The organism is Marinobacter sp. RI1 (genome assembly GCF_041155085.1).
Classification (GTDB): domain Bacteria; phylum Pseudomonadota; class Gammaproteobacteria; order Pseudomonadales; family Oleiphilaceae; genus Marinobacter; species Marinobacter nauticus.
In genome coordinates this window covers 1089872-1147542 of sequence record NZ_AP031605.1, presented here as the reverse complement: position 1 = coordinate 1147542, position 57671 = coordinate 1089872, and the positions used below count along the sequence as shown (strand labels likewise).

Annotated in this window: 53 protein-coding genes and 1 other RNA gene (2 of these 54 running past the window's edge); 30 read left to right on the top strand and 24 right to left on the bottom strand. The window is 58.5% G+C overall.

Features of this window, described 5'->3' with window-relative positions:
* From ACAM27_RS05015 to ACAM27_RS04995, 5 genes are all read right to left on the bottom strand, one after another.
* A protein-coding gene (locus ACAM27_RS05015) for a DUF808 domain-containing protein (protein WP_141067461.1) crosses the window boundary here: on the bottom strand, positions 1 to 745 show its 5' portion. It extends 170 nt beyond the left edge of the window; 745 of the gene's 915 nt are visible here — the first part of the coding sequence; it begins with the start codon at positions 743 to 745; its stop codon lies beyond the left edge, outside the window.
* A gap of 92 nt (positions 746 to 837) precedes the next feature.
* Complete coding sequence (locus ACAM27_RS05010) at positions 838 to 2064, bottom strand: UbiH/UbiF/VisC/COQ6 family ubiquinone biosynthesis hydroxylase (protein WP_114433848.1); 1227 nt, start codon at positions 2062 to 2064, stop codon at positions 838 to 840.
* Entirely contained in the window at positions 2054 to 3340 is a 1287-nt protein-coding gene (ubiH, locus tag ACAM27_RS05005; protein ID WP_014422696.1) for a 2-octaprenyl-6-methoxyphenyl hydroxylase, read from the bottom strand. The genes ACAM27_RS05010 and ubiH overlap by 11 nt, the downstream gene beginning before the upstream one ends.
* A 4-nt stretch (positions 3341 to 3344) precedes the next feature.
* Positions 3345 to 4664, bottom strand: a complete 1320-nt coding sequence (pepP, locus tag ACAM27_RS05000; protein ID WP_023009601.1) for a Xaa-Pro aminopeptidase — start codon at positions 4662 to 4664, stop codon at positions 3345 to 3347.
* A gap of 12 nt (positions 4665 to 4676) precedes the next feature.
* Positions 4677 to 5273 carry a UPF0149 family protein gene (locus tag ACAM27_RS04995; protein WP_206853485.1) on the bottom strand — a complete coding sequence of 199 codons (597 nt, stop codon included), beginning with the start codon at positions 5271 to 5273 and terminating at the stop codon, positions 4677 to 4679.
* Positions 5274 to 5457: 184 nt separating this feature from the next.
* Between ACAM27_RS04995 and ACAM27_RS04990 the strand changes: the two genes are divergently transcribed.
* Positions 5458 to 6039: a DUF2796 domain-containing protein gene (locus ACAM27_RS04990; RefSeq protein WP_369612647.1), complete on the top strand. Its 582-nt coding sequence runs from the start codon at positions 5458 to 5460 to the stop codon at positions 6037 to 6039.
* Between the two features lie 4 nt (positions 6040 to 6043).
* Here the strand turns inward: ACAM27_RS04990 and ACAM27_RS04985 are convergent, their stop codons facing one another.
* The gene (locus ACAM27_RS04985) at positions 6044 to 6559 is read right to left on the bottom strand and encodes a DUF3299 domain-containing protein (protein WP_031211356.1); all 516 of its coding nucleotides are present in this window, start codon (positions 6557 to 6559) and stop codon (positions 6044 to 6046) included.
* 69 nt (positions 6560 to 6628) lie between these two features.
* On the opposite strand from ACAM27_RS04985, the gene ACAM27_RS04980 reads away from it, so the two are divergent.
* The 5 genes from ACAM27_RS04980 to ssrS all read left to right on the top strand — a co-directional run bounded on the left by ACAM27_RS04980 (position 6629) and on the right by ssrS (position 9479).
* Entirely contained in the window at positions 6629 to 7342 is a 714-nt protein-coding gene (locus ACAM27_RS04980; protein ID WP_222534001.1) for an ABC transporter ATP-binding protein, read from the top strand.
* Positions 7339 to 8616 (top strand): ABC transporter permease, encoded by a 1278-nt coding sequence (locus tag ACAM27_RS04975; RefSeq protein WP_014422701.1) that lies wholly within the window; start codon positions 7339 to 7341, stop codon positions 8614 to 8616. The genes ACAM27_RS04980 and ACAM27_RS04975 overlap by 4 nt, the downstream gene beginning before the upstream one ends.
* Before the next feature lie 118 nt (positions 8617 to 8734).
* The gene (locus ACAM27_RS04970) at positions 8735 to 8941 is read left to right on the top strand and encodes a TIGR02449 family protein (protein ID WP_011786845.1); all 207 of its coding nucleotides are present in this window, start codon (positions 8735 to 8737) and stop codon (positions 8939 to 8941) included.
* Positions 8941 to 9237 (top strand): cell division protein ZapA, encoded by a 297-nt coding sequence (locus tag ACAM27_RS04965; RefSeq protein WP_011786846.1) that lies wholly within the window; start codon positions 8941 to 8943, stop codon positions 9235 to 9237. The genes ACAM27_RS04970 and ACAM27_RS04965 overlap by 1 nt, the downstream gene beginning before the upstream one ends.
* A 61-nt stretch (positions 9238 to 9298) precedes the next feature.
* Positions 9299 to 9479: non-coding RNA, 6S RNA (gene ssrS / locus ACAM27_RS04960), on the top strand.
* A 7-nt stretch (positions 9480 to 9486) separates the two neighbouring features.
* Here the strand turns inward: ssrS and ACAM27_RS04955 are convergent.
* Complete coding sequence (locus ACAM27_RS04955; protein ID WP_369612646.1) at positions 9487 to 11271, bottom strand: tetratricopeptide repeat protein; 1785 nt, start codon at positions 11269 to 11271, stop codon at positions 9487 to 9489.
* Between the two features lie 118 nt (positions 11272 to 11389).
* On the opposite strand from ACAM27_RS04955, the gene ACAM27_RS04950 reads away from it, so the two are divergent.
* On the top strand, positions 11390 to 12025 hold the full coding sequence (locus tag ACAM27_RS04950; RefSeq protein ID WP_014422703.1) for a 5-formyltetrahydrofolate cyclo-ligase: 636 nt from the start codon (positions 11390 to 11392) through the stop codon (positions 12023 to 12025).
* Here ACAM27_RS04950 and ACAM27_RS04945 read toward each other — a convergent pair.
* Positions 12007 to 12171: a hypothetical protein gene (locus ACAM27_RS04945; protein WP_022993092.1), complete on the bottom strand. Its 165-nt coding sequence runs from the start codon at positions 12169 to 12171 to the stop codon at positions 12007 to 12009. The two genes, ACAM27_RS04950 and ACAM27_RS04945, sit on opposite strands and share 19 nt — an antisense overlap.
* Positions 12172 to 12321: 150 nt before the next feature.
* A complete protein-coding gene (gene ilvA / locus ACAM27_RS04940) occupies positions 12322 to 13857 on the bottom strand; it encodes a threonine ammonia-lyase, biosynthetic (RefSeq protein WP_219194283.1) in 1536 nt (511 codons plus the stop codon).
* Positions 13858 to 13991: 134 nt separating this feature from the next.
* Between ilvA and rpiA the strand changes: the two genes are divergently transcribed.
* The 3 genes from rpiA to ppa all read left to right on the top strand — a co-directional run bounded on the left by rpiA (position 13992) and on the right by ppa (position 16580).
* Positions 13992 to 14669 carry a ribose-5-phosphate isomerase RpiA gene (rpiA, locus tag ACAM27_RS04935; RefSeq protein WP_369612645.1) on the top strand — a complete coding sequence of 226 codons (678 nt, stop codon included), beginning with the start codon at positions 13992 to 13994 and terminating at the stop codon, positions 14667 to 14669.
* 146 nt (positions 14670 to 14815) lie between these two features.
* Positions 14816 to 15955 (top strand): acyl-CoA dehydrogenase family protein, encoded by a 1140-nt coding sequence (locus ACAM27_RS04930; protein ID WP_369612644.1) that lies wholly within the window; start codon positions 14816 to 14818, stop codon positions 15953 to 15955.
* A gap of 97 nt (positions 15956 to 16052) precedes the next feature.
* Positions 16053 to 16580 carry an inorganic diphosphatase gene (gene ppa, locus ACAM27_RS04925; RefSeq protein WP_014422707.1) on the top strand — a complete coding sequence of 176 codons (528 nt, stop codon included), beginning with the start codon at positions 16053 to 16055 and terminating at the stop codon, positions 16578 to 16580.
* An 88-nt stretch (positions 16581 to 16668) separates the two neighbouring features.
* On the opposite strand, the gene ACAM27_RS04920 is transcribed toward ppa, so the two are convergent.
* Both ACAM27_RS04920 and ACAM27_RS04915 read right to left on the bottom strand, forming a co-directional pair.
* Positions 16669 to 17721, bottom strand: a complete 1053-nt coding sequence (locus ACAM27_RS04920; protein WP_011786852.1) for a DUF2333 family protein — start codon at positions 17719 to 17721, stop codon at positions 16669 to 16671.
* Between the two features lie 22 nt (positions 17722 to 17743).
* Positions 17744 to 19735, bottom strand: a complete 1992-nt coding sequence (locus ACAM27_RS04915) for an EAL domain-containing protein (protein WP_369612643.1) — start codon at positions 19733 to 19735, stop codon at positions 17744 to 17746.
* A gap of 213 nt (positions 19736 to 19948) precedes the next feature.
* On the opposite strand from ACAM27_RS04915, the gene ACAM27_RS04910 reads away from it, so the two are divergent.
* From ACAM27_RS04910 to ACAM27_RS04855, 12 genes are all read left to right on the top strand, one after another.
* On the top strand, positions 19949 to 21562 hold the full coding sequence (locus tag ACAM27_RS04910; RefSeq protein WP_141067453.1) for a diguanylate cyclase: 1614 nt from the start codon (positions 19949 to 19951) through the stop codon (positions 21560 to 21562).
* Positions 21563 to 21817: 255 nt separating this feature from the next.
* Complete coding sequence (gene aroQ / locus ACAM27_RS04905) at positions 21818 to 22258, top strand: type II 3-dehydroquinate dehydratase (RefSeq protein WP_011786855.1); 441 nt, start codon at positions 21818 to 21820, stop codon at positions 22256 to 22258.
* Positions 22259 to 22284: 26 nt separating this feature from the next.
* Positions 22285 to 22755 (top strand): acetyl-CoA carboxylase biotin carboxyl carrier protein, encoded by a 471-nt coding sequence (gene accB, locus ACAM27_RS04900; protein ID WP_023011259.1) that lies wholly within the window; start codon positions 22285 to 22287, stop codon positions 22753 to 22755.
* 18 nt (positions 22756 to 22773) lie between these two features.
* Positions 22774 to 24120: an acetyl-CoA carboxylase biotin carboxylase subunit gene (accC, locus tag ACAM27_RS04895; protein ID WP_011786857.1), complete on the top strand. Its 1347-nt coding sequence runs from the start codon at positions 22774 to 22776 to the stop codon at positions 24118 to 24120.
* Positions 24121 to 24122: 2 nt separating this feature from the next.
* Positions 24123 to 25019, top strand: a complete 897-nt coding sequence (gene prmA / locus ACAM27_RS04890; protein WP_022993098.1) for a 50S ribosomal protein L11 methyltransferase — start codon at positions 24123 to 24125, stop codon at positions 25017 to 25019.
* Between the two features lie 73 nt (positions 25020 to 25092).
* Positions 25093 to 26358 (top strand): DUF3426 domain-containing protein, encoded by a 1266-nt coding sequence (locus tag ACAM27_RS04885; protein ID WP_369612642.1) that lies wholly within the window; start codon positions 25093 to 25095, stop codon positions 26356 to 26358.
* A gap of 208 nt (positions 26359 to 26566) precedes the next feature.
* The gene (gene dusB, locus ACAM27_RS04880; RefSeq protein ID WP_114433830.1) at positions 26567 to 27565 is read left to right on the top strand and encodes a tRNA dihydrouridine synthase DusB; all 999 of its coding nucleotides are present in this window, start codon (positions 26567 to 26569) and stop codon (positions 27563 to 27565) included.
* On the top strand, positions 27562 to 27879 hold the full coding sequence (fis, locus tag ACAM27_RS04875) for a DNA-binding transcriptional regulator Fis (protein ID WP_011786861.1): 318 nt from the start codon (positions 27562 to 27564) through the stop codon (positions 27877 to 27879). Before dusB ends, fis begins: the two co-directional genes overlap by 4 nt.
* 104 nt (positions 27880 to 27983) lie before the next feature.
* On the top strand, positions 27984 to 29564 hold the full coding sequence (gene purH / locus ACAM27_RS04870; RefSeq protein ID WP_014422717.1) for a bifunctional phosphoribosylaminoimidazolecarboxamide formyltransferase/IMP cyclohydrolase: 1581 nt from the start codon (positions 27984 to 27986) through the stop codon (positions 29562 to 29564).
* 22 nt (positions 29565 to 29586) lie between these two features.
* A complete protein-coding gene (purD, locus tag ACAM27_RS04865; RefSeq protein WP_114433826.1) occupies positions 29587 to 30873 on the top strand; it encodes a phosphoribosylamine--glycine ligase in 1287 nt (428 codons plus the stop codon).
* Positions 30874 to 30976: 103 nt separating this feature from the next.
* The gene (locus ACAM27_RS04860) at positions 30977 to 31912 is read left to right on the top strand and encodes an alpha/beta fold hydrolase (protein WP_369612641.1); all 936 of its coding nucleotides are present in this window, start codon (positions 30977 to 30979) and stop codon (positions 31910 to 31912) included.
* A gap of 78 nt (positions 31913 to 31990) precedes the next feature.
* Positions 31991 to 33562: a cation:proton antiporter gene (locus tag ACAM27_RS04855; RefSeq protein WP_369612640.1), complete on the top strand. Its 1572-nt coding sequence runs from the start codon at positions 31991 to 31993 to the stop codon at positions 33560 to 33562.
* Here ACAM27_RS04855 and senA read toward each other — a convergent pair.
* The 3 genes from senA to ACAM27_RS04840 all read right to left on the bottom strand — a co-directional run bounded on the left by senA (position 33532) and on the right by ACAM27_RS04840 (position 39447).
* Positions 33532 to 34866 carry a selenoneine synthase SenA gene (senA, locus tag ACAM27_RS04850; RefSeq protein WP_199454036.1) on the bottom strand — a complete coding sequence of 445 codons (1335 nt, stop codon included), beginning with the start codon at positions 34864 to 34866 and terminating at the stop codon, positions 33532 to 33534. The genes ACAM27_RS04855 and senA overlap by 31 nt on opposite strands.
* A gap of 295 nt (positions 34867 to 35161) precedes the next feature.
* A complete protein-coding gene (locus tag ACAM27_RS04845; RefSeq protein WP_369612639.1) occupies positions 35162 to 38272 on the bottom strand; it encodes an efflux RND transporter permease subunit in 3111 nt (1036 codons plus the stop codon).
* Positions 38272 to 39447 carry an efflux RND transporter periplasmic adaptor subunit gene (locus ACAM27_RS04840; protein ID WP_369612638.1) on the bottom strand — a complete coding sequence of 392 codons (1176 nt, stop codon included), beginning with the start codon at positions 39445 to 39447 and terminating at the stop codon, positions 38272 to 38274. Before ACAM27_RS04840 ends, ACAM27_RS04845 begins: the two co-directional genes overlap by 1 nt.
* Positions 39448 to 39667: 220 nt before the next feature.
* Here ACAM27_RS04840 and ACAM27_RS04835 point away from each other — a divergent pair, with 220 nt between their 5' ends.
* Entirely contained in the window at positions 39668 to 40276 is a 609-nt protein-coding gene (locus ACAM27_RS04835) for a TetR family transcriptional regulator (protein ID WP_014422725.1), read from the top strand.
* Between the two features lie 7 nt (positions 40277 to 40283).
* Here ACAM27_RS04835 and ACAM27_RS04830 read toward each other — a convergent pair whose 3' ends face one another.
* Positions 40284 to 42101, bottom strand: a complete 1818-nt coding sequence (locus ACAM27_RS04830; RefSeq protein WP_222196568.1) for an SLC13 family permease — start codon at positions 42099 to 42101, stop codon at positions 40284 to 40286.
* A 261-nt stretch (positions 42102 to 42362) separates the two neighbouring features.
* On the opposite strand from ACAM27_RS04830, the gene ACAM27_RS04825 reads away from it, so the two are divergent.
* Both ACAM27_RS04825 and ACAM27_RS04820 read left to right on the top strand, forming a co-directional pair.
* Complete coding sequence (locus ACAM27_RS04825) at positions 42363 to 43745, top strand: sigma-54 dependent transcriptional regulator (protein WP_222196567.1); 1383 nt, start codon at positions 42363 to 42365, stop codon at positions 43743 to 43745.
* The gene (locus tag ACAM27_RS04820) at positions 43742 to 44803 is read left to right on the top strand and encodes a transporter (protein ID WP_222196566.1); all 1062 of its coding nucleotides are present in this window, start codon (positions 43742 to 43744) and stop codon (positions 44801 to 44803) included. Before ACAM27_RS04825 ends, ACAM27_RS04820 begins: the two co-directional genes overlap by 4 nt.
* A 6-nt stretch (positions 44804 to 44809) precedes the next feature.
* Here ACAM27_RS04820 and ACAM27_RS04815 read toward each other — a convergent pair whose 3' ends face one another.
* From ACAM27_RS04815 to ACAM27_RS04795, 5 genes are all read right to left on the bottom strand, one after another.
* Positions 44810 to 45274, bottom strand: a complete 465-nt coding sequence (locus ACAM27_RS04815; protein ID WP_222196565.1) for a hypothetical protein — start codon at positions 45272 to 45274, stop codon at positions 44810 to 44812.
* A 4-nt stretch (positions 45275 to 45278) separates the two neighbouring features.
* Positions 45279 to 46064 carry a C39 family peptidase gene (locus ACAM27_RS04810; protein WP_369612637.1) on the bottom strand — a complete coding sequence of 262 codons (786 nt, stop codon included), beginning with the start codon at positions 46062 to 46064 and terminating at the stop codon, positions 45279 to 45281.
* Positions 46065 to 46079: 15 nt separating this feature from the next.
* On the bottom strand, positions 46080 to 46418 hold the full coding sequence (locus ACAM27_RS04805) for a hypothetical protein (RefSeq protein ID WP_011786875.1): 339 nt from the start codon (positions 46416 to 46418) through the stop codon (positions 46080 to 46082).
* A 52-nt stretch (positions 46419 to 46470) separates the two neighbouring features.
* Complete coding sequence (locus tag ACAM27_RS04800; RefSeq protein ID WP_222196563.1) at positions 46471 to 47646, bottom strand: hypothetical protein; 1176 nt, start codon at positions 47644 to 47646, stop codon at positions 46471 to 46473.
* 383 nt (positions 47647 to 48029) lie between these two features.
* Entirely contained in the window at positions 48030 to 49622 is a 1593-nt protein-coding gene (locus ACAM27_RS04795; protein WP_113879193.1) for an isocitrate lyase, read from the bottom strand.
* 311 nt (positions 49623 to 49933) lie between these two features.
* On the opposite strand from ACAM27_RS04795, the gene ACAM27_RS04790 reads away from it, so the two are divergent.
* From ACAM27_RS04790 to ACAM27_RS04770, 5 genes are all read left to right on the top strand, one after another.
* A complete protein-coding gene (locus ACAM27_RS04790) occupies positions 49934 to 51421 on the top strand; it encodes a DUF1538 domain-containing protein (RefSeq protein WP_222196562.1) in 1488 nt (495 codons plus the stop codon).
* Positions 51418 to 51768 carry a transcriptional regulator gene (locus ACAM27_RS04785; protein WP_222196561.1) on the top strand — a complete coding sequence of 117 codons (351 nt, stop codon included), beginning with the start codon at positions 51418 to 51420 and terminating at the stop codon, positions 51766 to 51768. The genes ACAM27_RS04790 and ACAM27_RS04785 overlap by 4 nt, the downstream gene beginning before the upstream one ends.
* A 13-nt stretch (positions 51769 to 51781) precedes the next feature.
* The gene (locus ACAM27_RS04780; protein WP_121207739.1) at positions 51782 to 52171 is read left to right on the top strand and encodes a CBS domain-containing protein; all 390 of its coding nucleotides are present in this window, start codon (positions 51782 to 51784) and stop codon (positions 52169 to 52171) included.
* Positions 52172 to 52345: 174 nt separating this feature from the next.
* A complete protein-coding gene (locus ACAM27_RS04775; RefSeq protein WP_236043555.1) occupies positions 52346 to 53032 on the top strand; it encodes a transglutaminase-like cysteine peptidase in 687 nt (228 codons plus the stop codon).
* Positions 53019 to 54920, top strand: a complete 1902-nt coding sequence (locus tag ACAM27_RS04770; protein ID WP_222196560.1) for an EAL domain-containing protein — start codon at positions 53019 to 53021, stop codon at positions 54918 to 54920. The genes ACAM27_RS04775 and ACAM27_RS04770 overlap by 14 nt, the downstream gene beginning before the upstream one ends.
* On the opposite strand, the gene ACAM27_RS04765 is transcribed toward ACAM27_RS04770, so the two are convergent.
* The 4 genes in view from ACAM27_RS04765 to ACAM27_RS04750 are tightly spaced (each overlapping or abutting the next) and all read right to left on the bottom strand, a layout consistent with a single transcriptional unit that may run on beyond the window.
* Positions 54917 to 55255 (bottom strand): hypothetical protein, encoded by a 339-nt coding sequence (locus ACAM27_RS04765; protein WP_222196559.1) that lies wholly within the window; start codon positions 55253 to 55255, stop codon positions 54917 to 54919. The two genes, ACAM27_RS04770 and ACAM27_RS04765, sit on opposite strands and share 4 nt — an antisense overlap.
* Positions 55239 to 55886, bottom strand: a complete 648-nt coding sequence (locus ACAM27_RS04760; protein ID WP_014422741.1) for a response regulator transcription factor — start codon at positions 55884 to 55886, stop codon at positions 55239 to 55241. Before ACAM27_RS04760 ends, ACAM27_RS04765 begins: the two co-directional genes overlap by 17 nt.
* Entirely contained in the window at positions 55883 to 57313 is a 1431-nt protein-coding gene (locus ACAM27_RS04755; RefSeq protein WP_014422742.1) for an HlyD family type I secretion periplasmic adaptor subunit, read from the bottom strand. Before ACAM27_RS04755 ends, ACAM27_RS04760 begins: the two co-directional genes overlap by 4 nt.
* Positions 57310 to 57671: the end of a type I secretion system permease/ATPase gene (locus ACAM27_RS04750; protein WP_222196558.1), read on the bottom strand. Its footprint extends 1774 nt past the window's final position; the window shows 362 of its 2136 coding nt (coding positions 1775–2136); its start codon lies off the right edge, out of view — the gene reads right to left on this strand; it ends in the stop codon at positions 57310 to 57312. The genes ACAM27_RS04755 and ACAM27_RS04750 overlap by 4 nt, the downstream gene beginning before the upstream one ends.

Here is a 57671-nt window from a genome sequence, read left to right as displayed (position 1 = left end):
CATGGGTCAGAATACCTCCGCCCACCAGGAACATTGCAATGGTGCCCAGTACCGACAGGGTTTTCATCATCCAGGGCGCCAGCCACAGAATGCCCTGCCCCAGCTTCTGGGCGAAGGCACCGGCTTTCTGGCTCAGGTAAAGGCCGGCGTCGTCCAGCTTCACAATACCCGCCACCAGCCCATACACACCGACGGTCACCATCAACGCCACGACGGTCAGCACCGCAAACTGCATTCCGAAGCTCTTGTCGGCCACGGTTCCTAACGTGATGGCGATGATTTCGGCGGAGAGAATAAAGTCGGTCCTGACAGCGCCCTTGATCTTGTCTTTCTCAACCGCTTTAAGGTCCACCTCCGGCTTTTTCAGAGCGTCCCGCAGCTCTTGCCGGTGCTTTTCTTCCTGCTCTTTGTGCAGGAACTTGTGAACCAGCTTCTCGGCCCCCTCAAAGCACAGGAAGGCACCACCGAGCATCAACAGCGGGGTAATGAGCCAGGGTACAAAAAAGCTGATGGCCAGTGCCGCCGGCACCAGAATGGCCTTGTTAATAAGCGAACCCTTGGCGACCGCCCACACCACCGGGATTTCCCGGGCAGGTCGAACACCGGTGACCTGCTGCGCATTCAACGCCAGGTCATCGCCCAGCACACCGGCGGTTTTCTTGGTAGCAGCTTTGGTCATCACCGCCACGTCATCCAGTACGGCAGCAATGTCATCAAGTAATACGAGCAGGCTGGAGCCGGCCATAGACAGTTCCTTTGCAAATTGAACACGAAGGCGAGGAGTTTACGAAAACAGGCCGCCGGAAAACAGTTCCGGCGACTCAGAATGGACAACCGTTAGCGTTTTATACCCATAGCCTCGGCGGCAATGCGGTTCTTCAGCGGCGCCAGGTTGTCCAGCCAGCGCATACCGGTATTGCGCAACCACCGGATGGCCAGCTCATCCCGGGCAAACAACTGCTTGAAGCCCTCCATGGCCGCCATCATCGCCAGGTTCTCGCCTTTACGGCGGCGCTGATAACGAGCCAATACGGTCTGGTCTGCCGGCGAAAGTGCCAGTTCTTTGGCCCGTCCCAGCTCGTCCAGGAGGGCCGACACATCGCCATAGCCGAGGTTTGCACCCTGGCCGGCGAGCGGGTGAATGGTGTGGGCAGCATCGCCCACCAGTGCCAGGCCGTCGGCAACATACTCCTTGGCATGACGCTGACGCAGCGGAAACGCAAAGCGGCGCGAAACGGATTCGATAACCCCGAGCTGCTGCTCAATCGCCCGCTCCAGCTCCAACCGGAATTGCTCGGTCTCCAACGCCATCAGGCGGCGGGCTTCCGCCGTATCCTGTGACCAGACGATAGAGCAATAGTGCTCGTCTCCAGACTCCGTCAACAACGGCAAAAACGCAAGCGGCCCGGTGGGCGAAAAACGCTGCCACGCAGTGTACTGGTGCGGCTGCCGGGTACGGACGGTGCACACAATGGCTTGCTGATCGTAATCCCATTCCCGGGTAGCCAGTCCCGACCACTGGCGCAGCCGCGACTGGGCACCATCGGCCCCGACCACCAGTTTGGCGGACAGCGTTCGGCCATCGTCCAACTGGATGCCGGCTCCAGCACTCCAGCCCTGCACACGCACACCATCCATCACCGTAACGTTACTGTCCGCCAGCTCGGTAAACAAAGCGCGGACAATCGACCGGTTCTCAACGATGGTACCCAGGGTATCAGCATGAAGTTCAGCCGCATCGAAGTGAATTCGCCCGGTGCCGTCGGCATCCCAGACCGTCATGCCGCGATAGCCGCAATGCCTGCCGGCCTGGACATGGCGCCAGGCCCGGAGACGATCCAGCAGCTGCTCACTGGCCAGGGAGATGGCGCTGACCCGGGGCTCGAAGTCATCGGTATGACTGGCGGTCGCTCCCGGGGCCAACAGATCCTGAACCCGGGCTCCTTCCACCAGTCCGGTGTTCCAGCCTTGCCGCGACAACCCCAGAGCCAGGGCCGAGCCGACCATTCCGCCACCAACCACCAGAATGTCAAAACACGCCGCACCCACCGACTCACCTGTCATGTTTTTCCGCCTCGAAAGATGACACTCCGGAACCTACCAGCGGCTTGCGCCCACCGGTGCCCATGGCTTTGCGGGCGAACCAGCGTTTGGCCCCCGGCAACAGATCCAGCCCCACCAGCCCTGCATCCCGGGCCGCGGCAACGGGCGCCAGCGGCTGCCCAAATATCCGGATCAGGGAATCGGAGAACTGCACCGTCTGCTGCCAGTCCTGCCGATGCAGTTGTTGGTAACGCCCCAGTACCGAAAGTTCACCAATAGAAATCCCTTCATCAACCGCCCGACGAAACTGTTCCACCAGGGTCATCAATCCCCTGAGTGCCAGGTTAAAGCCCTGGCCAGCCACCGGGTGCAGGGCATGAGCGGCATTACCAACCAGCACAACCCCCGGGCGGGCGGGTTCATCTACCGTAGTCAGGTTCAGGGGATAATGATGGCACTGGCCAATGTGGCTAAAACGCCCAAGACGCCAACCGAACCGTTCCTGCAGTTTCTGACATTTCTGTTCATCCGACAGTGACAGGATCTCGGCCAGAGCCTCGTCTTCCAGGGTCCAGACCAGGGCCGATTGATGCCCCGGCCGCTTCGGGGAACCATGGGGCAGCAAAGCCATGGGACCGGCCTCAGTAAAACGTTCATAAGCCGTAAACTGGTGGCTGTCGCTGGTGGAGACATTGGCTATCAGCGCGTTCTGACCATAGGCTTCGGTGCGGGTTACAAAGCCCAGCTTCTCCCGCAGCCCGGAACGCCCGCCATCGGCGATCACCAGACAACGCGCGGTCAGTTCCTTCTGTGCACCATCCTTTCGGATGGCCACCCGGACACCGCCAGCCACGGGCTTCATGCCTTCCACCTGAGCCGGCGCCTGCCAACTTACCCTGGTGTCCAGCAAAGCCCGCATCAGACACAGGCCCATCCAGCGGTTGTCTGCCACATAACCCAGGGCATCCTGACCGTGTTCGTTGGCATGCAGACGGGTAGCGCCAAAACGACCCCGGTCAGAGACATGAATGTGGCGGATCGGGGTGGCGTGCTCAGACAACTGCCGCCACAGCCCCAACTGATCAAAGATCAGGCGGGAGCCCCAGGCCAGTGCCGTCGACCGGCTGTCATAGCTGGGCTGGTAATCCTCCGGCAACGCCTCTGGTGACAGCGGAAACGCCTCAACTACCGTTACCTTCAGTTCCGGCACCAGGCGCGCCAGGGCCAGGGCCAGAGTGGCCCCGGCCAGGCCGCCACCGGCAATGATCAGGTCAGTATCCACGCGCTCGGTATTCACTGAATCAGTCCGCCATCAGAGCTTCAATATCGGCAATGGTCTTCGGCACGCCCTCGGTCAGGTTTCGGCAACCCTCTTTGGTGACCACCACATCGTCTTCAATACGGATGCCAATACCCCGCCAGCGCGGCTCTACGTCGGTATTGTCGGGCGCAATATACAGCCCTGGCTCAACGGTCAACGCCATCCCCGGTTCCAGTACCCGCCAGGCATCGCCCACCTTGTAATCGCCAACATCATGGACATCCAGCCCCAGCCAGTGGCCAGTGCGGTGCATAAAGAAAGGTTTGTAGGATTCGTTGGCCAGAGCATCGTCCAGCGTGCCTGCGAGCAGGCCCAGATCGATCAGGCCCTGGGTCAGCACCCTCAGAGCCGCTTCATGGGGCTGGTTCCAGTGATTGTCCGGCTTCACCGCATCGATCGCCGCGTACTGGGCCGCCAACACCACTTCGTAAAGCGCCTTCTGTTCCGGGCTGAACTTGCCACTGACCGGGAAGGTGCGGGTGATGTCCGAGGCGTAGCATTCCAGCTCACAACCCGCGTCTATCAGTACCAGGTCGCCGTCTTTCAGCGGTGCCGCATTTTCGATGTAGTGCAGGATGCAGCCGTTGGCACCACCACCTACGATGGAGGGATAAGCGGTAGAGCGCGCACCATGCTCCATAAAGGTATGAATCAGTTCAGCTTCAAGATTGTACTCATACCCGCCCTGACGAGCCCGCTTCATGGCCCGGCAGTGGGCCTCGGCACTGATCTGGCCGGCCTTTGCCATCACCTTGATTTCGGCAGCACTCTTGTACAGCCGCATATCATGCAGCAGGTGCTCCAGCGCCACCAGCTCCCCAGGGGGGTGCGCTCCGGAACGAACCTTGCTGCGAATCACCTTGAGCCAGTCCATCACCCGGTTATCGAATGCCGGATCCTTGCCCAGCGGATAGTAGACCCGGCTTCGGCCTTCAATCATGCCGGGCAGAATATCGTCGATATCCGCAATGGGGAAAGCATCGTCGAAGCCGTAACGTTCGATGGCGCCCTCAGGGCCCACCAGAAAACCATCCCAGAGCTCTTTCTCCGGATTCCTCTCCTTGCAGAACAGAACCGCTTCACCATGCTCGCGGCCTGGAATCAGGGCCAACACCGCTTCGGGCTCGCCGAAGCCGGTCAGATACTGGAAATCGCTGTCCTGACGAAACGGGTGTAACACATCGCGGTTACGCACCCGCTCCGGCGCCGCAGGCAGAATGGCGATGCTGTCCGGGGCCATCCGGTCCATCAACTTGCGACGGCGCTCGGCAAACTCTTTCACGGGAATGGTCACAGCCATGATAGCTCCTGATCAGTGCAGGGTGGGCGAATCGCCTGCCGGCTTCTCCGGCTCATTGAACTCGGTGAACACCGCCAGCGCGCCAAGGCGCACGTACTCGGTAATTTCAAGCAGTTGCTGTTCACTTTCGTCGTCGGATTCTTCGTCCTCTGACAGCTGGCTGATGGCCACCATATCCTCGATCAGCTCCCGGATCTCATCCGGGGCCTGGCCAAGGGAAGCGCCGGCCGCCAGCGCCATGCCTTCCAGAAATCCTCGAACCCAGGCCACCAGGGCTTCCAGTCGTTGTTCGATGGCATAGTCGTCATCTGGCAATAACGGCTGAAAACTCATGTCGGTGGACTGCAATTGCTTGAGCGTTTTGCCGTAGGCGTTGTTCATAAAAGGGGCGAGGTCATCCGACTCTTCAGCCGCTTCATCAGCCAGCCCCATGTGTTCGCAAACCATGGCCAGCCACTCGGGCTCGTCAATACGGGAGCCTGCCGCCAGCCGGCCACAGAGCACGCCATGCAGCTCAGAGGGGTGGCTGAACGCCTTGTGTGCGGTAAACACGTTGGCCCAGCGTTCAAATTCAGCCGCACGGGCGGCGGAGGTATCGGTTTCGGACATGAAGCTGCCGTTTCCTTAAATCGGTGGTGTACGTTCAGATACGCGCTGGGGCGGTGCCCCGACGAATACCGTATCCTAGCATTCTGGGGAAATCCTGGCACGAATACCCGGGCAGGCGGGGTTGCTTTTATCTTCACGTCAGACAAAAATGTTATAACATATCAGATATGGACAGGATGACCCGATGCGCAGATACGTTATGCCTCTCATGACCGTGGCACTGGCAAGCGCCGTACTGGCTCCGCTGCCCGCGGGCGCGGCCAACAACCCCAGCGCCCATCAACATGGCCACGCGGAGCTCCAGGTAGCCATAGACACCAACACCGCCGATGCCTTCCTTCGCTCACCCGCATACAATCTGCTTGGCTTCGAGCACGAGCCACGCACAGAGCAACAGCATCGGCAACTGGCGGATCTGGAGCAGTGGCTGATGTCGACCCCTCTGATTAACACTGAGGATGGCAACTGCAACGTGGAAGATGCCAGCTTTCACAGCTCGTGGCCCGAGGCGACCCGCCATCACAGTGACCATGCGCACGAACACCATGACCACGATCACGAGGACGGGCAAGCAAACGACCACAGCGATATCGAGATTACCCAATCACTGACCTGTGACGGACTTGCCGATCACCAGACACTGACCACACCGCTGGTGAAGCACTTTCCGGCACTGGAACACCTGGATGTTCAGTGGATCGGCCCTGAAGGCCAAGGCGCCACAAGACTGGAAGCCGGCGACCAGCAATTCCGGGTTGGCCGCTGAACCGTTACTCGGTGTAAGGTTCTACCGACTGCGCCACCATGGAATAGGAGGAAGTGCCGAGATCATTCTCGGTTCGCTCAATCACCAGTTCACCCTCGATCCAGACCGGGTCGTATAGAGCCTCCAGGGTAAACCCTTCATGGTATTTTACGTGGATGATCTGGTTTGGGGGTGGTGGTGGCACATGGATGCAGGCGCCGTAGTAGGGCACCAGGAAGAACTCGAGAATGCGCATATCCTCCGTGGTTTTCAGCGGTACCACGAAGCCCGGAATCCGGCCCTCGACGTTGCCCATTTCCGGAACCACCCGCCCGGTCATGATTTCGTCCGGCAACAGGGGCGGGCCATCGCCCTCATGTTCGATTTCCGGCATAGTCTCGAGCAGCGCCAGATCTTCCGCAGGCATTAACTCAAGCCAGTCGATCTCCCGGGGCTCGGCACGGACCGCCAGGGAAACCAATAACAACAAGCCCAGTCCAAGGCAGGCAAGCGACTTGCGGAACAGAACATCAGTGAACATCAACACGGGTTCTCCAAAAAACCAGATCAGCAACCGGCGCCATCATACAACGGCGAGCACGATACGGATATGAACAGCGAGACACGACAACCGCCGGACAGTTCCCGCCCGGACACTCTGGCCATCCGAACCCGGAATCTGCACTTCCGATGGCAAAACCAGGCTCGGGAACTGGCCTTCCCCGATATTCAGCTGACACGGGGTGAACACCTCTTCCTGCACGGCCCCAGTGGTACGGGTAAAAGTACGCTGTTGGGACTGCTCGCAGGCATGCACACGCCCAGCCGTGGCAGCCTTCAGCTGCTGAATCAGGAACTGACCACCATGAAGGCCGGCGCCCGGGATCGACTGCGCGCCGATCATATGGGCGTCATCTTCCAGCAGTTCAACCTGGTGCCCTATCTGAGCGCTATGGCCAATGCACTTTTGCCTTGCCGGCTATCAAATCTGCGCCATTCGCGCGCGTTACCCTCCGCCACCGAAGCTGCCCAACACCTGCTGACACAACTGGGCATTCCGCAAAGCCACTGGCACCAGGGAGTGACCCGGCTATCGATCGGCCAGCAGCAGAGGGTGGCTGCCGCCCGCGCGCTGATCGGTGCTCCGGAGATCATTCTTGCAGATGAGCCCACGTCTGCTCTGGATAGCGACAATCGGGACCGCTTTCTTGAACTACTGCTAACTCTGGCCGAGCGCAGTAACAGCTCGGTTGTATTTGTCAGCCATGATCAGTCACTGGCCAGGCACTTTCATCATCGCATGGCCCTGGAGGTGGCGCCATGAACAAGCTCAAGCTCACCATCTTCCTCTCCGCCGCCAGTCTGTGGTACCGGCGCCGTGTACTGGCTCTCGTTTGCCTGACCCTGACGCTGAGCGTAACCCTGCTGCTTGGCATCCAGTACCTGCGCACAGAAATCCGACAATCATTCACCAGTACCATCAGCGGCACCGACCTTATCGTAGGGGCCCGCAGTGGCCAGCTGAATCTGCTGCTTTACACGGTGTTCCACATCGGTGATGCCACCAACAACATTCGCTGGTCCACCTATCAGTCCATGACTGAGGACAGCCGCATCGACTGGCTGATACCTATTTCCCTGGGCGACAGCTACCGCGGCTTTCGGGTTGTCAGCACCAACGAGCAGTTCCTGGCCCGCTTCCGCTATGGCAACGACCAACCGCTGACCCTGGCGAGCGGAGACTGGTTTTCTGACCTGTTTGACGTGGTGATCGGCGCCGGCGTGGCACGGCAGCTTGACCATAAACTGAACGACGACCTGGTCCTTTCCCATGGCGGTGGCCGCACCAGCTTCTCGAATCACAAGGACCTGCCATTCCGGGTATCCGGCATTCTCGCGCCAACCGGCACGCCCGTCGACCAGGCGGTTTACATCAGCCTTGAAGCCATGGAAGCCATGCATGTGGGCTGGGAATCCGGCGTGGCCATCCCGGGCCGGACCCTGTCGGCCGACCAGGCCCGTAACCGGGATTACACACCGAACACCATCACCGCCGTGTTCATTGGCCTGGACCGCCCGATCCTCACCTTCCAGGTTCAACGGGAGCTGAACCAGGCCCGCGAGGAACCTCTGTCGGCCATCCTGCCGGGTGTGGCCCTGAGCGAGCTCTGGCGGATGATGGGGCAATTTGAAAAAGCCCTGCTGGGCATCAGCGGCTTTGTCGTGATCACCAGCCTGGTGGGACTGATTGCGGTTTTGCTCACCCTGCAAGCCCAGCGGCAACGGGAGATTGCCGTTTTGCGAGCGACCGGAGCTTCACCGGGGCTGATTGCCGGCCTGTACAGCCTGGAGTGCGTCGGGCTTGCCCTGGCCAGTTGCCTGTTCGCCCTGCTGCTCGGCGCTGCCGCCATCGCCGGCCTCAGCCCCTGGCTACTGGAACACTACGGACTGCAAATCCGGCTTCGGCCGCTGGCCCGGGAGGAGTGGCTGTTACTGGTGGCAGTGCCGCTCTCTGCGTTGGCAGTGTCCGCCCTGCCCGCACTGAACACCTGGCGAGCAGGCCGACAACAGGGGTTCGGGGCACAGGATTCCAGCTGAACTGACGCAAAAGGTGACAGGCCTCACGGCGGGCACGCCATGACAATGCGGTAAATTGACCGGTCTGGCGCGCGCACTTATAGTAACTCTCATCAAAATCACCGATGTTGGGCAGGTCATGGAACAGTCCGAAGTACAGGCATTAGCGGACAAGCTGGACAAGCTGATCGAGCGCTGCGACAAGCTGGAGAAAGACAACGCCCTGCTAAGGGAGCTGCAGGACGACTGGAACCGGGAACGGGCCCAGCTAATGCACAAAAACGATCTTGCCAAAAACAAGATTGAAGCCATGATCGGCCGTCTTCGGGCACTGGAGCACCACTGATGTCACAGACCCCAACCACCGTGGAAGTCAGGATTCTCGACAAGGAATACCTGGTGGCCTGTCCGCAGGAAGAGCAGGAAGCCCTGCTACGTGCGGCCCGGCATCTGGACACCAAAATGCGTGAAATCCGCTCCAGCGGCAAGGTATTCGGTACCGAGCGCATTGCCGTGATGGCCGCCCTGAACATCACCCATGAACTGCTGGAGCGCGACACCATGTCGGACGCCACCAGCAGCATCCTGCGTGCCATGGATAACCGGCTTGATGAAGCGCTGGGAGAGCCTTCGGGCAACTGATCCGGAAAGAATCCGGAAACGGGGTTGCAATCCTCCCCGGCCCTGCCCGTATAATGGAACCAACTTCCTGGGCTGTTCGCTGGTCGGGTACGTCCTCGAGCCGATGCGCATTACCCAGGTGGCTACTTCAGGGCATTGTGAGCATGTCCCCCAAGGGGGAAAGCCTAATATGTCACAGCGGCCACCGACCTTGAACTTCTGGGTTCAAGGGCTACATCCGATAACGGCAGCCCGGGAAGCTTTTCACCGTTACTCCGATTGCGACTTCCTGAATCTCAAGTGCAGCAAAGCGTCCTGAACCTCCTGGTTACCGAACCGCTCATCGAACAACAATCCAGACCACACTGATTCGTCCGACTTGGCCTGATTCTTTCGTTGCTGGTACAGCGAATCCCAGCGTTCCAGGTACTGATAGGCCAGCTCATCGTCCGCGGCCACCCGCTCACCCCGGTAGTACATCAGCCCGAGGTACGCCAGGGCGGCCATGTTCTCCTCCTCCGCCGCCATCTCCAGAAGCTTTCGAATTTCTTCTGTATGAACCTCGGCCTGACCGGCGTAATACATTGCCTGTCGATAGCGCGCATTGGAGACAGCTTGACGCAGGTTTTCCGGCACATCGGCAACCGGCATAAGCACAAACCGCTCGCGAGCTTTCGCAGCGCTCTCATCCCGGCCGTCCTGCCACAACTCTCGCGCCAAAAGCAGTTGTGCGGGCAGGTGGCCCTTATCAGCGGCGCGCCTCAACCAACCTACAGCATCCACCAGACTGGGGGGAATACTGGCCAGCCCCTGACTGTAGATCGCACCAAGTTTGTAGGCCGCCTCCGCATCCCGGTAAGCCATGCCTTCTAACAGTTCCAAGGCTCGGCGATGCTGTTCTTCGGCCATACCCGGCAGGCTCGAGAGATAGATATCGGCCAGCAAGTGCTTGGCCCGATCGTCTTCCCGTTCTATCTGTTCGAGACGCGCAACGGCCAGACCCACCTGCATCGAGCGCCCCTCTGCGGGATTCAGATACAGGTGAGCCAACCAGAGATTCGCCTCTTTCTCGCCCCGGTCGGCCGCACGCTCCAGTTGATCCAGCGCCTCAAGATAATCAGCCTCGGAACGCTGCTGTCCGCGAGCCAGTGCCACACCTCGGGCCAGCAGTGCTTTCGGGTAGTTCTGATCGGCCGACCGTTGCAGCCATTGCTCTGCTTCGGCAGGGTTAAACCAAGGTGAATCTGACGCTCCGTATATTTGGGCCATCATGTACTGAGCGCGGGCGCTGCCTTTATCTCCGGCATACCGGTACCACGCTACCCGGCGTTGCGCACTGGGATCCACCAGGGCCGGATACAATGTAGCCAGGTAGCGCATGGTGCCTGCATCGGTGTCCGGACGACTTGCGCGCCATACCTCGTCTGCACTCTGGAGAATAAACTCGCCTTCCTCATCCAGACAGGCCCAGGCAGGTACCCTGTCCCGGGTGTCGGGGCCGCAGTATTCAGCCAGAGCCCGGTGATGAAACAGATTCGAAGCATTATCTACCTCACCGATTTCGGGGATCAGTGCCACCGCCTGTTTGCGATCCTGCTCGACCAGCTCCCCGGACCAATAGATCATCGCGAGATCAATCAAGGCTCGCGGATAGTCCGCCGCACGGAGAAGCACTAACGACCTGGACACATCACGGTTCTCTGCCTGCCCTCGCCGATAGATCTCGGCCAACAAATGCCGCGCTTCGCGCTCGTAGACCGAAAACGGTTTCTGAAGCTCTCGCTCCAGCAACTCGGCAGCTGCCCGCTCATCCGCTGGCCCGCCCAGGCCAAGATACGTCAAGCGAGCCAGTTCATAGCGCGCCCGACTGCTTTCATAACTCTCGGTCTCACCGTCAAGGTAACTCTGGAGATGGTGGCGGGCACCGGAATATTCAGCAGAAGCCAACGCACGAACACCCACCCGGTAAACCTCGGGGGATCCGGTCGCGCAACCAGACAAAGCAACAATCAAAACCGCAGGAAGCAACAGGCGAGCGTATCGGGGGAAATCCATGGCAGAATACAGCCTCTGAAAAAACAACGGACTGCAGACTAGCAGAATTTTAACGGGGCGTTATTGATGTGATACAACATAGGCCGAATTCACGACGCAGCAGCAGGTAATCGCCATCTTGAATCCGCATCATCAAGCAAGGACGTTTGACGCCGGCAATGATCGGGCCTCACGCCGCCAGCTCCGCCAAACTCTTCGCCAGAAACGGAGAAGCCTGTCGTTTGAAGAACAGCGGCAAGCTTCCGAACGTCTCGCCCTTAACCTGCTGAGGCACCCCGACCTGCACCGGGCACGCCACATTGGCATCTACCTGGCCAACGACGGCGAAATTGACCCGTCCCTGTATATTGATCTGGCTCGCAAAAAAGGCATCCGGTTCTACCTGCCCATTCTGCACCCGATCTACACGGGCAAGCTGGTTTTCAGCCCCTATTTTGATGGAGTGCAACTGACGGCAAACCGCTTCGGCATTCCAGAACCCCCGTTCCCGCGCTCAAGACGCAAGCCGGCCTGGGCACTGGATGCAGTGCTGTTTCCATTGGTAGGGTTTGACGAAACCGGAGGGCGACTGGGTATGGGCGGCGGCTTCTACGACCGAACCTTCGCGTTCAGCCGAATCAGGCCCTGCATGGCACCAAAGCTGGTTGGCCTGGCCCACGATTTTCAGCGCGTGGAACAGTTGCCAATTGAGCCCTGGGATGTGCCTTTACACGGTGTGGTAACGGATAAGCGTTGTTACCGTTTCAGACCCTGATTGGCAGACAGAACATAGCCTACTGCAGATGCTTCGCGGTCGGCACGCTTGTCCTCAGACGCCTGAATGGACGTAAAACCCGTAATCACAAGGCCGACAGCAAAGATGAGCACAATGGCACGAATGATGTCAGGCTTGCTCCCCATTTCTTGGATTCCCGTTATTCTTTCATTCAATTGGCAGGAAAATCAGACAACTATTACTGATTCGCAGAATTAGACGAAAGACTAACACGTAACTTGATTTTTACAATTTTTGACAGATTACCGTTATGTAAGAGTTGTGGCGTTCCACCCTCAGGTGGAACGCCCGTTGCCTGCTCCCAAAAACAGCCGATAAGCCTCATTGTCAGTCATGTTTTCATAACGAAAGCCAACCTTGTCGAGCATCCTCTCAAAGTCCGCCACCTCATTGTCCTCAACCTGAGCGCCCAGTAGCACCCGGCTGTAGGCCGCACCATGATTGCGGTAGTGGAACATGGAAATATTCCAGCGCGTTCCCAGCGACATCAGAAACTTCAACAAAGCTCCCGGGCGCTCAGGGAATTCAAACTGGAACACCTTTTCGTTGGTAATCGTCGGCGCATGGCCCCCGACCATATGGCGAATATGCTGCTTGGCCAGGTCGCTGTCGGTAAGGTCGACCACCGAGTACCCGCTTTCCCGAAGATCCTGCACCAGTTCTTCCCGGCCATGTCCGCCAGCGGCAATCTGGATCCCCACGAAAATGGTGGCGTTCTGAGCATCCGCATAGCGGTAGTTGAACTCGGTGATGCTGCGCTTGTGCAGCGCATTGATGAACGTTTTGAACGCGCCCGGTTTCTCCGGGATCGTTACCGCCAGAATCGCCTCGCGCCTCTCTCCCACTTCGGTGCGCTCGGACACATAGCGCAGTCGGTCGAAGTTCATGTTGGCACCACTGAGGGTGGCGATCAGGTTTTCATCCTCGATCTTTTCCCGCTCGATGTACTTCTTGATACCCGCTACACCCAGAGCACCTGCCGGTTCGGCAATGGAGCGAGTATCTTCAAACACATCCTTAATGGCCGCACAGATCTCATCCGTGGACACTGTGATCACTTCATCTACGTGATCCTTGCAGATTTCCCAGGGATACTTACCGATCTGTTTGACCGCCACGCCATCGGCGAAGATGCCCACCTCATCCAGCACCACACGCTCACCGGCCTTCATCGCCGCCTGCAGACAGTTGGAGTCTTCCGGCTCCACACCAATCACTTTGATTTCCGGGCGCAGATACTTGATATAGGCTGCCATGCCGGCAATCAGCCCGCCGCCACCGACACAGATGAAGATGGCATGAATCGGCTTGCTGAACTGCCACATGATTTCCATGGCTACAGTGCCCTGACCGGCAATCACATCCGGGTCGTCGTAGGGAGGGATGTAGGTGTAGCCGTGCTTCTGGATCAGCTCCTGTGCGTGGGCCGCAGCCTCGTCAAAAGCATCGCCCTTGAGAACCACTCTGGCACCGTGGTCGCGAACTGAGCGTACCTTGATCTCCGGCGTCGTCTGCGGCATCACGATTACGGCTTTGATGCCCAGCTTCTTTGCGGCCAGAGCCACGCCCTGGGCATGATTGCCGGCGGAAGCGCAGATAACCCCCTTGGCCTTTTGCTCTTCCGACAGCTGAGCAATCCGGTTGTAGGCGCCGCGAATCTTGAAGGAAAACACCGGCTGAAGGTCTTCACGCTTGAGCATAATATTGTTGCCAAAGCGCTTGGAAAGACTACGGGCTTCAGTCAGGGGTGTTTCGATGGCCACGTCGTAGACGCGCGCATCGAGTATCTTCTTGATATAGCGTTGCGGCATGATGGTTCCGGTTGCTGGTGAGTGATCAGGAAAAACCCACAGTGTAGAAAGTTTGCACGCTTGCCGTCTATAAGCAGAGTTGCTGCAGGCGTATAATAGCGCCCAAATTCAACGCAAACCTCCGGGAGCCCCCCATGACCCAGGACGAACTGAAACAAGCCGTTGCCAAAGCTGCAGTGGATCACATCGCCCCTCACCTGGAACCGAGCAGCATTGTCGGGGTGGGCACCGGCAGCACCGCCAACTTTTTCATCGACTACCTGGCGGAATACCGCAACGACTTCGACGGCGCCGTCGCAAGCTCCGAGGCAACCGCCGAACGACTGAAAAAGCACGGCATCCCGGTATACGACCTCAACGCCGTTAACGAAATCGAGTTTTACGTCGACGGTGCCGACGAAACCAACGAGGGCCTGGAACTGATCAAGGGCGGTGGCGGTGCCCTGACCCGGGAAAAGATTGTGGCCGCCGTCGCCAAGACCTTTATCTGCATCGCCGATGAGTCCAAGCAAGTCGGCATCCTGGGCGAATTCCCGCTGCCCGTGGAAGTTATCCCCATGGCCCGCAGCCATGTCGGCCGCGAGATCGTAAAACTCGGGGGCGATCCGGTTTACCGGGATGGTTTTGTCACCGACAACGGCAACATCATCATCGACATCCACAACATGGATATCTCCCGCCCGCTGGTGGTGGAAGAAAAGCTCAATAACATTGTCGGCGTGGTCACCAACGGACTGTTCGCCCGCCGCCCGGCCGACCTGCTGCTACTCGGCACACGTGACGGGGTGAAAAGCATTGCCCGCGGTGCATAAACCCCTGTAAGGCACTCCGCCTGACAAGCTGGCCATTCGGGCCAGCTTTTTTATTGCCGGAACAAACCCAAACCAAGCGCTTGCTTGGTAGCCAGGATTGCGCGACACTCACCTCATCGCAAAACAAGAACACAGGGAGCCAATCCGTGTCTGACTACTTCAACGAAACCCACGAACAGGTGCGCCAAACCGCCCGGAAATTCATCGAGACCCACGTGCGGCCCCATATTGACGACTGGGAAGAAGCCGGTGAATTCCCCCGTGAAATCTATAAACTCGCCGGCGACGCCGGACTCCTGGGCATCGGCTTCCCTGAAACTCTGGGCGGCATCGGTGAAGGCGATATCTTTATGAAAGTCGCAGTTTCCGAGGAACTGATGCGATCCACCTCTGGCGGCTTCGTGGCCAGTATCGGCTCCCTGGATATCGGCCTGCCGCCGGTGGCCAAGTGGGCCAAACAAGACATTCGCGAACAGATCGTGCCACCCGTCCTGCGCGGCGACAAAATCGCCGCCCTGGCCGTGACCGAACCCGGTGGCGGCTCCGACGTCGCCAACCTGAAAACCCGTGCCGTAAAAGACGGCGACCACTACATCGTCAACGGGAGCAAAACCTTCATCACCAGCGGCATCCGCGCCGACCATTACACCGTCGCCGTGCGCACCGGGGACGAAGGCCACGGCGGCATCAGCCTGTTGCTGATCGACAAAGGCACACCAGGCTTCACCACCGGCAACAAACTCCGGAAAATGGGCTGGTGGGCCAGCGATACCGCAGAACTCTTCTTCGAAGACTGTCGGGTACCAGCCGACCGCCTGATTGGCGCCGAAAACGCCGGATTTATTGCCATCATGAGCAACTTCCTGGCCGAACGCCTGAGCCTGTCCATCATGGCCTACATGACCGCCCAGATCGCCTACGAAGCCGCCCTGGATTACACCAGACAACGCCAGGCCTTCGGCCGCCCCGTTGCCGGCTTTCAGGTCACCCGCCACAAACTCGTTGACATGGCCACCCAGATCGACATCGCCCGGGAATACACCTACCGCTGTGCCGCACTGATGCAGGCCGGGAAAAACCCCATTAAACAGGTGGCTATGGCCAAGAACTTCGCCGTGGACGTGTGCGAAAAAGTCACCCGCGAGGCGGTACAGCTGTTTGGTGGTATGGGCTATATGCGGGAGTCGGTGGTGGAGCGGCTGTACCGGGATGCCAAGATTCTGTCCATTGGCGGCGGCACCACGGAAATCATGAAGGAGCTGATTGCCAAACAGATCAGGCTGTGACCAAGGTTTAGTTTCGAATGGCAAGAGACTTCCGTATAATTGCGCCCACTTTTTAAACGCAGTTAAACGAACCCTAACGTACCAGGAAGGATCGCACATGCAATTCGACAACATCCCCGCTGGCAAGAACCCGCCAGAAGACATCTACGTTGCCATCGAAATCCCGGCCAACAGCTCTCCGGTCAAGTACGAACTGGATAAGGACATGGGCGCCCTGCTGGTTGACCGTTTCATGGCCACTCCGATGTTCTACCCGGCCAACTACGGCTTCATCCCCCACACCCTGGCCGACGACGGCGACCCACTGGACGTCTTGGTGGTCACCCCGTACCCGGTGCAGGCTGGCTCGGTTATTCGTTGCCGCCCGGTAGGCGTACTGAACATGGAAGACGAAGCCGGTGGTGATGCCAAACTGGTGGCCGTGCCCCACGACAAGCTGACCCAGACCTACCACAACGTTCGTGAAATCGAAGACCTGCCGGAACTGCTGCGTGATCAGATCCGTCACTTCTTCGAGAACTACAAGACTCTGGAGCCCGGCAAGTGGGTGAAAGTGCAGGGCTGGGACAACGCTGCAGCCGCCAAGAAAGCTATCGAAGACGCCATCAACGCCTACAAGGGCTGATTGCGCCTCGACCATAAAAAAGCCGGGCCAGTCTAACGACTGCCCGGCTTTTTTTGTGCCTGAGCCAAAGCTCAGCCGAGGGCGCTTATCAGCCCCGCGACAACAGGTCCCGCATATCACTGATTGCGGCATTGGCCCGTGACAGATAAGCCGCCATGGTCAACGAATGGTTGGCCAGCACACCGAAACCACTGCCATTGAGAATCACCGGACTCCACATGGAGGCCTGAGTGCCCTCCAGTTCGATAATGATCTGCTTGACGCTCGCCATGGCGTTCTTGTCCTGCAACACTTTCCGGAAATCCACTTCCACCGCCCGGAAAATATGCAGCAACGCCCAGGCACTGCCTCGCGCCTCGTAAAAGACATCATCAATTTTGGTCCACGAGGTTTTGACATCCTCGCCACCGGTCTCTTCCGCCAGAGGATCATCCGGATTCAGATTAGCCACGGCATCCGACACCGACGCCTTGCCCACGCTTTCGCTGAGCGTGCGGGACAGGCTACCCAACCGGGTTTCCAGATCCGCCAGCCAGTTGTTCAGGTTATCCGCCCGGGCAAAAAACTGGGCGTCCGCCTGGGCCGGATCGGACAGGCGATTCAGATAGCGCTTGAGCGCATTGATACCACGCCGGTACTCGTTCTCGGTCGATGGAATGGCCCAGCTTTCACTGTCGAAGTGGAACTGGGGCTCGGCAATGGTCAGATCCGGGTCTTCCGCTGACTGGCTCTGGGAACGACTGATATCCTTACGCATCGCCCGGGAAAGATCCCGCAACTGGACCAGCACGCCATATTCCCAGTTCGGCATATTGTCCATCCACAGACCGGGAGGCGCGATATCGTTGGAAATATAACCGCCGGGCTTATCCAGCAGGGTCTCGGCAATACGGATCATGGTGGCGGTGGTGGCAAAACCGGTCACCGGCTCCCTATCCATGGTGCTTGCCAGCGTACGGGTGTGATCACGTACAGAAAAGGTATCTGGCTCACTGCTCCAGTAGATACCCAGAACCATCGCAATCAGCAGGTAGACCACCAGCAAGGCAACCACCAACTTGCCAATAACACCGCTACCGCCGGTGTAATCCTGCACATCGTCTTTCTTGTCCCTGAAGTACTGTCTGATCTTGCCAGGCATAAGACTCCTGATCTCCTGTTGATTACGTGTCTGCGGCAAATGGTCTGCCAAGATGGTAGCCCATGGCGCCGTCAATACCCAGTCTACAGAGTACCGAGTATTCCGCCGCGGTTTCTACTCCCGTAGCGTACACCTTCACCCCCCGACTATGGGCAATACCCACAACCGACTCCAGCCAGAACCGGTTTTCATCATGACGGTCCAGGTTGTGGATGAAACTGTGATCAATCCGAACGGCCCTGAACGGCAGCCGCTTGAGATAACTGAATGGCACGCCGCCCACTCCGAACCGGTCAACCAGCACCGGTACACCAAGCCGCGACAACTCTCTTACCAGAGAGCTGACGGCTTTGCGGTGATGCTGAATGGTCACTTCGGCAATACCGACCCACAAGCGCCCGGCTGTGCGCCCCGCCCGGGTAACCATGTTCAGCAGATCGTCACGGAAGCTATCAGACGCGATCGAATTACTACCCAGTGATACCGCCAGCCGTCGTTCCGGGTGGCGTTCAAGACACTCCAGCGCCCGGGTAAGCAGCATACGGTCGATATCGCTCACCAGCCCCAATCGCTCGGCCATGGGCACAAACAAACCGGCTTTCAGCGGCCCTTCTGCAGACTCAATACGGGAGAACACCTGATAATGGACCAGTGTCTGCCCGTCACCATGCACCATGGGCTGGAGCCAGAGAGACAGCTTATCTTCCCGAATCGCCTGGGTAATGATCGTGCGCCAGGTCTCCATATTGTGATGGCTCTCAACACCGGAATCGGGTAGCAGCAGGCTGCAGGAGTCCCCCCTTTGCTGAGCTGCCCTGAGAGCTTCATCGGCGGCGGCCAACAAGACCCTGATGCCATCACCGGGTCTGGCCACAGCCAGGCCAGCATGAACATGAGCGTCCATCGGGGCGGAGAGGTCAGAGTAGATGCCATCCAGCTCCCGCACCAGCTGCTCGGCCCAGATTCGCACGTCCGCTGCCGAGGCACCGGGCACAAACACCGCAAATTCTGCACCGGTTCTGCGCCCGGCAAAGGATTCGGCATGTCGGGCGACAAACGCCCGGATGCCGCCGGCCACCTGGCGCAACAACCGGTCCCCCTCGTCCCGGCCATAGGCCAGGTTATAATCTGCAAAATAGGCCAGCTGCAGCATGACCAGAACGCCAGGCGCCGACTTCTCTTCCGATTCCACTTCCACCTTCATGCGTTGGTCAAACGCGCTGCGGCTCGCCAGCCCCGTCACCGGATCTTCATTGTTCACGCGCCGCAAGTGCTGGATAAGCTTGCCCTGCCCCTCGAACAACTGACCCAGGTCATCCGCCATCTGGTTCATAGCCTCTGTCACCCGGTTCAGCTCCCGGGTGGAGCGAATACTCACTCGCTTCCGGAAATCCCGCTGGCCAAGGGCCCGGGCCTGGGCCTCGACCTCTTTCAGGGGCCTCAAAGTCCTCCGGAGTAACAGAAACAGCCCCAGCAAGCCGCCAGTGGCGATCACCAGGGCCGACAACAGCAGCCCCAGAGAAATATGCCAGAGGTCGTCGTAGGCCCGCCCGGGATGACTCACCACACGTACCTTGCCCAACCGGCTCCAGCCTCTGACCACCTCCGCTTCCGCCACCGGCAAGGGCAGTGCCGCCAGGGAAACAAACCACTCTGGCGCGCGGTTAGCCTGCAGCGGCATGCGCCGACCGGCAATCATCTCGCCATCGTGCCCAAGATATTCAACAGCCAGGTAACGACCACTGTCGAATACCGCATCAATCAGTGACGCCGAGGCCACCGGATCAGAACCGTCAATGGCATTGGACAGCGAAAGTCCGGTTGCGGTGGCACCATCGCGGGCGTGAGCGGACAGTTGATCGGCAACATAGTCCCGGAAATAGCCATAGCTGGTCACGAACGCAACCACCAGCGTGAGCGTCAGCAGAGTGCCAGCGAATAGCAACAGCAAGGTCTGCAAGGTAATTTCCCCTCGCTGCCTGCGGTTATAAAAGTTGTCGAGCATCCCTGCCATCACATCGGGGCTCCATCAGAGAAACGAGTATCAGGTTAGCTGTGACCCGGGCCGCAGAGTTGACAAACATTTACATAGCGCAACCTACGCCCACAACATTAAACACTATAGACTCTACACAAGGACCATAAAGCCTCTGTATAACTCATAAATGGCAAAAATTCGCGCAGACGGATATCGCGATCAACAATTGGACAGACAGGCCGGAGCACCATGAACGACGAAAGCCAGAAAGAGAAACTCAGGCAGCATTTCGCCCGCCGTGTCACCACCCAGGCCCGGGTAGTGCTTGATACCTGGCAGAAAATCCGCGACGACCGCAGTCAGGCGCCAGCACACCGGGACGATCTGATTGCCGCAGCCGACAAACTCGTTCGTTATGCCCGGCGTTTCGAGATGGACAGCCACGCGGCTGCCGGCGAGTTGATCCTGTCCCTATTGACCGACTGGCATCAGGACACCCCCCTGGACGATGCCAAAGCCAAGGCACTGGAAGATGCCACCGAGAATCTGCGCCTATCCACCCAGCGCCGCACCGACCAGGACACCTCCAGCGCCCCCCAGCAGTATCGTCGCACGCCAGTTTATATCGCCCTGTCGAACGAAGAGATGGCCTCACGACTGATCCGGCAACTGGAATTTTTCGGTTTTCGCGCTTCCGCCTTTAGTGCATCAGCAGACCTGATTGAGGCCTGTGCGCTCAGCAAACCGGAAACCATCCTGATGGATGTAAGCTTCGGCGGCAGAGATAATGACGGCATTGCGACCGTGGAACAGTTACAGGAGCAACACGACACTCCGATCCCCATCATTTTCGTCAGCGACGAGGACGGCAGCATCGAAACCCGGCTGCGCGCCTCCCGCTGCGGCGGGGAGGAGTTCTTCTACCCGGCGGTGGACCCCGGCCAACTGATAGAAAAGATCGAAACCTATACCCACGGCAACACTGTCGAGCCCTACAAGGTGCTGGTCCTGGACGATTCCCGGGCCCAGGCCAAATACATGGAAACGGTATTGAAAAAGGCGGGAATGACCGCTCACATCATCACCGATCCGATGCAGATCATTCATGCCCTGGAGGAGTTCTCACCAGAAATCATCATCCTGGACATGTACATGCCCGGCTGCACCGGCATGGAGATTGCCCGTGTCATCCGCCAGCAGGATCGTTTCCACAGTGTTCCCATCATTTACCTGTCGGCGGAAGAGGACGTCAGCAAACAGCTGCACGCCATGAGCCTGGGCGGTGACGACTTCCTGACCAAGCCCATCGATCCCAAGCACCTGATTGCGACCCTGCACAACCGGGGTCGGCGGGCCCGCTCACTGCTGGCACTGATGATCCGCGACAGCCTGACCGGCCTGTTCAATCACACCCACACCCTGCATCTGCTGGAGCAGGAAATCGTGCGTGCGCGCCAGAAAGATCAGCCCATGTGCTTTGCCATGATCGATATCGACTTCTTCAAGAAGGTAAACGACACCTTTGGCCACCCGATTGGCGACCGGATTCTGCGCAGCCTGTCCATGTTCCTGAAACAACGTCTGCGCAAGACCGATCATATTGGCCGCTACGGTGGAGAAGAGTTCGCCATCATCCTGCCGAACACCCGCCCGGGCGATGCCCGCAATGTCCTCAACGAAATTCGTGAGCGCTTCTCCGAGCTGACCCAGCAGGCCGGCGACCGGGAATTCAATGTCACCTTCAGTTGCGGTATTGCCGACTGGCAGGGTGAAACAGCCCAGGCCCTGTGCGAGCGCGCAGACCGCGCCCTGTATACCTCCAAGGAGCACGGCCGCAACTGCGTGACCCTGGCCGAGACCTGACCTTCCGGGCCGGGCAATCGCCCGGCCCATGAAACCAATGTCGAATACCGACATTCACCGCCATGATCAACAATGATTGTCATCAACGAAATGTCATCGCGTGACAGCAGGTTGCTGTGTAACCTTTTCAGAGCAATGGACAACCGGCAGGATTGTCAAAAAGTGTTGATCTGGGGATAACAAGCACGCACCATTGGGGTAACGTGCCGTCATCTTCGGCGATCCTGTTCAAAAACCATCAAGGCAGACAGAACCATGTCGACCATTCTTGTGCTCCACGGCCCGAACCTGAATATGCTCGGAACCCGAGAGCCCGAGGTCTATGGCCACGAGACCCTGGCCGATATAGACGACCGCCTGCGCAGCAAGGCAGCTGAGAAAGGCCATCATCTGTTACACCTGCAGTCAAACGCGGAATATGAATTGATAGAAAGAGTGCATGAAGCCAGGGCTGAAGGGGTGGATTTCATCATCATCAATCCCGCCGCCTTCACCCACACCAGCGTGGCCCTTCGGGATGCCATGCTGGCGTCGGGCATTCCCTTTATTGAAGTGCATCTTTCAAACGTGCATGCGCGGGAACCTTTCCGCCATCACTCTTATTTTTCAGATATCGCCGAAGGCGTTATCTGCGGGCTGGGCAGCCAGGGCTACGATCTCGCCCTGAAAGCGGCCCTGCAAAGAATTCACCGATAGAACACAGAAACGGGACTGGAATAGTTATGGATATTCGCAAAATCAAGAAACTCATTGAGCTCCTTGAGGAATCAGACGTCGAAGAACTGGAGATCCAGGAAGGCGACGATTCGGTTCGCATTTCCCGCCGTCGCGAGCCCGCCGCCGGTGGACATTACGTCAGCCATTACGCGGCACCAGCCCCCCAGGCCGCTGCGCCGGCTCCGGCCCCCGCGGCCGATGCCGCCCCGTCTGCGGAATCCTCGGCTCCGGCAGCCCCCTCGGGGCACGCCGTGAAATCCCCGATGGTTGGCACCTTCTACCGTGCGCCGTCCCCCACCGCCAGCTCCTTTGTTGAAGTGGGCCAGAAAGTTAACGTGGGTGACGTGATCTGTATTGTTGAAGCCATGAAGATGATGAACCAGATCGAAGCCGACAAGGCCGGTACCGTTACCGAAATCCTGGTCGAAAATGGCCAGCCGGTTGAGTTTGACCAGCCCCTGGTCGTCATTTCCTGAATTCGGTGATTGCTAACCATGGCCATGTTAGAAAAAGTTCTGATCGCAAACCGCGGTGAAATCGCCCTGCGTATTCTCCGCGCGTGCAAGGAGCTGGGCATCAAGACCGTTGCGGTACATTCCCAGGTAGACCGCGACCTGATGCACGTTCGCCTTGCCGACGAATCTGTCTGCATTGGCCCAAACAGTGCCACAGACAGCTACCTCAATATCCCGACCATCATCAGCGCCGCTGAAGTGACCGATTCGGTGGGTATCCACCCCGGTTACGGTTTCCTGGCCGAGAATGCCGACTTCGCTGAGCAGGTCGAGAAAAGCGGTTTCCGCTTTATCGGCCCCCGTGCAGAGACCATCCGCCTGATGGGTAACAAGGTGTCCGCCATCGAAGCCATGAAAAAGGCCGGCGTACCCACCGTTCCCGGCTCCGACGGCCCGCTAACGGACGACGACGAACGCACCCTCAAGCTGGCGAAGCAGATTGGCTACCCGGTGATGATCAAGGCGGCCTCTGGTGGTGGTGGCCGAGGCATGCAGGTGGTGCACTCTGAAGCCGCCCTGCTGAAAGCAGTACAGATCACCCAGAGCGAAGCCAAGAATGCCTTCGGCGATCCCACCGTGTATCTGGAGAAGTTCCTGGAAACCCCACGCCACGTGGAAGTCCAGGTTCTGGCCGACATGCACGGCAACGTCATCCATCTGGGTGACCGGGACTGCTCCATGCAGCGCCGCAACCAGAAGGTCATTGAAGAAGCGCCGGCGCCAAACATCAACCAGGAATCCCGCGAGCGAACGCTCAAGGCCTGCGTGGATGCCTGCAAGGAAATCGGCTACGTCGGCGCCGGCACCTTCGAATTCCTGTATCAGGACGGCGAGTTCTACTTCATTGAAATGAACACGCGGGTACAGGTTGAGCATCCGGTCTCTGAGATGGTCACTGGTGTGGACATTGTGCGCGAGCAGCTGCGTATTGCCAGCGGTCTGCCACTGCAATACAGTCAGGACCAGATCCACATTTCCGGCCATGCCATTGAATGCCGGATCAACGCCGAAGACCCGAAAACCTTCGTGCCCAGCCCTGGCAAGATCAGTCATTTCCACGCTCCTGGCGGCAACGGCATCCGCGTGGATTCCCACCTTTACAGCGGCTACACCGTACCGCCGTATTACGATTCCCTGGTGGCCAAACTGATCACCTGGGGCGACGACCGGGAGATCGCCCGCCGGCGCATGAAGAATGCGCTGGACGAAATGCTGGTCGAGGGCATCAAGACCAACCAACCCCTGCATCGAAAACTGGTACGCGATGGTGGCTTTAAACAGGTAGACTTCACCATCCACTACCTTGAGAAACTGATGCGGGATTAACCATGCCCTGGATACAACTCCAGATTCCAGCTGATCCGGACACTGCGGATCAGCTGGAAGATCTGTTAATGGAAATGGGCGCCGATGCCGTTTCCATGGAAGACGCCGCCGACCAGCCGCTGTACGAGCCCGACCCGGGCACCACCCCCCTCTGGAGCCAGACCACCGTCACTGGCCTTTTCCAGTCTGATCGCAATATCGAACAGTTACTGGCGGAGATTCGCGACGCCTGGCACCAGCAGACCCAACAGTCTTTGGCCGACATTGACGTTACCCTGGTGGAAGACAAGGACTGGGAGCGGGCCTGGATGGACGACTTCCACCCGCTGCAGTTCGGTGAACGCCTGTGGATTGTGCCCAGCTGGCACGAGGCGCCAGACCCGGACGCCGCCAACCTGTTGCTCGACCCCGGCCTGGCTTTCGGCACCGGCACCCACCCGACCACCGCGCTGTGCCTGGAATGGCTTGACGGCCAGGATGTCGCGGGCAAGCAAGTGACCGACTACGGTTGTGGCTCCGGCATTCTGGGCCTGGCCGCCCTGTTACTGGGGGCAGAACATGTCGTTGGCGTCGATACCGATCCCCAAGCCCTGGAAGCCAGCCGTGACAACGCCCGCCGGAATGGCGTTGAAGATAACCGCCTGGATTTGTACCTGCCCGGCAACGATCCGGACACCCGAGCCGATATCATGTTGGCCAATATCCTTGCCCAGCCGCTGATCGGCCTGGCACCGAGACTGGCCGAACTGACCAGGCCCGGCGGGGATCTGGTACTGTCCGGCATCCTGTTCAATCAGGCCCGTGACGTGATGGAAGCCTATGAGCCCTGGTTCATCATGGACGAACCGGAACAGAAAGAAGACTGGATACGCCTCACAGGACGGCGCAAGGACGGATGACGACACAGGCGTTTATGTCTAAACTGCCTCCATCGTAGTGATCGACCAGAGATCGAGCTTTCAGGAACGAAGCATGACCCAGAGCAGCCTGCAGACCCAATGCCCCAACTGTGAGACCCGTTTCCGGGTAACAGACGAACAGCTGAGCGTCGCCAGGGGCAAGGTACGCTGCGGGAACTGCATGAAGATTTTCAATGCGGTCGAACACCAGGTGGTCTCTGGCAAAGATAATGCCGGGGCCCGCCCGTCGCCCTCATCATCTGGCTCTGAAACCGGAGCACCCAGGCCCGGCCGGTTCGACGATGAAGAGGAACTGATCTTTGCGGACAACCCCGAGGAAGATGCCACCGAAGGCCGCTATGCCGGCAGCAAACTGACGTTCTCAGATGATGAGCTCAGCGACAGCTTCCGCAATTTCGACGAGCCCGAGGAATCCAGCTTCAGCGACGACGACCTGACGCCGGAAAACCAGAATATCGACGAGAGCTGGGCCGAAGCCATGCTCAACGACGACGAGCCCGCGAAGCCATCGGCTCAGCCAGAATCAGCGAAGCCTCAGCGCCCAGCCCCGGCGCAGCCCGAACCGGAACAGGAATCGCCTCAGACGTCCCCTGCTGCCGAAACACGGCCGGAGCCGCTTCGCCGTGAGGACAGCGAGTCCGATGAAACAACCCTACCCGCCAAGGAGACCTCTTCAGCGGAGCCGTCCACGGAACCGGATATCACGGACCTCAGCCTGGCGGATGACGATCGCGTGGGCGACCCGATTGTCAGCCGTACCCGCAAGCAAGCGGCGCCAGACACCCTCTACCATGACCTGCGACGGGATCCTGTATCCGTCGGTAACAGCGGAGGCCGGCTCAGAACCGTATTCTGGGCACTGGCGGTGCTGTCCCTGTTGGGCGTACTGATTGCCCAGGTTACCTGGTACCAGTTTGACCGGCTTTCTGCCATCCCCCAGCTCCGACCGCTCTACGAGAAGGGCTGCGAGATTGCCGGATGCGAACTCAAACCCCTGGTGAATGTCGAGGCTATCCAGAGCCGTAAACTGGTGGTGCGTACCGACCCGGAGAACCGGGATCAACTCATTGTCGATGCCGTGATTCTCAACCGCGCCGGCTTTGAGCAGCCGTTCCCGGCGATAGCTCTGACCTTCTCCAACCTCAATGGCGATGTGGTGGCCCAAAGCACCTTTACGCCAGAAGAGTACCTGGCCGGTGAGGCCGCAGAACTTGCCAGCATGCCGGTAGAGACGCCGGTGCGGATCGCCATCCGGATACGCGATCCCGGACGGGATGCCGTCAACTACAACCTGAGCTTTCGTCCCTGGGCGCCTTGATGCGAATCAATAGCCTTCGGGCCGACAGTTGACAGCGCAAAAGTCAACCAGAAAGCGCGAAAAATAATCAGTTTTTTAACGCTTTCGCCCCTTCAATCAGCTTGCCCCCGGCGGTATCATTACCGCCCTTCGGAGACCGGAGCGGTCAGAAATTGAACAACCGCTCCAGCCGAATTTTGCTCAACCCGCTGTGACACGGACTCAGATCATGCTGCCAACGGCAAAAATCGGGCCGTACACCCTGCCCAACCCGCTGATTGTTGCACCCATGGCCGGTGTAACCGATCGCCCTTTCCGGCTTTTATGCCGGCGAATGGGGGCCGGGCTGGCGGTATCGGAAATGGTCATAGCGGACAGCAAGCTCTGGCATACGCGTAAATCCCGGACTCGCCTGAATCACGAAGGCGAACCGGAGCCCAGATCGGTCCAGATAGCCGGCGGCGACCCCGAGATGCTGGCCGATGCAGCCCGGCAAAACGCTGAATTCGGCGCTCAGATCATCGACATCAACATGGGATGTCCGGCCAAGAAAGTCTGCAACAAGGCCGCCGGTTCGGCCCTGATGAAAGACGAGAAGCTGGTGCGGGAAATTCTGGAAGCCGTGGTGAAGGCGGTAGATGTACCGGTGACCCTGAAAATGCGAACCGGCTGGGACAGAGACAACCGCAATGCTCCGGTCATCGCCAGGATGGCGGAAGATGCCGGCATTCAGGCTCTGGCCGTACACGGCCGTACCCGCGCAGACAAATACAACGGCGACGCGGAGTACGACACCATCGCAGAGGTCAAGGCCAGCGTTGGCATACCGGTGTTCGCCAACGGCGACATTACCACGCCGGAGAAGGCCCGGCAGGTACTCAGCCATACCGGTGCCGACGGCTTGCTGATTGGCCGGGGTGCCCAGGGCCGGCCCTGGATTTTCCGGGAGATTCTTCATTATCTGGAAACCGGAGAACACCTGCCCCAACCGCCCATGGATGAAGTAGAGCGCATTCTGGCCGGGCACCTGGAAGAACTGCACCGTTTCTACGGCGAATTGATGGGCGTGCGTATCGCCAGAAAACACGTGGGCTGGTATCTGCAGGCCCATGATGACAGCAAACAGTTCCGACAACGCTTCAACGCCATCGATGATGCGCTGGAGCAGAAAGACAGCATCGCACAGTATTTTGCAGGCTTACGAAATGGAGAGGTATTCGCAGCATGACCGCTGAGACTTTGGCAAATCAATCCCTAAGCACCCCGGCCAACGATGATCTGCATCAGTTGCACACGGTAAACCACAGCGGCAACAGCGTCACCCTGCGTGACAGCGTAGAAGTTGCCCTGAAGAACTACTTTGAGCAACTCGATGGCGCGCCGGTTACCGACGTGTACCAACTGGTACTGTCAGAAGTGGAAGCCCCGCTGCTGGAGCAGGTGATGAAATACACCCGCAACAACCAGACCAAGGCCTCCACCATGCTCGGGCTGAATCGCGGCACCCTGCGCAAGAAACTCAAGCAATACGGTCTGCTATAATCAGACCTGACCCCACAAGGGCCTCCCGGATGCGTTCGCGAGGCCCTTGTTATTTGCACCCAGGCTTACAATCCGGCTTATCTGACCAGCGAAGAAAGTGACCCATGGCAAACCAGGCAAACACCCCCGTCCGTCGCGCCCTGATCAGCGTGAGTGATAAAACCGGCATCGTCGATTTCGGCCGTGCCCTCACCGAACGCGGCGTCGAGCTGCTCTCCACCGGCGGAACCTTCCGCCTGCTCAAGGAAAACAACGTACCGGTCACCGAAGTGTCCGATTACACCGGTTTCCCGGAAATGATGGATGGCCGGGTCAAAACCCTGCACCCGAAAATCCACGGCGGCATTCTGGGCCGGCGTGGCACCGACGATGCCATCATGGCTGAGCACGGAATCAATCCCATCGACATGGTGGTGGTGAACCTGTATCCGTTCGAGGACACCGTGGCCAACCCGGACTGCGACCTGGCCACAGCCATTGAAAACATCGACATTGGCGGCCCCACCATGGTTCGTGCCGCCGCCAAGAATCACAACGATGTTGCCATTGTCGTGAACGCCTCCGACTACAACCGCGTTCTGAAAGAACTGGCGGACAACGACGGCGAGCTGACCTACAGCACCCGCTTCGACCTGGCCGTGAAGGCCTTCGAGCACACCGCCGGCTACGACGGTGCTATTGCCAACTATCTGGGCGGGCGCACCCCGGATAACGACAACGCCGACTTCCCCCGCACCTTCAATGCCCAGTTCGTGAAAGTTCAGGATATGCGCTATGGGGAAAACCCGCATCAGCGCGCTGCCTTCTACGCCGAGCGCCACCCGAAGGAAGCCTGTGTCGCCACCGCCAAACAGCTTCAGGGCAAGGAACTGAGCTACAACAACGTAGCCGACACCGATGCGGCGCTGGAGTGCGTCAAACCCTTCGCCGACCCGGCCTGCGTCATCGTCAAGCACGCCAATCCCTGTGGCGTGGCCATCGGTGCCGACATACTGCAGGCCTACGACCTGGCCTTTGCCACCGACCCGACGTCGGCCTTTGGCGGCATCATCGCCTTCAACCGTGAACTGGATGCGGCGACCGCCAAGGCCATTGTGGATCGCCAGTTCGTGGAAGTGATTATCGCCCCGAGCGTTGCGCCGGAAGCAGTCGAGATTGTTGCCGCCAAGAAGAACGTACGCCTGCTGGCCTGCGGCGAATTCGACGGTGAACGCGCCCAGACCATGGACTACAAGCGCGTCACCGGCGGCCTGCTGGTGCAGGATCGCGACCTGGGCATGGTGGCCATGGAAGACGTGAAAGTGGTCACCGAACGCCAGCCCACCGAGCAGGAACTAAACGACCTGCTGTTCGCCTGGGAAGTGGCCAAGTACGTTAAATCCAACGCTATCGTCTATGCCAAAGCCGGCCGCACCATCGGCGTCGGCGCCGGCCAGATGAGCCGCGTCTACAGCGCCAAGATTGCAGGCATCAAAGCCGCCGACGAAAACCTGGAAGTGAAGGGTTCCGTCATGGCCTCGGATGCGTTCTTCCCGTTCCGTGACGGCATCGACGCCGCGGCCGAAGCCGGCATTACCGCCGTGATTCAGCCCGGCGGCTCCATGCGCGACCAGGAAGTGATCGATGCCGCCAACGAGCATGGCATCGCCATGGTCTTCACCGGCATGCGCCATTTCCGTCACTGATCAAAGAACTCAGGAGTAACACATGAACATTCTGGTTATTGGCAGTGGCGGACGTGAGCACGCCCTAGCGTGGAAAGCCGCCCAGTCACCGCAAGCGGATAAAGTGTTTGTCGCACCGGGTAACGCCGGCACCGCCCGGGAACCGAATCTGGAAAACGTCGACCTGGACGTCATGGACCTGGACGGCCTGGCCAACTTCGCCGAGCAGAACAACGTCGGCCTGACCATCGTTGGCCCGGAAGCCCCGCTGGTGGCCGGCGTGGTGGACAAATTTGAAGCCCGCGGCCTGCGCATCTTCGGTCCCAGCGCTGGCGCCGCCCAGCTGGAAGGCTCCAAGGCCTTCACCAAGGACTTCCTGGCCCGCCAGAAGATTCCCACCGCCGACTACGCCAATTTCACCGATGTCGACGAGGCCCTCGCCTACGTGCGTGAAAAAGGCGCACCCATCGTGGTCAAAGCCGACGGCCTGGCCGCCGGTAAAGGTGTAATCGTCGCCATGACCCTGGCAGAAGCCGAAGATGCCATCCGCGACATGCTCGCAGGCAACGCCTTTGGCGATGCCGGCAGCCGCGTGGTGGTGGAAGAGTTTCTGGACGGCGAAGAAGCCTCCTTCATCGTGATGGTCGACGGCAAGAACGTACTGGCCATGGCCACGTCCCAGGACCACAAGCGCGTAGGCGACGGCGACACCGGCCCCAACACCGGTGGCATGGGAGCTTATTCTCCCGCCCCGGTGGTCACTGCCGATGTGCACCAGCGGATCATGGACGAGGTGATCTACCCCACGGTCAACGGCATGGCGGCGGAAGGCCACCCGTACAAGGGTTTCCTGTACGCCGGCCTGATGATCGATACCAGCGGTGCACCCAAGGTCATTGAGTTCAACTGCCGCTTTGGCGATCCGGAAACCCAGCCGATCATGCTGCGCATGAAGTCCGACCTGGTGGAACTGTGCCAGGCCGCCGTGGATGGCAAGCTGGACGCGTGCGATTCCGAGTGGGATGAACGCGCCTCTGTCGGCATCGTACTCGCTGCCGGTGGCTATCCCGGCAGCTACGACAAGGGCGATGCCATCTCCGGCCTGCCGGACGGTGAAACAGAAGGTGAGAAGGTCTTCCACGCCGGCACCAAACTCAACGGCGACGACGTAGTCACTGCCGGGGGCCGCGTGCTCTGCGCTACCGCTCTGGGTAACACCGTCACCGAAGCCCAGCAACGAGCCTATGAGCTGGCAAAGAAAATCAGCTGGAACGGCATGTTCTACCGCAACGACATTGCCTACCGGGCCATTGCCCGGGAGCAGAGCTGAGGCTCCGGCTCGTTGAGTAACAGCGTCAGCCCGGTCATTGACCGGGCTTTTTTATGGGTTAGTGTGGGCATTCAATAATAGTCATAACGAAAAGGAGTTCCCTGTGCGCCGTACTCACCTGAAGCTGTTCCTGCTGCTGACCGTTACCCTGCTGGTCAGCGCCTGCTCCCGCCAGAGCATCTACGAAAACGCCATAGACTGGGAACGCTCAAGCGCCGGCCTGAAGGCCGCACAGGTCACCGTTGGCGATCTGGACATTGCCTATCTTCGCAGTGAAGAACCGGTCGATGGCGACACTCTGGTTCTGATCCACGGCTTCGGCGCCAACAAGGATAACTGGACCCGTCTGGCCAAAGAGTTCCAGGGTGAGTTCAACATCTATGCCCTCGATCTGCCAGGCCATGGCGACAGCAGTAAACCCCTGGACATCGGCTACCGTTTTGAGGATCAGGTAGATTACGTCCACCAGATACTGAAGGAACTCGGGGTGGAACGCTTCCACATGATGGGCAACTCCATGGGCGGTGCCATCACTGCCCTCTACGCTGCCACCCATCCAGAACAGGTTCACACAGCCGTACTGTTCGACCCTGCCGGTATCTTCGAATATGAAAGTGAGCTGGTGGACCTGGTCATGAATGGCGACAACCCGCTCATCCCGAAACGGGAAGGCGATTTCGACCGCCTGCTGGACTTCGCTCTGGAAAAACGCCCTTTCGTGCCCTGGCCGATCTTTGATGTGATGGAAGAAAAGGCCATCGCCAACCGGGAAGTCAACGAAGTCATTTTCCGGGCCATCCGAGACACCGGCTTCGAGCCGGATTTCCGCAACGCCATCACCAACATCCAGGCGCCGGTTCTGGTGGTCTGGGGCAAACTCGACCGGGTAATTGACTATCGCAATGCCGATGTCTTTGTCGAAGCTATCCCGAACGCGCGCAAGGCCATTCTCGATGATATCGGCCACGCGCCGATGGTGGAGGCGCCGGAGGAATCGGCAGCCCTGTTCCGGGACTTTCTTGCCGACCGGCAGCCCTGAAACCATTCGCCACTACAGCTAGGCCCGAAAAAAAGGTAGGCTTCAGAGCTTTGGATTCCGTCGTCAGAAGATTCGCCCATGCCTGAAGCCATCTGGATAAGTTTTGCCTTTGTTATCGGCCTTCTCGTCAAGGGAATCGGTTTGCCTCCGCTGGTTGGCTATCTGGCCGCCGGCTTTGTGCTCAGCGGCCTCAGCGCGACTACCAGCATCACCGCAGAGCCCACCGATGTACTGGCCCACATTGCTCATCTTGGCGTTTTGCTGCTCTTGTTTACAGTCGGCCTGAAGCTGAAGCTACGCTCCATTGTCAGCCCGGAAGTCATCGGCGGCAGTCTGCTCCACTTCGCGATTACCTGTGTGGTGTTTGCCCCCGGCCTCTACCTGCTTTTTGACCTGGACTGGACGACGGCCCTGATGCTGGCGATCGCCCTGTCCTTTTCCAGCACCGTACTGGCCGCCAAGGTACTGGAAAGCAAACGGGAACTCAGAGCCTTCCACGGCCGGGTCGCTATTGGCATATTGATTATGCAGGATCTGATTGCACTGGTGGTGATGAGTCTCGCGGCCGGCAAAACACCCTCAGAATGGGCCGTCATTGTATTCGGCCTTCCGTTGCTCCGGCCGCTGCTTTACAGGCTGCTGGATGCCAGCGGGCACGACGAACTGCTGGTACTGCTCGGGCTTCTGCTGGCCCTGGTGGTTGGTGGCCTTGGGTTTGAGGCCGTGGGTCTGAGCTCGGAATTGGGTGCATTGGTGTTCGGTGCCATGCTGGCCAACCATCCCCGTTCCCAGGAACTGGCCAAGTCTCTTTGGAGCGTGAAAGAAATCTTCCTGGTTGGTTTTTTCCTGCAGATCGGCATTGACGGCCTGCCAGACCAGCAAGCTCTGATCTTTGCGGCAGTAGCAGCCTTGCTCTTGCCACTCAAAGGCATCCTGTTCTACTTCCTGCTGCTGGCTTTCCGCCTGCGGGCTCGCAGTAGCTTCCTCACCTCGCTGTCACTCACAAACTACAGTGAATTCGGGCTCATTGTCGCCAGTGTTGCCCTGCCAGAATGGCTGGTTCCGCTGGCGATATCGGTTTCCCTGTCGTTTGTATTTTCGGCGCCGCTCAACCGGTTTTCCCACAGTATTTACGAGCATGTTGCCCACAAGCTGGTTCGTTTCGAGAGTCAGAAACGTCATCCTGATGAGCAACCTATCTCGCTGGGTACTACACGGGTTCTGGTGATGGGCATGGGGCGAACAGGCACTGCAGCTTACGATTGGCTTGCGCCCCATGAAACGCGAATCATGGGGATCGACTCAGACCCTGCCAAAACCGAGAAACACCAGAACGATGGGCGCAATGTCGTCTTTGCAGACGCCGAAGACACCACCTTTTGGGAAGGTCTGCACATGCCGGAACTCAACTCGGTGGTGCTGGCAATGAGTGACATCGAAGGCAAGCTTATCGCCGCGCGGATGCTGCGCAAGCTCGGCTTCGAGGGCTATATCGTGGCGCACACCATGTATGCCGATGAAGCCGTAAAAATTCGCGAAGCTGGCGCCAATGATGCCTACCTCACGATGAGTGAGACCGGTGTGGCCCTGGCAAGTCACCTTATGGACAAATCAGGAATTCAGGCGGCGCAGGTGCGGAACCCGGTGTAAACATCACTGCGAAACGGCAGATACGCCTGCCGGTAGGTGCCACGGATCAGGTTGGATGAGGTGGCACAACTGCCGCCCTTGGTGACTTTGTGCGTGGCAAACTGCAGGGTCGACATGAACGGGTACATATCTACCTTGAAGCCGTCATAGGGCAGGAACTCGTTGCTGGTCCATTCCCACACCGAACCCACCATCTGCCGGCAGCCAAACGGGCTATCGCCGGCCGGGTAATCCGACACCGGGTTGCGAGCCATGGACCGGGCATCCATATCCGCCTTCACAGCGTCCGGTGACTCGTTGCCCCAGGGAAAACGCCGGAACGGCTCACCAGGTTTGTTACCGAGCGCGGCCACTTCCCATTCATACTCGGTCGGCAACCGCCGCCCGGCCCAGGTACAGAAGGCTTCCGCCTCCCAGTAGCTGACATGGGTAACCGGAGCGTCTGGCTGCAACGGCAGCCAGCGGTCGAACACCCGTACCTGCCACTGTTCGTCATGCCACCGCCAATACTGCGGATGTCGGGGCAGCCGCATCATTGGCTCGCCAACCCCATAGATCAGGTTGACGTCCTGCTCCGATTCCAGCCACTTGCGGCCGCCGAACGACCAGAGTTCGGGACGCCTGTAACCATCATCGTCTACAAACGCCTGGAATTCTCCGTTGCTCACCAGCGTGCGACTGATGGCAAACGCCGGCAGCTCTACCTCAAAACGGGGCTTCTCGGCATCAAAGGCAAAGTCTTCGGTCGCGTACTGTTGCGACTCACCGGGCATGCCAATAACCCAGCGACCGGCCGGGATCTGAGCATCACCGCTGATCGACTCGCCCGGAGCAGGCCGATCACCTTTGTAATCCAAAGGCGCCGGATAGCCGACTGTCTGCCGACACCAGATGAGCGACTCGATGTGCATGTTCTGGTGGTAGATGGCGTAGCGGTACAGGTACAGCTCCCGGTCAGTGAGCTCCCGGGACTGAATCCGCTCCGCGACCCGGTCGTAGATGGTATTGAAATACTGAAGCGTGGCCTCCCGGCCGGGAAACAGATCACGGCGCCAGCGATCCTTGTGATCGACATGGAATGAATCCCAAAGGTCATCCATGGAGGGATCGTAGCTCGGTGTTCCGTCCAACAGGTTGAAGACAAAGACCTCGTAGAAAAACGCTGAGTGGCCCATTTCCCAGAGTGGCGGATTCACACCCGGATGATACGGGACCTCGAGCTTGTCTTCCGGTAACGACACAATCAGGCTCTCGGTGCGGACGCGAGCCTGTTCCAGTTCATCCAGAAGCTCTTTTTTGTTCATGGTTAGACCTTATCTCTCTCAGCCTGAAACCTCGGTGCAGGAGCAAGTTCCGAGAGGCTTTCCAAAAAGCGCTCCTGCCGGCACATCCATGTGTCGCTTATGTTCCGCCATCCATGGCTCCACAAATTTTTGGAAAGCCTCTCGGAACTTGCTCTTCATACGCCTTAGATAGACGAGAGTATCAAACAAAAATCCGCCGCCGGTAGTCACCGACGACGGTTATCTCTTTATGACGACGATAGCCTGCCCCGATTCAGCTCACTCGCAGTTGGCAAGCAGGGCGCAAAAACTGCGATCAGGCGGCTTTGCGTTTGCGCCGCCAGTCCGCCAGGTCTTCGATCAGCTTGTAGAACAAGGGCACGAAGAACAGGGCCAGGGTACTGGCCACCAGCATGCCGCCAACCACCACGGTACCGATTTCCTGCCGGCTCACGGCACCCGCGCCGGTACTGAATGCCAGCGGCAGGGAACCCACGATGAACGTCAGCGCGGTCATCATGATCGCCCGGAAGCGCTGACGGGCTGCGGTGCTGGCGGCCTCGAACGAACTCATGCCCGTTTGCCGGTTCTGGGCGGCGAACTCAACGATCAGAATCGCGTTTTTCGCCGCCAGGCCAATCAGCACCAGCAACCCTACCTGGAAGTAGATGTCGTTGGGGAAGCCACGCAACAGCGAGGCCAGTGCCGCCCCGAATACCCCGAAGGGCACCGCGGTAGCCACTGCCACCGGCAGACCCCAGCGCTCGTATTGGGCGGCGAGGATCAGAAACACCAGCAGCAGCCCCATGCCAAAGGCGAGGGTGCCGGAGTCCGCAGAGTCCTGCAGCTGATAGGCTTCACCGGTCCAGCCCAGCAACGTGTTTCGGTCAAACTGCTGATTGGCAACTTCCTGCAGCGCGGTCAGGGCTTCGCCCGTGGTGTGGCCCGGCATCGGGTCCGCAAGCAGTTTGGCCGCGGGGTAGACGTTAAAGCGGTTCAGGATGTCCGGTCCGCTCACCCGCTCCAGCTCCACGAGTGAGCTCAGGGGAATCATCTCCCCGTAGGAGGAACGCACAAACACCTTGCGCAGGTCATCCGGGTGGCTTCGGAATTCGCCTTCAGACTGCAGCGTCACCTGCCAGTTTCGCCCCTGCAGGGTAAAGTCGTTTACATACAGGCCGCCAAACGTGCTCTGCATGGTGGTGAAAATCTGATCCACCGGCACACCTGCCGCCTGGGCCTTCTCCCGGTCAACAATCGCCTGATAGCGGGGAATACCGGTATCCAGGGTCACCCGGACGTTGGTCAGTTCCGGGCGCTGGTTGGCGGCCTGGGTGAACCGGTCCGCCATCGCCTTGATCTCGGAAGGTGTGCGGCCACCACGGGCCTGGATGTAACCTTCCACACCGCCGGTGGTCGACAGCCCCTGGATCGGCGGCGGGGTAAAGGCAATGACAAAGGCTTCGGGCATACCAAACCCGATACCCATAATCTTGTTGGCAATATCGGCCGCGCCCTGGCCTTCGCCTTCCCGCTCAGCCCAGTCCTCCAGCGTTACGAACGCGACACCGCTGTTGGTGCGCAAGGCACTGGAAATAATGTCAAAACCGGCAAAGGCGACAACGTCTTTCACCTCAGGCAGCTGCAGCATGTTCTGCGCCAGCTCGTCCCGGGTGGCTTCGGTGCGGCTGAGAGATGAGGTGGCCGGCAATGAATAAGCCGTCAGCACAAAGCCCTGGTCCTCCTGGGGGACCAGCCCGGACGGCATCTTGTTGAGCAGGAAAACGGTGCCACCGATCATGGCTGCGAACAGCAGTACGCCGATCACGGCGTGGCGCAGTAGCCAGTCCACAACCGCCGAAAAACCGTTGGTGAGCTTGTCGAAACCGGCATCGAACCAGCGGAATACGGTGAGCTGTTTGCCTTCATGGCCGAGCAACAGGGCGCACATGGCAGGCGTCAGCGTCAGGGCGACGACACCGGAGATCACCACAGATACGGCAATGGTGATAGCAAACTGCCGATAGAGTTCACCACTGAGCCCACCCAGGAACGCAACCGGTGCAAACACCGCCACCAGCACCAGGGTGGACGCCACCACGGCTCCGGATACCTGGCTGACCGTGGTCACGGCGGCATTGTAGGGCGACATGCCCTCTTCCTTGATCAGCCGTTCTGCGTTCTCCATGATGATGATGGCGTTATCCACCACCACACCGATGGCCAGTATCAAGCCAAACAGGGTCAGCAGGTTGACCGAGAACCCCATGGCCTGCATGCCGGCAAACGTGCCCACCAGGGATACCGGAATCGCGATCAATGGAATCAGGGTGGCATTGAAATGCTGCAGGAACAGGAAAGTCACCACAACCACCAGCAGAACCGCAACGATGAAAGTCGAGATCACCTCCTGAATGGAGATATCAATGAAGCGGGTGGTGTCGTAGGGTACATTGTATTCGAGGCCTTCCGGGAAACGGTCGGCAATTTCCTTCATGGCTTCGTTCACCGCTTCCGCAGCATCCAGCGCATTGGCGCCCGGCTGCAGATACACACCCATCGGCACCGTGGCTCCGCCGTTATAGATGGCGGCGAAATCATAGTTCTGGGCGCCCAGCTCTATCCGTGCCACATCTTTCAGGCGCAACGACGCGCCCTGGTCATCACTGCGAAGAATCACTTCGCCAAATTCTTCCGGGCTGGTGAGCCGGCCCGGAGCGGACACGCTGAAGGTGAACGCCTGGCCTTCCGGCGCCGGCTCTGCCCCAATCCGGCCAGCTGCAAACTGGGCATTCTGGGCCCGCAAGGCGCCAGCCACATCCGCGGGTGTCAGCTCGAACTGGGCCAGTTTGTCCGGGCGCAGCCAGATACGCATGGAGTAATCCTGGGCGCCAAACAAAGAGGCGTCCCCGATGCCGGGCAGGCGTACCAGCTCATCCAGCACGTTCAGCAACGCGTAGTTGGAAATCTCCACCACATCCATGGAGTTGTCCGGTGAGGACAGGGTAATCACCTGCAGGATTGAGGTGGAACGGGATTCCACCTTCAGACCCTGGTCCCGGACGGTCTGAGGCAACCGGGCCAAAGCCTGCTGCACACGGTTGTTGACGTTGATCGTAGCCTGGTCCGGATCGGTGCCGATTTCAAACGACACCGTCACCCGAAAGCTGCCGGAGTCAGTGGCACTGGATTCCATGTAGATCATGTCGTCCACGCCGTTGATTTCCTGCTCAAGCGGCGCCACCACCGAATCGGAAATCACATCGGCACTGGCTCCCGGGAAGCGGCCGTCCACCACCACCTGAGGCGGCACCACGTTGGGGTACTGTTCAACCGGCAAACCCAGCAGGGCCAGCGCACCACCAAGGGTAATGATGATCGAGATAACCGAGGCGAAAATCGGCCGGTCGATGAATGTTCGCAGCATCAGTTGGCCTCCTCCGGGCTATCCGGATTCGTGACGTTAACGGCGGCGCCATCACGGAGGTTCACCAGACCACTGACAATATAACGATCGCCCGCATCCAGGCCGCTCAGGAGGATCTGCCGGCCATCACTCACCGGCCCAAGCTCCACCTCCCGGACCCGGGCTTTGCTGTCGTCATCAACCACATAGACCACAGGGCCATGCTGCCCCTGGGTTACCGCCCTCTCGGGCACGGTTATCACATCGTCAAAACTCTGCAGTTCCACCCGCACCCGGACAAACTGCCCCGGTACAATCACTTGCTCCGGATTCGGGAACACAGCTCGGGCGGACACCGTGCCGGTGCGGGGGTCAAGGGTTGAAGCGGTAAAGTCGATGCGTCCATCCAGGTCGTATTCGCTGCCGTCCGCCAGAACCAGGCGCGCCGAGACATTCTGTTCCTGATCTGCCCGTACCATGCCCTCACGGGCAGCACGGCGAATGTTGGCGTCGTTTTCCGGAAGCGCAAAGCGAACGTGAACGGGATCGAGCTGAACAATGGTGGTCAGCAAGGTGCCGGTATCGATCAGGCTACCCTCCGGAAAATCCTCCAGACTGGTCACGCCGCTGATCGGCGCCGTGACATCGGTGTAGCCGAGATCCAGTTCAGCCTGGGCCACGCCGGCATTGGCCACCGCCAGGTTGGCCCGGGCCAGTTCCAGTGCAGACTGGGCTGAATCCCGATCCCGTTCACTGACGGCGTTACGCTCAAACAAGGAGGAAATACGGTTCCATTCCCGCTCCGCTTGCTGAACATCCGCCTCGGCAACCTGGCGCTGGGCCCGGGCTCGCTGCAGTGCCGCCGCTGCGGGCTTGCGATCTATGCGGAACAAGGCATCACCTTCCCGCACCATCTGGCCTTCTTCGTATAGCCGCTGTTCCAGAATGCCGCTGATGCGAGCCCGGACTTCCACCTCCCGGGCACCCCGGGCACGGCCGGCGTAATCCTGCCTCACCGTGACATCGGCCAGCGTCGCCTGTTGCACCACAACCGCCGCCGGAGGCATCCCGCCCGCGCCGGCCTGCTGGCCTTCACCATCCTGACCGCTGCACCCCGTTAGCATCAGCAGTATCGACAAACCAGCAAAAAGCAGCCCCTTGCGGGCGTTAGGGCGATGAGACATTTCAACGGGCATGGCGCGCTCTCCTGAACACCGAAACAGATCGTGTCATCAATTATGTAAATGTGTCCGGGCCAGCCAGCCCGGAGTGGCAATCGGTAAGATCAGGCAAGATACATTCATCCATGTATGTATGTAAACTGTCTTCAGGTATACTTACGTAGTTCCCGCAAGCGGTTCATACCCTGACGGGCCGGGACAAAGCCGGCGCAACACACCACCGGAAGACTTCATCATGGCGAGAAAGACAAAAGCCGAGGCGGAAGCCACCCGCGAATCCCTGCTCGATGCCGCCGAGAGCATGTTCATGGAGAAAGGCGTTGCCCGGGCATCGCTGGAAGAAATTGCCCGTACCGCCGGTGTAACCCGGGGCGCGGTCTACTGGCACTTCCGCAACAAGCAGGACATCCTGGATGCCATGCTGGAGCGGGTTCGCGCGCCGCTCGGCGAAATGCTCGATGAAGCGGCCATCAGCCAGGACAGCCTGACCAACCTGAAGCATCTCTGCGTTATCGCTCTCAGCAAGCTGGCCGAAGACGAACAGTACTTCCGGGTGTACTACATCCTCTTCCACCGCAACGAATCTGATCAGGCGCTGAACAAACACCGGGAGCTCGCGGAAGAGGGAATTGCCTTTGTGACCGACATTTTCCGCAGTCCTGAAAACGCGAAAAAACTGCGTCCGGGCCTGAGCCCGGAACTGGCGGGCTATCTGGTGCATACCCAGATGCTGGGACTGTTTTTCGACTGGCTGGCCAAACCTGAGCGCCTTCCCCTGGCCGAGGTTGCACCGATACTGGTGGAAACCGTTTTCAGTGGTCTGCTGGGTGAGCCGGAAGCCTGAGCTCCAGTCAGCCCCATACCCAAAGAATAACCGGCACCGCCGTGGCGGTGACCACCACAGACAGTGGCAACCCCAGGCGCCAATAATCGCCGAACCGGTAACCCGCGGGTTCCATGACCAGCGCATTGGATTGATGCCCTATCGGGGTCAGAAACGCGCAGGATGCGCCAATGGCGACGGCCATCAGCGTTGCGTCCGAAGACAGCCCCAATTGACCAGCAACGCCCAGGGCAATAGGTGCGACCAGAATGGCCGCCGCGGCATTGTTCACCACATTGGATAACAACATGGTGCCAATCAGAATAATCGACAGCACCAGCCAGGGCGCCTGTCCCTCACCGATGGCCAGAATCTGACGGGCGATAAGATCGGCGCCGCCGGTGGTCTCCAGGGCCTGCCCCACCGGAATCATCGCCGCCAGCAATACCACCACCGACCAGTCGATGGCCTTGTAGGCATCACTGGCTTCCAGCAGTCCGGCCAGCACCATGGCGACCGCACACGCCACCAGCGCAACGGGAGGCGTCACCCAGCCGGCGACAATAACGAGGATGGCAACGGCAAACAGCCCACCGGCCAGTCCGAGGCGTTTCTCCCGGCCAAACGCCAGCCCCCGCTCAGCCAGCGGCAGACAGCCCAGCGTCCTCAGATTAGCCGGAAGAGTCTCCTCGAAGCCCTGCACCAGCAGGATATCACCGGAACGAAAACGGATATCCGCCAGCCGCTGTTTGAGACGGTGGCCCTGCCGGGCGACGGCCACGACGTTGACACTGTAGCGCTCCCGAAGATTCAGACGGTTTGCGGTACGGCCGACCAGTTGTGAACCGGGCGTCACAACCGCCTCGATCAAGCGGGCATCGCCGGCAATCAGCTCATCCTCCGCCTGTTGCCGACGCCCTTTGCCTTCGGTGCCATCCTTCTCTACTTCCTCGTTCGGCGCGCCCGAAGCCAACGTCAGACCGGTGATCTCCAGAAACTCGCCCAGACTCTCAGTATCGGCTTCCACCAGCAGGACATCATTTTCACGCAGAATGGTAAAGGTTGAGGGTGCCGGCGTTGTTTTGTCATCGCGGATCAACGACAAGACCACCAGATTGTTCTGGCTGTCTCCGGCCGTCAGCAGGTTGTGCAGGGTGCTACCGGCATAGTCAGAACCTTCGGTCAGTTTCAGCTCCGTCAGGTAATCACCCACGCTGAACAGTTTCTCGCCGGCGGCCGGGTCCTCCCGTTTCGGTGTCAGGCGCCAGCCGATCAATCCGATAAAGACGATACCCGCCAGGGTAATTGCCAGCCCCACGGGCGCAAAGTCAAATAGCCCGAAGGTGCCCGCCTCTCGATAGCTGGCAATGATGATGTTGGGCGGGGTACCGATCAGCGTAATGGTGCCGCCCAGCAGCGACCCGAACGCCAGAGGCATGAGCAGCAGTGAAGGCGACCGTCCGGCTTCCCGGGACATCCAGATGGCGACCGGCATCAGAAGCGCCAGTGCCCCCACATTGTTGATAAATGCCGAGCACACGGCCACCACGAGGGTCAGGGTCAGCACCTGAATCACGGCATTGTTCCCTACCCGGGCCAGCAGCCGCGCCACCTCGTCTACCACACCACCGTTAACCAGCCCCTGGCTGATAACCAGCACCGCCGCCACTGTAATCACGGCCGGGTGCCCGAAACCGGCGAATACGCTGTCAACCGGCACCAGTCCCGCAATGGCCACCGCCAGCAGCGCCAGCATGGCGACAACATCAAACCGCAACCGGTTCCAGATAAACGCTGCCAGGGTGACAAGCAGAACGGCAAATACAATCCATTGATCCGCTACCATGCCCCTCGACTTCCTCCATAACCGTCAATAAGTTTTACAGATCGAGCCCGCGCCAGCTCGGGAACCATTAGCAAGCATCTGTATTAACGGGATTACCCGATTCTGGTGCAAAACCTGCTATCGATCAGCTGAGACATTACCTGCATGGAAGCCCAGGCAGGTCACAGGGTCGTGGTCGACTATAGCAGTTCCCGCAGCAGTCCCCTCTCGTTTTCGAATACAGCGTTGTCGGTTGTTCAGTCCCTTTGCCGGAGCAAAGCTATGGAACAGAAACGACCGCTTGTCTGGTTGTCGGCGGCCCCTGATGCTGAAAACACACAGCTTCCCAACCTTCCTGGCTGGCAGATGACCGTCATCAATAGTCAGCATGCCCCCGTGCTCCCAATGCCCGACTACCTGGGCAAACCCGTTGGGGTCTGTGTTCTCGCCGACCAGGGCCCACCCACCCTGGAAAACACCAAAGGCTGGCTGGAAATGCTACCGGTAACCACCTGGTTGGCGGTGGTCGGGCGACAGCAACTGAACAACGCGATGGTGTGCCGCCTGATCCGCGACTACTGCCAGGATTACCACACTCTTCCACTGGATCATCAACGACTGATCAATAGCCTTGGCCATATGTGGGGCATGCACGCCCTGAGCGCGAACCTGACTGGCCCGGAACTGCTCAGTTACCAGGACTATGTACTGGATGGTCCGTCACCGGCTATTCGTCAGGCCCGCAGCCTGTTGCGACGCTTTGCCGCAACTCAGGAACCCGTCATCGTCTACGGGGAAAACGGCACCGGCAAGGAGGCAGCAGCCCGGTTTATCCATGAACACTCGCCGCGCCACCATGGCCCCATAGCGGTCATCAACTGCGCCGCGCTACCCGAGCCCCTGACCCAGAGCGAACTGTTCGGCCATGAGCGCGGTGCCTTCACGCACGCACTGAAATCCAGAAAAGGCCGTATCGAAGCCGCCAACGGCGGCTCCCTGGTGCTATTGGGTGCCGATGAGCTTGGCCTTATGCAGCAATCTGCCATCCTGCGCTTCCTGGAGGAAGGCACAATCGAACCCGTGGGCTCGAATCATGCCGTGCAAGTCGATGTGCGGGTGATCGCCACCTGTAATACCCAACTGGACCAGAAAGTCGCAGAGGGCAGCTTCAGAAGCGACGTGTTCTATCGGCTTGGCAACCTCACGGTAACCCTGCCACCGCTCAGAGACCGTCTGGAAGACCTGCCATATCTGGCCCAACGGGCCCTGGGCACATCGGAGGGAGAACACTACCGGCTTGGCAACGCCACCTTGCTGGCCATGGCCGCACATTCCTGGCCGGGTAATCTGCGGGAACTGCAGAACCGGCTTCGGCAGGCCGTTCTGCTTGCCCGACAGTTAAACATCCAGCCCGAAGACTTGGGGCTGCCTCCGGCCACATTACCCACACACATCGACCAGTTCAGCCTGGAGGCCTACCGGGCCCGGGCCGACCAGGAAGCCATCGCGACCAGCCTTGCCCTGACGCATCACAACGTCTCGGCGGCGGCGAGACTACTGAATATTTCCCGAGTGTCGTTTTACCGACTGCTGGAAAAACACCAGCTGCAACCACCGTCGAACCACGGCCTTTCCAAGAAACGCGATCATGGAGATCTGTCATGAAACGTCTGGCCCTGTTCAGCTTCAGCCTATGCCTTACTCCGCTTGCCCTGGCCGAACCTCCTGCTCCGGATGAACGCACCGCCGGAACCACCGAGCAGCGGGAAGCCGCGGCCCAAGACAGCGCCACCACGATTGCCTCCATTACCGCAGACCGGGGTATCGTCACCCGGCCCGGGCGATTTACCATCGAGCCATCGTTTTCCCATGCCCACAGCAACGCCACCCGCGTGGCGGTTGAGGGATACACAGTCATTCCGGCCCTGTTGGTGGGTTTGATCAATATCTCCGAGATCCAGCGCGATATCTTTGTCAGCGCGCTGTCCCTGAAATACGGTTTCACCAGCCGGCTGGAAGGCAGCCTGCGGGTGCCCTACCTGAGCATTCGGGAAGACCTTCGGGAACGGGAAGTGTTTCAGGGAACGCCAGTCGATACCGTCCGGGAATCGTCCGGTGATGGCATCGGTGATGCCGAGTTATCGATACGTTACCAACTCAACGATGGCCTCAATGGCTGGCCTTATCTGATCGGTACTTTCCGGGCCCGGGCGCCCACCGGCGAAGGCCCCTACGATGTCGACCAGCGAATCATTACCGACAGCAGCGGCAACCCCATCGGGGTAGAGCTGGCCAACCGCCCCACCGGCTCAGGCTTCTGGGCGGTGGAACCGGGACTGTCCTTTATCTACCCGAGCGACCCGGCAGTTCTGTTCGGAAACCTGAGTTACGCCTGGACTATCAAGGAAGAGCAGGGCTTTGAAAACGGTGGCACCGTCGACCCCGGCGATGTGGTGCGATTCGGCTTCGGAATGGGCTTTGCGTTTAATGAACGCACTTCGTTCAGCCTGGGCTATGATCACTCAGTCATTCGCAAAACCACCTTTGAACATGGCAACGACCTGTTCTCGTCCAACTTCGACCGAATTCAGGTGGGTTCACTGTCTTTTGGGCTGTCGCACCGGCTTTCGTCCTCAACCACCATGAGCCTGACGGTGGCGGTGGGAGTCACCGACAACGCACCGAACAGTGAGATCACCCTCAAGCTACCGATCAATCTCTGAAACTGATCACGGCAACATAGGCAGACTGAAATCCCGTGGCAACCGGTAGGCGCCACCGAGGTTGTTCAGTTCAATATTCAGTTGCCGGATGTTCTGGATGGTGGTTCCGTTCAGGCTGTTCTGGATGACCGTCATCCAGCCGCCCGAGCCGGCCACGGCGGTATCAAGCGCCAGTTGCCCTGCTCCGCTCTCCCAGGCTCCCTGAATGGATGCCAACTGGGTGCTGAGTCTGTCTGCGGCCATGGGATCGTTCAAATTCGGAATGGTCAGGCGATTAACAACCAGGGTCTGACCGTTCACGGCCAGTACCTGCTCAAGGCCAATCGAGATCTCCAGATTGTTCATCAAAAAGCCGCCCCGGAGCTGATCCAGCTCGGTATCCGCCAGGCTGGTAACAGGTAGTCTCAGCTCGGCATGAACCGGCCCGGCTAGCAGACTCAGAGTAATCAGAACAGCCCATCCTTTAACCATGGTCTTACCACTCCTGTGTACTGGGCCAGTATGGCAGGGTATGTCCCAATGCCGGTGAGCCAAGCCCCTTGAATAGAGGTGCCCGGGCCAGGCCCGGCCAGTCGTCCCGATCCAGAAAACTGGCTCGCCCCATATCCAGATGGCTGCGTATCACGAAGGCGGAGCCATCCCAATGCTCCTGAAATTCTGCCCAACTGTAGGCTTTAAGCCCCCGGGCCGGATCGCCCACCAGCACTTCCTGATCACTGATGCCCTTGATCACCACAAAATGCCGGTAACCACCCAGCGTTACCAGGGCAATCACCGGCACGCGAACCTGATCCCGAAGGCCGGCCAGAGGCATACGGAATCCGTCCGCCAGATAACCCTCGGATTCCAGATACCGTTTCATATCCAGCATGGAAAAGCCCTGCTGACGGACTTTGTCCTGATCCGCCAGAGTCCACATGCCTTCAAACACTTCCTGCTCACTGACCTCATCGCCGTAGTGAAAAGACAACAACGATGCCAGTGCTGCCGAGCCACAGCTGAAATCGTATTCCTGCTGGAACACAGCTGAAAATCGCTGATTCTGAAAACTGGTGACAGACACCGGAACATCCCCGGCAGGCCCGGGGACCAACACGGTTCCGGCGTGACCGGCGGTTGACAACATTCCGGCCATCACACCGGCCAGACAACCCCTGAAAAGCGACCGGCGGGAAAGGCCGCCACGCCTGGGCGCTACGGGAGTTGCCGACCGCACCTGACGGATGCGTTCCTGACGGTTCCCGATGCGATTGGTAGCCATGGCGGCCGCCCCTCCTCAATGGTTGATGAGAATATTGATTTGCGTGCTGTCCTGAATGACCACCTGGTTGCCGGTGTTCTGGATGACGGTGGCAATGCCGCTCATGTTGCCGAAAGCCTGATCACTGATACGGTTGTCTCCGGTCTTGACCGGGCCAGACAACACATTGCCAGAGACCAGAGCGTTCTGTTCTGACTCATTGAGTTGCCACTGGAGCGGAATTCCCTGTCGCCCGCTGGCAGCCTCCAACTGATCAGCACTCATTGGTTCCGCATCAGGCCAATCCCCGGCCCAGCTTGCAGACGCCACAGACACCAGCGCAGCCATCAGCATCCTGTTGATGAATCTGGCCATGACACATCTCCCGACTAAACCGGGCTGCCCTGACCGGGCAGCCCGACCTGTCTCAGTTGCTGCCACCACCGGTACTCAGGTTGGACATTACGCTTACATTGGCCTGGGTTACGCTGCCAACGCCGGCATTCTGGGCAAATGCCCCGACCCCGGTGAAGTTGGCGGAGCCACCACTGATCTCGTTACCAGTGCGGGTATCCACATAGGAACCTTCACCGTTGGCGCTGCCATAAGTGACATTGGTGCCAGAGACCGAGCCGTTAAGCTCTGCATCGTTCATGAACACTTCCAACGACAGATTCAGCGTGGTGGCGCTGTTGTCTGAGTTGTCACTGCTATCGCTGTTGTAGGAATCGGTAGCGTTGGTGGAGTTGTCAGAACTGTCACTGTTGCCACTGTCCGCGATCTTGAACGAATCGTTCACGTTGGTGCTGTTGTCTGAATTATCGGAGTTGTCAGAGTTATCTGAGTTGTCCGAATTGTCGGAGTTATCCGAGTTATCCGATGCATCGGTGTTGCCACTATCGGCAATCTTGAAGGCATCGTTCACGTTAGTGCTGTTATCGGAATTGTCAGAGTTATCTGAGTTGTCCGAATTATCGGAGTTATCCGAGTTGTCTGACATGTCATTGCCACTATCAGCAACCTTGAAGGAGTCGTTGACGTTGGTGCTGTTGTCAGAGTTATCCGAGTTATCGGAGTTGTCTGATGCATCAGTATTGCCACTGTCGGCAATCTTGAAGGCATCGTTGACACTGGTGCTGTTGTCCGAACTGTCGGAATTATCCGAGTTATCCGAATTGTCGGAGTTGTCAGACGCATCGGTATTGCCGCTGTCGGCAATCTTGAAGGCGTCGTTCACGTTGGTGCTGCTGTCCGAATTATCGGAGTTATCCGAGTTGTTCGAATTATCGGAGTTATTGGAGTTGTCCGAATTATTCGAGTTATCAGACATGTCGTTTCCACTGTCGGCGATCTTGAAAGAGTCCGCCACATCGGTACTGTTGTCTGAATTGTTGGAGTTATCGGAGCTGTCCGAGTTATCGGAGTTGTTGGTGGAGTTGTCGTTGCCAGAGTCCGCGTTACCGGAATAGTTGGTATTGGCAGCGGAGTTGTCGTTGGCATTGTTGTTGGGGTCACCGTCCCCACCCTGGTCAGCCAGTGCAAATCCGGAGATACCCATGCTCATGGCGATGGCAGCGGCTAGCAGATTCTTCTTGGTATTCATGATGTCATGTCCTTTTGATGGTATTGGCTTAAAGGGGTCCAACCCATCCCGCCAGCATTCGGGTAAGCCAAGGTCCAGACCCGCCGAAGACAAGAGCGATTCCCGTGCCAAAAGCCAAATAAATTACTCAGGACATTGAAAAATAAAGAGAAATAAAAATTTCAAGAACACCAGAAAACAACTGTGAACTGACGAACTGTTGCGCTGGTGAAACAGCAAACGGTGGCTACATATCAGCCATTTCGCTTTTGTCCCCCAATATCAGCAACCTGGAAAAATCCGCCAGTGTTAAAAAACAAAACCCCGCAGGGCGATAGCCATGCGGGGTTTCTGGTAGCTGGCAGGCACCTGCGGGTGCCTGCCGGACAACCTGAACCGGTCGATTAACCGAACTGGTTCATGGTGTTGTCTTTACCACCGGCTTTCAGAGCCGCTTCACCAGCGAAGAACTCTTTGTGGTCATCACCGATGTTGGAACCGGCCATGTCCTGGTGCTTCACGGTAGCGATGCCCTGACGGATTTCCTGACGCTGTACGCCAGCAACGTAGGCCAGCATGCCTTCGTCACCGAAGTAGCCTTTGGCCAGGTTGTCGGTAGACAGAGCCGCAGTGTGGTACGTCGGCAGAGTGATCAGGTGATGGAACACACCAGCTTCACGGGACGCATCACGCTGGAAGTTACGGCACCACTCGTCAGCCAGCTGACCCAGCTCAGTGTTGTCGTACTCGGCGCTCATCAGCTTGGCACGGTCGTAGGCAGATACGTCTTTGCCTTCTTCCTGCATGGCATCGAATACCTGCTGACGGAAGTTCAGAGTCCAGTTGAAGGACGGGCTGTTGTTGTAAACCAGCTTGGCGTCGGGCACCACTTCCTTGATGCGGTTAACCATGCCAGCGATCTGGCCAACGTGCGGCTTCTCGGTTTCGATCCACAGCATGTCAGCGCCGTTCTGCAGGCTGGTGATGCAGTCCAGAACAACACGGTCTTCGCCAGAACCCGGCTTGAAGCAGAACAGGCCAGAGGCCAGACGCTTCGGCTTCAGCAGCTTGCCGTTGGACTTGATCACAACGTCGCCGTTCTCGATCTGGGAAGCGTCGTCGATGTACTCGCCGTCCAGGAAGCTGTTGTACTGGTCGCCCAGGTCGCCCGGCTCGTTGGTAACAGCGATCTGCTTGGTCAGGCCAGCACCCAGGGAGTCAGTACGGGCAACGATCACGCCGTCGTCCACACCCAGTTCCAGGAACGCCAGACGAACCGCGTTGATCTTGGACAGGAAGTCGGCATGGGGAACGGTTACTTTGCCGTCCTGGTGGCCACACTGCTTCTCGTCAGACACCTGATTCTCGATCTGGATACAGCAAGCACCGGCTTCGATCATCTGCTTGGCCAGCAGATAGGTCGCTTCGGCGTTACCGAAACCAGCGTCGATGTCCGCAATGATGGGCACAACGTGGGTTTCGTGGTTGTCGATCTGCTTGATCAGCTCTTCAGCCTTGGCAGTATCGCCAGCGTTTTCAGCTTCTTCCAGGGCGCGGAACAGGTGGTTCAGTTCCCAGGCATCGGCCTGACGCAGGAAGGTGTACAGTTCTTCGATCAGGCCAGAAACAGCAGTCTTCTCGTGCATGGACTGGTCAGGCAGCGGGCCGAACTCGGAACGCAGGGCAGCAACCATCCAGCCAGACAGGTACAGGTAACGACGCTTGGTGGTACCGAAGTGCTTCTTGATGGAGATCATCTTCTGCTGGCCGATGAAACCGTGCCAGCAACCCAGAGACTGGGTGTACTTGGAAGAATCGGCATCGTAAGCAGCCATGTCTTCACGCATGATCTTGGCGGTGTACTTGGCGATGTCCAGACCAGTCTTGAACTTGTTCTGGGCGCGCATGCGGGCCGCGTGCTTCGGGTTGATGGCGTTCCAGGTCGGGTTCTGCTTCAGAATGGAAGCGATTTGGTCGACGTCTTGTGCGTAAGGCATGGTCTCTATCCTTTCTACGTTTGTGTTCAAAAGGTTCGGAACACTGCTGCCAGCAGCTTCCGGAGCCAGCCACCGGCCAGGGTAATCGGGCTGGTGGTGACGTTGGGCGTAACTTTAGTGCTTTCGAATTTATAATTGAAATTTATATGGTGTATTTTCGGCATTTTTTAAATGAATACACATAATCCCTGCCGACAGGCTGAGGGCCCATTATTGAGACGGGTCATTTCGGGCAGACTACAGCGTGCTATGATTCAGGCACTTGATCCAGGTCAGCAACCACCCTCACCCACGGGCTACAGGGGCATTCTGTGTTCTACGTCCGCGCCTTCAGTCATTCACTCCTGCACGCACTGAAGAACCTGCTTCCCATTGTGGTCGTGGTGGCTTTCTTTCAGATCGCCATTCTCCAGCAGGTGCCAGAGAACCTGTTCAGCATGGTTGCCGGCCTGTTTGTGGTTGCCATCGGTGTTGCCCTGTTTCTGCAAGGGCTTGAGCTTAGCATCTTCCCGCTGGGAAAGAGCCTGTCGAATCAGTTTGCGCGGCGCGGTTCCCTGGTCATTCTCCTGGCCTTCGGCTTTGCCATGGGCTTCTCTGCGGTGATTGCCGAGCCAGCCCTGATTGCCGTGGCCGAGCAGGCACAAACCATCAGCGGGGGGCGCATCGACAGCCTGACACTCCGGGTACTGGTAGCACTATCCGTGGGCTGCGTGGTGGCCCTCGGCGTTTTCCGGACGATTTTCGGCTACCCGATACACTGGTTCATGATTGTCGGCTACATCATCGTGGTGATCGTCACCTGGTTTGCACCCGAAGAAATCGTCGGTCTGGCCTACGATTCCGGCGGTGTCACCACCAATGTTGTGACCGTGCCGCTGATTGCCGCGTTGGGCATAGGTCTGGCTGCGTCGATCCGAGGCCGGAACCCGCTGATTGACGGTTTCGGACTGGTCGCACTGGCGGTGATGGTACCGATGGTCACCGTGCAGGTTTACGGCATGTTGGTGTACTCAGGTTCTGCCGAAGCCGAGGGTGTCCCGCTCTCACCAGATGTCGGAGAAACCAAGCCTTCCGGCGTGGTCGGCGCACTGCTGGACCTGGTCACCATGATTCGGGATGTTCTGCCCATCATCATTACGGTGCTCTTCTTTCAGTATCTGGTACTGCGCCGCAAACTTCCCAATCCACGCAAGGTCATCTTTGGTTTTACCTTGGTGATTCTGGGGCTTTATGCCTTTGTGATCGGTCTCAAGATGGGGTTGTTTCCGATTGGCACCAGCATGGCCGAACAACTGACGGCCAGAGACAACTATCTTTACGTGTACCTCTTTGCACTGATGATCGGCTTTGCCACGACCATGGCGGAACCGGCGCTGATCGCCATCGGCAGACAGGCGGAAGAAGCCGCCGGGGGAACCCTGAACGGCAATGTCATTCGCATACTGGTGGCGGTCGGGGTAGCCGTCGGCATCACTATCGGCGTTCACCGGATCATCACCGGCGACTCCATCCACTACTACATCATGGGCGGTTACATCCTGGTGATCGGCCTGACGCTGATTGCGCCCCGCTACATCGTTGCGCTGGCCTATGATCTGGGCGGCGTCACCACCTCGGAGGTCACGGTTCCCCTGGTTACCGCCCTGGGCATTGGTCTGGCCAGCAGTATTGACGGACGCAGCGTTCTTATCGACGGCTTCGGACTGATTGCCTTTGCTTCAATCTTTCCTATCGTAACGGTGATGGCCTATGCCATCGTATCCCAGTATCTTGCAGAACCACGTAAGGAGACACCATGAAATTCTCGGCACTGGTGGCCATTGTTCCTGAAGACCTGGAGCAGGAGTGTATTGGTGCTGCCCGGGATTGCGGTGCCGGAGGAATCACTGTGATGTCCGGCCGGGGCATCAGCAACACCGCGAAAAAAACGTTCTTCGGCCTGACCTACGACGGCAGCCAGAGCGTGCTGCTGATGGTCCTGGAGAAGGGGCTGTCGCTTGATGTGCTGAAAGCCATCCAGAAAGTCATCATGCCGGATGGCAAGGATTCCCAAGGCATGATCTTTACCGTACCACTGGAACATCTCGGCGGTATCGACATGGCCCAGGTGGAAAGATTTGAACAACACCTGAAAGACTCTCTGTAACCGGAGCACGATAATGAAACTGGTCAAAGACGTGATGGTGACGGACATCATACGAATCTCCGCCTTCGCCAAGATACGCGAAGCGTTGTCCCTGATGAAACGGCACAATGTTAAATCCCTGGTGGTCGACCGCCAGAGCGAGCACGATGCCTGGGGGCTGATTACCTATACCAATATTGTCAAAACCATCATCGCAGAGGACGGGGACATTGACCTGCTGAATGTATTTGATGCCTGTGCCAAACCGGTGATCAGCATTGGTGAAAGCCTGAACGCCAGGCACGCCGCCAGCCTCATGATTCGATACCGGGTCAAACGACTGTTGGTGGTAGAGAATAATGAACTGCGAGGTTTACTCGTCATGGATGACTTGATGACAGCGTTACTTGACAATATAGACTGAGAGCAGAATGCAGGCTGCTTTCAGGAGTTACACATTAACAACTGACAATCGACGTGGCGCGCAGACAAACTGACTACTCAAATCGCAGCATTGCGACAAGCGAACCCAAGGAGTCGAAGCGTGTTGGCGCGCTGCACAAAAAACAGCACCAGCATCGTATCAAAAACAGCGGTCTTGGCGACTCTCTGTTTTTTCCTGGCCGTTACGGGGCTTTTTTCGCTCTATTCCAGTGCCTCAAGCGGGCTCCACACCCGTATCGATTTTGAGGAAAACGAGAGGGCGTGGCATCGAATGGTGTCAGGCGATAATGCCGCAAAACTAAAGCGCTGGCATGGGGTGCTTGAACAGGTAAGATCGTTTGATAATCCTGAAAAGCTTAGACATATCAATTCCTTTGTCCACGATGCACTGTCTTACCAGCTGGACAGGGCACTCTGGGGAAAGGAAGACTATTGGGCAACCCCTCTTGAAACCCTGTCCAGGGGCCGCGGCGACTGCGAGGATTATGTCATCATTCAATATATAAGCCTGCTCAACGCCGGCGTAAGCGATGACAAGCTTCGCCTTATCTATGTCCGCGCCCGAATTGGCGGGCCCTCCAGCCCCATCACCCAGCCTCACATGGTGCTTGGTTACTATCCGGAGCCCGGCGCCGAACCGCTTTTGCTGGACAGTCTGGTTGAAGACATCCTGCCTGCCAGCGAACGAACCGACCTTACCCCGGTCTTCAGCTTCAACAGTAGCGAACTCTGGGCGGCTAGTGGAGCCTCCGCGGGCAGTGCTACCGCTCGCCTGTCCCCATGGCGCAATGTACTAGAGAGAATCAAGAGCGAAGGAGTGAGCTTCAATGTCCCTCGTTAAACAGTTATGGCTGGGCACCAGTTTGCTGATTCTGACAGCTTTCCTGGCAAGCCTGGCGGCGAGTCTGGTCTCCGCGCAAAGTTATTACCAAGAGCAGTTGATGCTGAAAAACATCGATAGCGCCAACTCACTGGCACTGACCATGTCGCACTCTGAAAAAGAGCAGGCATTGATGGCGTCCTTCCTCGATGCACAGTTTTCAACAGGGCATTATCAGCGCATCGAGTTGTCGCAAACAGACGGCCAGTCACTGTCTTTCACTGCTTCGCCCGCTGATCATCAGGCGCCCAGCTGGTTTCGTGTGATGTTTCCCCTGGACATTCCGCCCGGTGTAGCCACGGTTTCCGATGGCTGGGTGAACTTTGGGACGCTGTATGTCGAGAGCGCCAGAACATACGCCCAGACATCGCTATGGGTGACAGCACAGCGTCTGTTCATTTGGCTGTGCCTCGTAGCCGTGATTGCTGGACTGATTGGCAGCTGGCTGGTGCGACGCATCAGCAGCCCATTGAACGATGTGGTGAAACAGGCTGAAGCGATTGGAGAAAAACGCTTCATCGTGTCCGAGGAACCCAACACTACGGAGTTCCGGCGCGTTGTCAGCGCCATGAACAAGCTCTCGAGGCGTGTCGAAACGATTCTGGAGTCTGAGGCAAAAGCGCTGGCAGACATGCGTGAACGGGCGCTGAATGATCCGGTCACTGGCGTTGCCAATCGGGAGTTTTTCATCAGTCAGTTAAACAATCTGATCGATGACCCGGAGTCTGACACCAGGCACACGCTGGTTCTTCTTCGGATACCCGGATTGGCAGAACTCAACGCGCAGCTCGGACGAGATCAGGTCAATGAAGCACTCCAGATTATGTGCGGTAATGTGCTGAAAGCGCTGAGCAATAGCGATCTCTTGTTTCAGGATGCCTTCATGGGCCGCCTGAATGGGTCTGACTTTGGGCTCTTGGTCACTGGATTCCAGGATGCATCACACATTCTTCCGACCCTTGAACAGATGCTTACCGGCCCAGTCATGCGCCGGGCGAGGCTGTCAGTCTCAACATTCGACTCGACAGCGACGCACGCAGCCGTACTGATGCATGCGGACCATCTGCTCGCAACCGCCGAGCAAACCAACCAGCGAGCCGTTGTTGATGAGGACAACCCTGAAGACATTCCATTCCGCAATGCCGCCGAATGGCGCACCGCACTCAATCAGGCGCTGGAGGAGCGAGCCATCGACGTCGCCTTCCACCCCTTGATTGATCGTTCTGGTAACATCATTCAGGTCGAGGCGAAGGTGCGGCTCAAACTACTGGATCAATGGCGCCCGGCTGGCTTTTTTCTTCCCTGGGGGCGGCGGCTTGGCCTTTTACCTCACGTTGACACAGCCATGGTCCAGTATCTTCTTGAAACGTTCACGGAGCAGGGCGAACTCCCGGTTGTCGTTCATATCGCCAGAGAAACCTTACTGGATGAGACTTTGCGGCGCACCATCGTCAATCTCCTGAGCCAGCGCCACGAGCCCAGACGATCCTTCCGGCTTGAGCTGCCCGAGGAGGTCCTCGCCGAGGGAGAGCTGCTGCTTGGCCGCTTCGTCGAAGAAATACAGACACAAGGTTGCCAGGTGGGAATCAGCGGAATTGGCAAAAACCTGGAAAGCATTGCCAAGGTCCACGAGCTGGGTCTCGACTACCTGAAAACAGATCCTGTTTATGCCCAGCGGCTTGAAGACGACCCAGCCACTCAGCAATATCTCCAGCGTTTGACCGGACTGGCTCACTCCATAGGGCTGAGTATCTACCTGGCGGGCGCAAAGACAGACGGATGCGTCCAGGCTGCCTGGAATGTGGGATTAGACGGGGTCACCGGGCCGGGCGTGAAGTCAGGCAATTAATCAAAATCGAACAGATCGTCTCCGCTGTTATCAATCAAATTGAGGTGATCGTCCTGCCCCCGCATGGACTTTCGTTCCATCAGCTTGGCTTGGGCCTCCGAGGGCAAATCGGTAAAACGTATGACACCTTTTATCGCCAACAGGTCCACCAGGTCCTCAATGACCCGAATGAGGGAAGAATCCGACGCCCTGAAGCGGACGTCGGCATCGACGTCAGCGCGGCTGTAAAGAAAGGCTTCGACAGAGGGATCGTCGTCTGGAGCCTCAACGAAACCGGCTAAAGGCTCCTCACTGACAGCAACAACTCGGCCGGACTGGTTACGCCTGATGAACATTGTCTTGCTTCCTGTTGGCAAGCTGGCCATTCACATAAAGCATCAACTGCATACGGTCCTTAACGGCCAGCTTCTTGAATATGGCCCCCATATGTTCCTTGACAGTGCGTTCGGTAATGCCGAGGTCTGAGGCAATCTGCCGGTTACTCAACCCCTTGGACGCACTTAACGCAACTTCAGTTTCTCGGCTGGTCAGCGACTGCAAATCGCCTTTTGGCTCATGCCCCTGATCCGACTCGACGGCACGTGCAACCGACTGCAACAGTGAACTCAGGAGATTCTCCGGAAACCACAAACCGCCTGCCAGAATCGTCTTGGCGACCTGGCGGAAGACCTTATCGTTTGATAACGCCGGCAGATAAGCCCGCGCTCCGCACGCCAGACTTCGGTTCATTTCAGCGGCTTCGGGTAGCCGCGCGAGCACAGCCACACGAATACCAGCCTCGGAAAACATGCGCACACATTCTTGCCAGCCCGGCACATCGGAACTTATCCAGGCCACCGAGGCTTTCGGCATCGACACATGCTGCCCATCAACCATTTGCTGGGGCACCCCAGGCAATACCCGCTCCCAGTGGCCCAGAGGGCGAAAAGCACGACCATACAGCAGAATAGAGGACTCTGTTTTCATCGCTCGCTCAGTGCCAGAGAAGTAGCGCGCACCACGGGCTTGAGCAGGTACTCAAGCACTGTTTTCTGCCCGGTCAGGATGTCTACCTGTGCCGTCATTCCGGGGATAATGGCAAATTGCTCCGAAAATCCCTGAGTTTCAGTGCGCAGTCTTGTCAGATAATAGGTGTTGTTGTCTTCATCGGTGATCGTGTCTGCACTGATGTGCTCAACCGTTGCCCTCAGCCCGCCAAAAACCGCAAAATCATAGGCGGTAAACTTGACGATGGCTTCCTGGCCCTTCTGGATAAAAGCAATGTCTTTGGGCGACACTCTCGCCTCGACCAGCAATTCATCGTTCAGCGGGACGATTTCTACCACGTCCTGGCCTGGCGAGACCACACCACCCACCGTTTTCACAAACAAGCGCTGAACGGTGCCGTCAACCGGTGCAACAATTCGGGTTTTGCTGACGCGATCCTGTAATCCATCCAGTGTCTCGAGAGTCGCCGCCAGCTCGCTGACTGAGTCCGACAACTGCTCACGCCAGCGATTGGTCATAACCAGCCCGGTTTCCCGTATCTTCGATTCTGCTTCCAGAATAGCCGACCGCGAACGCGTGATCGCAGCCTCAGCCTGAGCAAGCTCACCCCGCGCATTCGAGATTTCTCTCTCCAGCTTGATCAAGTCGACTTCTGAAACCGCTCCCGAGGCCAGCAAGGGTCGCTTGAGTTCAAGTTCCCTGGACGCCAGTTTCAGCACTTCCTGGAATTGCCGGCGGGCCGACTGAGCCTCCTCAAGATCGGCCTGACGCTGTTGCAACTGTTGGCGATGAATCGCCTCCTGCTCCTGCATTTCGCGGCGACTGTTTTCAAACAAGGAGCGCTGGACCGTGACAAGTTGTGGAGAACGCTCAATAAATTCAGGCGGGAACGTGAGCTCCTTGCCCTGAACGAGAGCCTCTAGCCGGAATATATCGGCGGTCAAGGATAATTCCCTCGCTTTCTGCTCGGCAAAGTCAGAATCGAAGCGGGTCGATTCAATGCTAACCAGCAATTGCCCTTTCTTGACCAGTTCGCCTTCCTGCACAGACAGAACCTCAACGACGCCTCCATCCAGAGACTGCACCACTTGCAGTTGCGTCGAGGGAATCACCCGGCCATCCCCTCGAGCGACCTCATCAATCGGTGCCAGGCCGGCCCAGACCAGCAATGCAATCACAGTCAGAAAGATCATCCACAACAGCGCTCTCGGCCGGATCGGCTCCTGCTGAATGCGGGCCCACTCACTGTCTACTTCCCACCCACGCTGATCCGGGACGCGCAGCCAACGCCCTGCCAGCTTCTCAAGCCAACGTTCCGGACGCTTGCCAACACGCTCAGCGCCCTTGCCAATCCGGTGAAAGCTCTTCTCGGCCAATGACGAGGACGGCTCATTGTTCTCGCTCACGAAGCCCCCCTTATCTTACCCTGACGCAATGCCTCGACGACCGATGCTTTTGGTCCATCCGCGACAATCCGGCCGCCATCCAGCACAATAATCCGGTCCGCCAGTTCCAGCAACGAGGTTCGATGCGTGACCATCAATAGCGTCTTGTTCTCCGCCGCTTTGGCCAGACTGCGCTTGAAGTGTTCTTCGCTACTGTGATCCAGAGAGCCCGTGGGCTCGTCCAGCAGCAGAATGGCGGGATCGCCCACCATCGCCCGCGCGATGGCTAACGCCTGACGCTGCCCGCCAGACAGTCGCTGGCCACGCTCACCAACCTGCAGATCAAACCCATCAGGCTGTGCATCGACGAACGACTTCA

Coding starts and splice junctions, on each gene's coding strand:
- dusB (WP_114433830.1), top strand. CDS start 26,567: ATGCTGCCAACGGCAAAAATCGGGCCGTACACCCTGCCCAACCCGCTG.
- ACAM27_RS04980 (WP_222534001.1), top strand. CDS start 6,629: ATGAACAGCGAGACACGACAACCGCCGGACAGTTCCCGCCCGGACACT.
- ACAM27_RS05010 (WP_114433848.1), bottom strand. CDS start 2,064: ATGACAGGTGAGTCGGTGGGTGCGGCGTGTTTTGACATTCTGGTGGTT.
- ACAM27_RS04945 (WP_022993092.1), bottom strand. CDS start 12,171: ATGGGGAGCAAGCCTGACATCATTCGTGCCATTGTGCTCATCTTTGCT.
- rpiA (WP_369612645.1), top strand. CDS start 13,992: ATGACCCAGGACGAACTGAAACAAGCCGTTGCCAAAGCTGCAGTGGAT.
- ACAM27_RS04760 (WP_014422741.1), bottom strand. CDS start 55,886: ATGAAAACAGAGTCCTCTATTCTGCTGTATGGTCGTGCTTTTCGCCCT.
- purD (WP_114433826.1), top strand. CDS start 29,587: ATGAACATTCTGGTTATTGGCAGTGGCGGACGTGAGCACGCCCTAGCG.
- ACAM27_RS04840 (WP_369612638.1), bottom strand. CDS start 39,447: ATGCCCGTTGAAATGTCTCATCGCCCTAACGCCCGCAAGGGGCTGCTT.
- ACAM27_RS04995 (WP_206853485.1), bottom strand. CDS start 5,273: ATGTCCGAAACCGATACCTCCGCCGCCCGTGCGGCTGAATTTGAACGC.
- ACAM27_RS04845 (WP_369612639.1), bottom strand. CDS start 38,272: ATGCTGCGAACATTCATCGACCGGCCGATTTTCGCCTCGGTTATCTCG.
- ACAM27_RS04800 (WP_222196563.1), bottom strand. CDS start 47,646: ATGAATACCAAGAAGAATCTGCTAGCCGCTGCCATCGCCATGAGCATG.
- prmA (WP_022993098.1), top strand. CDS start 24,123: ATGCCCTGGATACAACTCCAGATTCCAGCTGATCCGGACACTGCGGAT.
- ACAM27_RS04835 (WP_014422725.1), top strand. CDS start 39,668: ATGGCGAGAAAGACAAAAGCCGAGGCGGAAGCCACCCGCGAATCCCTG.
- pepP (WP_023009601.1), bottom strand. CDS start 4,664: ATGGCTGTGACCATTCCCGTGAAAGAGTTTGCCGAGCGCCGTCGCAAG.
- fis (WP_011786861.1), top strand. CDS start 27,562: ATGACCGCTGAGACTTTGGCAAATCAATCCCTAAGCACCCCGGCCAAC.
- ACAM27_RS04825 (WP_222196567.1), top strand. CDS start 42,363: ATGGAACAGAAACGACCGCTTGTCTGGTTGTCGGCGGCCCCTGATGCT.
- ACAM27_RS04770 (WP_222196560.1), top strand. CDS start 53,019: ATGTCCCTCGTTAAACAGTTATGGCTGGGCACCAGTTTGCTGATTCTG.
- ACAM27_RS04985 (WP_031211356.1), bottom strand. CDS start 6,559: ATGTTCACTGATGTTCTGTTCCGCAAGTCGCTTGCCTGCCTTGGACTG.
- ACAM27_RS04830 (WP_222196568.1), bottom strand. CDS start 42,101: ATGGTAGCGGATCAATGGATTGTATTTGCCGTTCTGCTTGTCACCCTG.
- ACAM27_RS04965 (WP_011786846.1), top strand. CDS start 8,941: ATGTCACAGACCCCAACCACCGTGGAAGTCAGGATTCTCGACAAGGAA.
- ACAM27_RS04910 (WP_141067453.1), top strand. CDS start 19,949: ATGAACGACGAAAGCCAGAAAGAGAAACTCAGGCAGCATTTCGCCCGC.
- senA (WP_199454036.1), bottom strand. CDS start 34,866: ATGAACAAAAAAGAGCTTCTGGATGAACTGGAACAGGCTCGCGTCCGC.
- ACAM27_RS04975 (WP_014422701.1), top strand. CDS start 7,339: ATGAACAAGCTCAAGCTCACCATCTTCCTCTCCGCCGCCAGTCTGTGG.
- ACAM27_RS04765 (WP_222196559.1), bottom strand. CDS start 55,255: ATGTTCATCAGGCGTAACCAGTCCGGCCGAGTTGTTGCTGTCAGTGAG.
- ACAM27_RS04920 (WP_011786852.1), bottom strand. CDS start 17,721: ATGCCTGGCAAGATCAGACAGTACTTCAGGGACAAGAAAGACGATGTG.
- ACAM27_RS04885 (WP_369612642.1), top strand. CDS start 25,093: ATGACCCAGAGCAGCCTGCAGACCCAATGCCCCAACTGTGAGACCCGT.
- ACAM27_RS04785 (WP_222196561.1), top strand. CDS start 51,418: ATGAAATTCTCGGCACTGGTGGCCATTGTTCCTGAAGACCTGGAGCAG.
- ppa (WP_014422707.1), top strand. CDS start 16,053: ATGCAATTCGACAACATCCCCGCTGGCAAGAACCCGCCAGAAGACATC.
- aroQ (WP_011786855.1), top strand. CDS start 21,818: ATGTCGACCATTCTTGTGCTCCACGGCCCGAACCTGAATATGCTCGGA.
- accB (WP_023011259.1), top strand. CDS start 22,285: ATGGATATTCGCAAAATCAAGAAACTCATTGAGCTCCTTGAGGAATCA.
- ACAM27_RS04815 (WP_222196565.1), bottom strand. CDS start 45,274: ATGGTTAAAGGATGGGCTGTTCTGATTACTCTGAGTCTGCTAGCCGGG.
- ACAM27_RS04855 (WP_369612640.1), top strand. CDS start 31,991: ATGCCTGAAGCCATCTGGATAAGTTTTGCCTTTGTTATCGGCCTTCTC.
- accC (WP_011786857.1), top strand. CDS start 22,774: ATGGCCATGTTAGAAAAAGTTCTGATCGCAAACCGCGGTGAAATCGCC.
- ACAM27_RS04805 (WP_011786875.1), bottom strand. CDS start 46,418: ATGGCCAGATTCATCAACAGGATGCTGATGGCTGCGCTGGTGTCTGTG.
- ilvA (WP_219194283.1), bottom strand. CDS start 13,857: ATGCCGCAACGCTATATCAAGAAGATACTCGATGCGCGCGTCTACGAC.
- ACAM27_RS04915 (WP_369612643.1), bottom strand. CDS start 19,735: ATGGCAGGGATGCTCGACAACTTTTATAACCGCAGGCAGCGAGGGGAA.
- ACAM27_RS04990 (WP_369612647.1), top strand. CDS start 5,458: ATGCGCAGATACGTTATGCCTCTCATGACCGTGGCACTGGCAAGCGCC.
- ACAM27_RS04820 (WP_222196566.1), top strand. CDS start 43,742: ATGAAACGTCTGGCCCTGTTCAGCTTCAGCCTATGCCTTACTCCGCTT.
- ACAM27_RS04780 (WP_121207739.1), top strand. CDS start 51,782: ATGAAACTGGTCAAAGACGTGATGGTGACGGACATCATACGAATCTCC.
- purH (WP_014422717.1), top strand. CDS start 27,984: ATGGCAAACCAGGCAAACACCCCCGTCCGTCGCGCCCTGATCAGCGTG.
- ACAM27_RS04955 (WP_369612646.1), bottom strand. CDS start 11,271: ATGGATTTCCCCCGATACGCTCGCCTGTTGCTTCCTGCGGTTTTGATT.
- ACAM27_RS04795 (WP_113879193.1), bottom strand. CDS start 49,622: ATGCCTTACGCACAAGACGTCGACCAAATCGCTTCCATTCTGAAGCAG.
- ACAM27_RS04970 (WP_011786845.1), top strand. CDS start 8,735: ATGGAACAGTCCGAAGTACAGGCATTAGCGGACAAGCTGGACAAGCTG.
- ACAM27_RS04810 (WP_369612637.1), bottom strand. CDS start 46,064: ATGGCTACCAATCGCATCGGGAACCGTCAGGAACGCATCCGTCAGGTG.